General features: G+C 64.8%; 43 protein-coding genes (1 of these 43 running past the window's edge). 22 read left to right on the forward strand and 21 right to left on the reverse strand.

Going from position 1 to position 57,671, the window contains the following annotated elements; all coding sequences use genetic code 11:
* Nucleotides 1-373: 373 nt before the first annotated feature.
* The gene (locus AC59GX_RS15830; protein WP_426282426.1) at nucleotides 374-1,369 is read left to right on the forward strand and encodes a GGDEF domain-containing protein; all 996 of its coding nucleotides are present in this window, start codon (nucleotides 374-376) and stop codon (nucleotides 1,367-1,369) included.
* Nucleotides 1,370-1,814: 445 nt separating this feature from the next.
* A complete protein-coding gene (locus AC59GX_RS15835; RefSeq protein ID WP_426282425.1) occupies nucleotides 1,815-2,387 on the forward strand; it encodes a response regulator transcription factor in 573 nt (190 codons plus the stop codon).
* Here AC59GX_RS15835 and AC59GX_RS15840 read toward each other — a convergent pair.
* The 5 genes from AC59GX_RS15840 to AC59GX_RS15860 all read right to left on the reverse strand — a co-directional run bounded on the left by AC59GX_RS15840 (nucleotide 2,365) and on the right by AC59GX_RS15860 (nucleotide 7,883).
* Nucleotides 2,365-3,273: a hypothetical protein gene (locus AC59GX_RS15840; RefSeq protein ID WP_426282424.1), complete on the reverse strand. Its 909-nt coding sequence runs from the start codon at nucleotides 3,271-3,273 to the stop codon at nucleotides 2,365-2,367. The genes AC59GX_RS15835 and AC59GX_RS15840 overlap by 23 nt on opposite strands.
* Nucleotides 3,242-5,587 carry a fimbria/pilus outer membrane usher protein gene (locus tag AC59GX_RS15845; RefSeq protein WP_426282423.1) on the reverse strand — a complete coding sequence of 782 codons (2,346 nt, stop codon included), beginning with the start codon at nucleotides 5,585-5,587 and terminating at the stop codon, nucleotides 3,242-3,244. The genes AC59GX_RS15840 and AC59GX_RS15845 overlap by 32 nt, the downstream gene beginning before the upstream one ends.
* A 271-nt stretch (nucleotides 5,588-5,858) precedes the next feature.
* Nucleotides 5,859-6,614 carry a fimbria/pilus periplasmic chaperone gene (locus tag AC59GX_RS15850; RefSeq protein WP_426282422.1) on the reverse strand — a complete coding sequence of 252 codons (756 nt, stop codon included), beginning with the start codon at nucleotides 6,612-6,614 and terminating at the stop codon, nucleotides 5,859-5,861.
* Between the two features lie 65 nt (nucleotides 6,615-6,679).
* Nucleotides 6,680-7,144, reverse strand: a complete 465-nt coding sequence (locus tag AC59GX_RS15855) for a hypothetical protein (protein WP_426282421.1) — start codon at nucleotides 7,142-7,144, stop codon at nucleotides 6,680-6,682.
* A gap of 76 nt (nucleotides 7,145-7,220) precedes the next feature.
* Complete coding sequence (locus tag AC59GX_RS15860; RefSeq protein ID WP_426282420.1) at nucleotides 7,221-7,883, reverse strand: helix-turn-helix transcriptional regulator; 663 nt, start codon at nucleotides 7,881-7,883, stop codon at nucleotides 7,221-7,223.
* Nucleotides 7,884-8,176: 293 nt separating this feature from the next.
* Between AC59GX_RS15860 and AC59GX_RS15865 the strand changes: the two genes are divergently transcribed.
* The 3 genes from AC59GX_RS15865 (at nucleotide 8,177) to AC59GX_RS15875 (ending at nucleotide 12,112) form a co-directional block, all read left to right on the forward strand.
* Nucleotides 8,177-10,705, forward strand: coding sequence for an HWE histidine kinase domain-containing protein (locus tag AC59GX_RS15865; protein ID WP_497302058.1), 2,529 nt, complete (start codon nucleotides 8,177-8,179; stop codon nucleotides 10,703-10,705).
* Nucleotides 10,706-10,746: 41 nt separating this feature from the next.
* The gene (locus AC59GX_RS15870; protein ID WP_426282418.1) at nucleotides 10,747-10,920 is read left to right on the forward strand and encodes a hypothetical protein; all 174 of its coding nucleotides are present in this window, start codon (nucleotides 10,747-10,749) and stop codon (nucleotides 10,918-10,920) included.
* Between the two features lie 64 nt (nucleotides 10,921-10,984).
* Nucleotides 10,985-12,112, forward strand: coding sequence for a PrpF domain-containing protein (locus AC59GX_RS15875; protein ID WP_426282417.1), 1,128 nt, complete (start codon nucleotides 10,985-10,987; stop codon nucleotides 12,110-12,112).
* A gap of 210 nt (nucleotides 12,113-12,322) precedes the next feature.
* Here AC59GX_RS15875 and AC59GX_RS15880 read toward each other — a convergent pair whose 3' ends face one another.
* Nucleotides 12,323-13,252, reverse strand: a complete 930-nt coding sequence (locus AC59GX_RS15880; RefSeq protein ID WP_497302059.1) for a LysR family transcriptional regulator — start codon at nucleotides 13,250-13,252, stop codon at nucleotides 12,323-12,325.
* A gap of 94 nt (nucleotides 13,253-13,346) precedes the next feature.
* On the opposite strand from AC59GX_RS15880, the gene paoA reads away from it, so the two are divergent.
* From paoA to AC59GX_RS15910, 6 genes are all read left to right on the forward strand, one after another.
* Nucleotides 13,347-13,979, forward strand: coding sequence for an aldehyde dehydrogenase iron-sulfur subunit PaoA (gene paoA / locus AC59GX_RS15885; RefSeq protein WP_497302060.1), 633 nt, complete (start codon nucleotides 13,347-13,349; stop codon nucleotides 13,977-13,979).
* Entirely contained in the window at nucleotides 13,976-14,926 is a 951-nt protein-coding gene (locus AC59GX_RS15890; RefSeq protein ID WP_497302061.1) for an FAD binding domain-containing protein, read from the forward strand. The genes paoA and AC59GX_RS15890 overlap by 4 nt, the downstream gene beginning before the upstream one ends.
* The gene (paoC, locus tag AC59GX_RS15895; RefSeq protein ID WP_426282412.1) at nucleotides 14,923-17,133 is read left to right on the forward strand and encodes an aldehyde oxidoreductase molybdenum-binding subunit PaoC; all 2,211 of its coding nucleotides are present in this window, start codon (nucleotides 14,923-14,925) and stop codon (nucleotides 17,131-17,133) included. Before AC59GX_RS15890 ends, paoC begins: the two co-directional genes overlap by 4 nt.
* Before the next feature lie 107 nt (nucleotides 17,134-17,240).
* A complete protein-coding gene (locus AC59GX_RS15900) occupies nucleotides 17,241-17,651 on the forward strand; it encodes a (R)-mandelonitrile lyase (RefSeq protein ID WP_426282411.1) in 411 nt (136 codons plus the stop codon).
* Between the two features lie 40 nt (nucleotides 17,652-17,691).
* The gene (locus AC59GX_RS15905) at nucleotides 17,692-18,447 is read left to right on the forward strand and encodes an SDR family NAD(P)-dependent oxidoreductase (protein ID WP_426282410.1); all 756 of its coding nucleotides are present in this window, start codon (nucleotides 17,692-17,694) and stop codon (nucleotides 18,445-18,447) included.
* Between the two features lie 349 nt (nucleotides 18,448-18,796).
* The gene (locus AC59GX_RS15910; protein ID WP_426282409.1) at nucleotides 18,797-19,579 is read left to right on the forward strand and encodes a retropepsin-like aspartic protease family protein; all 783 of its coding nucleotides are present in this window, start codon (nucleotides 18,797-18,799) and stop codon (nucleotides 19,577-19,579) included.
* 157 nt (nucleotides 19,580-19,736) lie between these two features.
* Here AC59GX_RS15910 and AC59GX_RS15915 read toward each other — a convergent pair whose 3' ends face one another.
* Complete coding sequence (locus tag AC59GX_RS15915; protein WP_426282408.1) at nucleotides 19,737-20,993, reverse strand: aminotransferase class V-fold PLP-dependent enzyme; 1,257 nt, start codon at nucleotides 20,991-20,993, stop codon at nucleotides 19,737-19,739.
* Nucleotides 20,993-23,371 (reverse strand): TonB-dependent receptor plug domain-containing protein, encoded by a 2,379-nt coding sequence (locus tag AC59GX_RS15920; protein WP_426282407.1) that lies wholly within the window; start codon nucleotides 23,369-23,371, stop codon nucleotides 20,993-20,995. The genes AC59GX_RS15915 and AC59GX_RS15920 overlap by 1 nt, the downstream gene beginning before the upstream one ends.
* A 293-nt stretch (nucleotides 23,372-23,664) precedes the next feature.
* Here AC59GX_RS15920 and AC59GX_RS15925 point away from each other — a divergent pair, with 293 nt between their 5' ends.
* From AC59GX_RS15925 to AC59GX_RS15940, 4 genes are all read left to right on the forward strand, one after another.
* Entirely contained in the window at nucleotides 23,665-23,994 is a 330-nt protein-coding gene (locus tag AC59GX_RS15925; RefSeq protein WP_426282406.1) for a DMT family transporter, read from the forward strand.
* Nucleotides 23,995-24,234: 240 nt separating this feature from the next.
* Nucleotides 24,235-25,695 (forward strand): CYTH and CHAD domain-containing protein, encoded by a 1,461-nt coding sequence (locus tag AC59GX_RS15930; protein ID WP_497302062.1) that lies wholly within the window; start codon nucleotides 24,235-24,237, stop codon nucleotides 25,693-25,695.
* A 213-nt stretch (nucleotides 25,696-25,908) separates the two neighbouring features.
* The gene (locus AC59GX_RS15935; RefSeq protein WP_426282404.1) at nucleotides 25,909-26,601 is read left to right on the forward strand and encodes a DUF4336 domain-containing protein; all 693 of its coding nucleotides are present in this window, start codon (nucleotides 25,909-25,911) and stop codon (nucleotides 26,599-26,601) included.
* A 102-nt stretch (nucleotides 26,602-26,703) separates the two neighbouring features.
* Nucleotides 26,704-27,066 carry a LysR substrate-binding domain-containing protein gene (locus AC59GX_RS15940; protein ID WP_497302063.1) on the forward strand — a complete coding sequence of 121 codons (363 nt, stop codon included), beginning with the start codon at nucleotides 26,704-26,706 and terminating at the stop codon, nucleotides 27,064-27,066.
* 545 nt (nucleotides 27,067-27,611) lie between these two features.
* On the opposite strand, the gene AC59GX_RS15945 is transcribed toward AC59GX_RS15940, so the two are convergent.
* The 4 genes from AC59GX_RS15945 to AC59GX_RS15960 form a co-directional block, all read right to left on the reverse strand.
* A complete protein-coding gene (locus AC59GX_RS15945) occupies nucleotides 27,612-28,406 on the reverse strand; it encodes a class I SAM-dependent methyltransferase (RefSeq protein ID WP_426282402.1) in 795 nt (264 codons plus the stop codon).
* Nucleotides 28,407-28,739: 333 nt separating this feature from the next.
* The gene (locus AC59GX_RS15950) at nucleotides 28,740-30,356 is read right to left on the reverse strand and encodes a sensor histidine kinase (protein ID WP_497302064.1); all 1,617 of its coding nucleotides are present in this window, start codon (nucleotides 30,354-30,356) and stop codon (nucleotides 28,740-28,742) included.
* Nucleotides 30,341-31,048, reverse strand: a complete 708-nt coding sequence (locus AC59GX_RS15955) for a response regulator transcription factor (RefSeq protein ID WP_426282400.1) — start codon at nucleotides 31,046-31,048, stop codon at nucleotides 30,341-30,343. Before AC59GX_RS15955 ends, AC59GX_RS15950 begins: the two co-directional genes overlap by 16 nt.
* A gap of 11 nt (nucleotides 31,049-31,059) precedes the next feature.
* Entirely contained in the window at nucleotides 31,060-32,661 is a 1,602-nt protein-coding gene (locus tag AC59GX_RS15960) for a DUF4153 domain-containing protein (RefSeq protein WP_426282399.1), read from the reverse strand.
* 302 nt (nucleotides 32,662-32,963) lie between these two features.
* Between AC59GX_RS15960 and AC59GX_RS15965 the strand changes: the two genes are divergently transcribed.
* Nucleotides 32,964-33,581, forward strand: a complete 618-nt coding sequence (locus AC59GX_RS15965; RefSeq protein ID WP_426282398.1) for an OB-fold-containig protein — start codon at nucleotides 32,964-32,966, stop codon at nucleotides 33,579-33,581.
* Between the two features lie 25 nt (nucleotides 33,582-33,606).
* Nucleotides 33,607-35,343 carry a flotillin family protein gene (locus tag AC59GX_RS15970; RefSeq protein ID WP_426282397.1) on the forward strand — a complete coding sequence of 579 codons (1,737 nt, stop codon included), beginning with the start codon at nucleotides 33,607-33,609 and terminating at the stop codon, nucleotides 35,341-35,343.
* 450 nt (nucleotides 35,344-35,793) lie between these two features.
* On the opposite strand, the gene AC59GX_RS15975 is transcribed toward AC59GX_RS15970, so the two are convergent.
* The 6 genes from AC59GX_RS15975 to AC59GX_RS16000 form a co-directional block, all read right to left on the reverse strand.
* On the reverse strand, nucleotides 35,794-38,322 hold the full coding sequence (locus AC59GX_RS15975; RefSeq protein ID WP_426282396.1) for a glycoside hydrolase family 31 protein: 2,529 nt from the start codon (nucleotides 38,320-38,322) through the stop codon (nucleotides 35,794-35,796).
* Nucleotides 38,319-39,851, reverse strand: a complete 1,533-nt coding sequence (locus AC59GX_RS15980) for a tryptophan halogenase family protein (RefSeq protein ID WP_497302065.1) — start codon at nucleotides 39,849-39,851, stop codon at nucleotides 38,319-38,321. Before AC59GX_RS15980 ends, AC59GX_RS15975 begins: the two co-directional genes overlap by 4 nt.
* Nucleotides 39,848-41,461, reverse strand: coding sequence for an alpha-amylase family glycosyl hydrolase (locus AC59GX_RS15985; RefSeq protein WP_426282392.1), 1,614 nt, complete (start codon nucleotides 41,459-41,461; stop codon nucleotides 39,848-39,850). Before AC59GX_RS15985 ends, AC59GX_RS15980 begins: the two co-directional genes overlap by 4 nt.
* Nucleotides 41,461-43,263: an alpha-amylase family glycosyl hydrolase gene (locus tag AC59GX_RS15990; protein ID WP_426282390.1), complete on the reverse strand. Its 1,803-nt coding sequence runs from the start codon at nucleotides 43,261-43,263 to the stop codon at nucleotides 41,461-41,463. The genes AC59GX_RS15985 and AC59GX_RS15990 overlap by 1 nt, the downstream gene beginning before the upstream one ends.
* Nucleotides 43,260-44,774: a tryptophan halogenase family protein gene (locus AC59GX_RS15995; protein ID WP_426282388.1), complete on the reverse strand. Its 1,515-nt coding sequence runs from the start codon at nucleotides 44,772-44,774 to the stop codon at nucleotides 43,260-43,262. Before AC59GX_RS15995 ends, AC59GX_RS15990 begins: the two co-directional genes overlap by 4 nt.
* Nucleotides 44,775-44,857: 83 nt before the next feature.
* The gene (locus AC59GX_RS16000) at nucleotides 44,858-47,809 is read right to left on the reverse strand and encodes a TonB-dependent receptor (protein ID WP_426282386.1); all 2,952 of its coding nucleotides are present in this window, start codon (nucleotides 47,807-47,809) and stop codon (nucleotides 44,858-44,860) included.
* A 212-nt stretch (nucleotides 47,810-48,021) separates the two neighbouring features.
* Between AC59GX_RS16000 and AC59GX_RS16005 the strand changes: the two genes are divergently transcribed.
* Nucleotides 48,022-49,044: a LacI family DNA-binding transcriptional regulator gene (locus AC59GX_RS16005; RefSeq protein ID WP_426282457.1), complete on the forward strand. Its 1,023-nt coding sequence runs from the start codon at nucleotides 48,022-48,024 to the stop codon at nucleotides 49,042-49,044.
* A 239-nt stretch (nucleotides 49,045-49,283) separates the two neighbouring features.
* On the opposite strand, the gene AC59GX_RS16010 is transcribed toward AC59GX_RS16005, so the two are convergent.
* Entirely contained in the window at nucleotides 49,284-49,964 is a 681-nt protein-coding gene (locus tag AC59GX_RS16010) for a DUF6445 family protein (RefSeq protein ID WP_426282384.1), read from the reverse strand.
* A 136-nt stretch (nucleotides 49,965-50,100) separates the two neighbouring features.
* Here AC59GX_RS16010 and AC59GX_RS16015 point away from each other — a divergent pair, with 136 nt between their 5' ends.
* Nucleotides 50,101-51,600, forward strand: coding sequence for an MFS transporter (locus AC59GX_RS16015; RefSeq protein ID WP_426282382.1), 1,500 nt, complete (start codon nucleotides 50,101-50,103; stop codon nucleotides 51,598-51,600).
* Between the two features lie 448 nt (nucleotides 51,601-52,048).
* Here AC59GX_RS16015 and AC59GX_RS16020 read toward each other — a convergent pair whose 3' ends face one another.
* Together AC59GX_RS16020 and AC59GX_RS16025 are read right to left on the reverse strand one after the other, a co-directional pair.
* A complete protein-coding gene (locus tag AC59GX_RS16020) occupies nucleotides 52,049-53,230 on the reverse strand; it encodes a sensor histidine kinase (protein WP_497302066.1) in 1,182 nt (393 codons plus the stop codon).
* A 4-nt stretch (nucleotides 53,231-53,234) separates the two neighbouring features.
* On the reverse strand, nucleotides 53,235-54,467 hold the full coding sequence (locus AC59GX_RS16025) for a sigma-54-dependent transcriptional regulator (protein WP_426282377.1): 1,233 nt from the start codon (nucleotides 54,465-54,467) through the stop codon (nucleotides 53,235-53,237).
* Between the two features lie 126 nt (nucleotides 54,468-54,593).
* On the opposite strand from AC59GX_RS16025, the gene AC59GX_RS16030 reads away from it, so the two are divergent.
* The 3 genes from AC59GX_RS16030 to AC59GX_RS16040 all read left to right on the forward strand — a co-directional run.
* A complete protein-coding gene (locus tag AC59GX_RS16030; RefSeq protein WP_426282376.1) occupies nucleotides 54,594-55,877 on the forward strand; it encodes an efflux RND transporter periplasmic adaptor subunit in 1,284 nt (427 codons plus the stop codon).
* Nucleotides 55,878-55,885: 8 nt separating this feature from the next.
* On the forward strand, nucleotides 55,886-56,566 hold the full coding sequence (locus tag AC59GX_RS16035; protein WP_056481307.1) for an ABC transporter ATP-binding protein: 681 nt from the start codon (nucleotides 55,886-55,888) through the stop codon (nucleotides 56,564-56,566).
* Nucleotides 56,567-56,692: 126 nt separating this feature from the next.
* A protein-coding gene (locus tag AC59GX_RS16040) for an ABC transporter permease (RefSeq protein WP_497302067.1) crosses the window boundary here: on the forward strand, nucleotides 56,693-57,671 show its start. Its footprint extends 1,439 nt past the window's final position; the window shows 979 of its 2,418 coding nt (coding positions 1-979); the start codon lies at nucleotides 56,693-56,695; the stop codon falls past the right edge of the window.

Here is a 57,671-nt window from a genome sequence, read left to right on the forward strand (position 1 = left end):
GGGTGGAGCAGCCCGGTAGCTCGTCAGGCTCATAACCTGAAGGTCACAGGTTCAAATCCTGTCCCCGCAACCAACTCCTACAAAAAACGACATGCCGCCCTCACGAGCGGTGTAGTCGTTCGCGGCAAACGCCAACAATCCGACATCCTCGCCACCAGTTCAGCCTTCGGGCCATACTCCTCGTACGGATAGATCATTAAACTGGTTTGACGGCGAAACGTGCGGTGAGGCTCCGCCTTAAGAAGTCCGATGTAACAGGATTTCTGCGATGCCCATTCGGGAACCGTTGATCGCACTGATGAAGACGAACGCGCCATGCAGTCCTCACCTGTTCAATCCTGGGGGCTGAGGCATTTTTCGTAACACAAGCTTCATGTTTGATCGTTACGGCAACAAAATGAAACTACCTTCGTCGCCTCGAGCGATGCCGCCAGTTCAGCGCTGGCATGATCGTCTGGACGCTCTGATCGCTTGGTCGACCGCGCTTTCGGTCGCTCAGGCACGCACCGTGACTGCTGCAGCCGTCGTAGTCGCAGGACTTGCTGATTTTGCGACCGGAGATGCCTTATGGTTCGGCCCGATCTACCTGCTGATCATCTGCGTGCCCGCGTGGACCCTGGGCTGGCGCGAGGCTGCGCTGACCAGCGCCACGTGTGTGGCGGTATCGCTCGCCGCGAACGGGCTGGAGGCTTATCCCCTTGGTCGCACGGCGATCGCCTGGAACATGGCCATGCGGATTTTGGCGGTGACGATCATCATCGTTTTGATGTCCGGCACGCGCCGCTCGCACGATCGCGAATGGAACCGCGCGCGGAGTGATCCCTTGACCGGGCTCGTCAACGAGCAGGCCTTTTACGACAATGCCACGGCGGCCGCGAAGGGTCAGCTCTGGGGGATACTCGCCTATGTCGACCTCGACGGTTTCAAGCAAATCAACGACCGCCTTGGCCACGCCGCAGGGGACGAAGCGCTACAGGCCTTCGCCAGCGGGGTGCGCGACTTGATCCGATCGGACGACGTGTTCGCCCGCATCGGGGGCGACGAATTTCTGTTGTTTCTGCCGGTCGACAGCGAAGCCGAAGGCTATGAGCTTGCCACCACGCTGCATCTGCGGATGAACTGCTTGCAGACGACGTTCGCGCTGGGCTGTAGCATCGGCGCCCTGGTGTTGGACCTGAGCGAAACCGCGATCCACAAGGACCATGTCGGCCTCGCCGACCGGCTGATGTACGAAGCCAAGAACGAAGGAGGCGCCATCTGGATTCGCACTGCCAGTGTGCCGGAAGATGGCGGCTGGACGGGCCCGGGAGCGCCTCTCGACCACCGAGAGGTCTTCGGCGTCCTCCCTGCTCCCAGCGCCCTGCACTGAGGTGGCGGAAGTGGACGCGTGGATGACCGCAACTGGGCATGACCGGACGCCGTAGGGCACTTACCGATAGGCTACGGATTGCGCTTCCGGCGATGACCCGTTCCGATTTTGCCCGTTGTCACGCGTCCGACCGCGGCAATCATGAATGCTAAAAGCCCGTAATTATTTACAACGCCTTTACCATATGCGCGAATATACGAAACTGACCCGCAATTCGTTATGATCGCTCGCATATGAAGCGCATGATTAGCGGACGTGAATGCCACCTCCAAGAAGTAGCAGCACGCAACCGGGAGAATGCAGGGTGGATTCGAGCAATCGACGCCGCGTACAGTGTATCTATATCGTTGGCGAGAAAACCGGCCAGACGTTCAAGGAGATATCCAGGTTTGTTCTAGGCAATGCGAATTACACTATCACCAGCATTCCCGATTTCGACGAATTTGTGGGCGACATCGAAAATATCGAGCCGGGGTGCGTCGTCGTGAAGGCGAGCGCGGTGCAACTCGCGCAACTCGCCCTTGCGCGGGTAGAGAGTGCTCGATCGCCACCGTTGTCGTTGATCCTGCTGGGGGACACCCTCGACGTGGCGACCGTGATCGAGGCGATGAAGGTGGCATCGATCCAGTTTCTCGCGCGTCCCTTCGATGCATCGCATCTGCTCGCTGCGTTGGCGGAAGGGTTCGATAGCCTGGATCGGGAGTTGCAGACCACGACCGCGGATCGCGCGGGCGTCGATCAGTTGGCGTCGCTGACACCGCGCGAGCGCAACGTGTTCGAAGGGTTGATCGATGGTCTGTCCAACAAGGAGATCGCGAAGCGGTTGGCGATCAGCCACCGGACGGTCGAGGTGTACCGCGCCAATCTGGCAGTGAAGCTGCATTCCAAGAAACCGACCGACTGGGTACGGCTCAAGTTGGGGCTTTCGCCGGGAACGGCAAATCGGCGGCGCGACGACACGTCGGCGGAGGAACCGGCCGTCGACACCCCGGAGATCAGGGCGACACGTCGATCGTGATCGTGTCGCTGTAACGCCCTGACGGCATGCCTGCCACCTCGCCGACGGTGACGCGGAGTTCGAGCGCGACGCCGTCGATCGTCAACGGCGGGGCGATCGTGCGCGACGACGGCCCCGACAGGTCGACGGGTGTTCCGTCGATCGCAAGGCCATAGGGGATACGGGCTTGGCCTGAGTCGCTGCCGACCAGATGACCCGTGTTTGCCGATACGACGAGCAGATGCGCGACGGTGTTTGCCCGAACCTGAAGCATCGCGGTGCGCTGTTCCCCGGTGGTAAGCGTGCCGAGATCGATCGCCTGCGCCGAGGTTCCGCTGGCAAAACCACTGCTCGTACCCGCGAAGTTTGCCTGCGCGCGGGCGATGCTGCGCAAGAGGAGCGTCGACCGCGCGGAGAAACCATCGGCAGCATCGGGCGTCCGGAGCATCGCCTGGACGATCCGGGAATATTCGCCGGCTGCGATCACCGAATCCTGGTCGACCAGCAGCCTCCAGACGATCGTGACGCGGGGCCGCGCCGTCGTCAGGCGGACGGTCGACAGGTCGGGGGAAAGCCCGGCTACCACGCCGTCGCCGGGCTGCACCTCGATCCGATATACGAGCGGCCGCGTCGCGTCGCCGAACCGGATCGTGCGCAACGGTGCCGACGCATCGTCGACCAGTGCGACGGTCGCCTCGCAATCCGTACCCTCGACCAGATCGACGGTCGTTCGCAGTGATCCCTCGCCGGGGGTCATGCCGAACGGGTCGTAGGCGATGGGGCTCGCGACCAGCGTGCCGATCCGGACATCGCACGCGAACGCGGCAACGGGCATCGCCAACCCCAGCACGATCGCGGCACCGGGAAGCCAGCGGCTAAGGGCGGACTGCATGAAGCGTACCGACATCGACTATTCCCTTCGAGAGTTCTGAGACGGCGAACTCGACCGTGGCTACGGTTTCGATCGTCACGCGGTAGCGGCCGGGCGAGAGATGGTCGGCTGCGAACCGGCCTGCGTCGTTGGTGAAGATCGGCCGTTTGCCGAACGACTGGTCGCCGATCTTCTCGATGACGCCGGAGTAGCTCGACACCGGCCCGCTGGCGGTGACGATGAACCCCATCGCGATCCGCGACGCCGCCGATCCGACCGCGACCCGGTAGCCCGACGCGGAGCCCGGAAAGGCGAGCAATTGCCCGTCGCCCAGATCATAGCCGGCGGGCAGCGGGTCGACGTCGTAGATATCGAGGATCGGGCTGAAGACCCGGTTGAGCGGCACCAGTGGCGCGCCAAGCCAATCCTGTCGGCCGACCACGTAACCCGCCTCGTCCTTGATCGTGACGGCCGCGCCGTCGAGCGTGGCGTGTCGATCGAAGATCGCGAAATTGCCGACGCCGGGGCGACCGATCGAGACCTTGCCGTCGGCAAAACCGAGAAAGGTCGAGGCCCGCAGCCGCGTCTCGCGCGCGCCGATGCCGGTCGGCGAGCGGGAATATTGAAGGTCCTGCTCGATCGACGCGATGAACCGGTTGCCGAAATAGCGCGCATCGCCGGATACGCCCGCACGCTCGTCACTGCGACCGAGCTGGATCCGGCCTGACAGGTCGCCGACCTGGTCGATCGGACTCCGGCTGGCCTCGATCACCCCGGTATTCTGGCGGGTGTCGACTCGGGCTGCGATCGTATCGCGTCGCCCGGTGCGCATCGACAGGCCGAGCAGGCCTTGCGGATGCCAGCCGCCCGGCAGGTTACGCTCGACGCCGAGGGTGGCCGTCCAGACGAAGCGCCCGCGCGTGAGATAGCCGTTCAGGTCGAGGCCTTGCCGTCCGGTGTTGCTGCGCGTGCTGCCGTAGCTTGCGATCGCGGCGAGACCGTAGTTGCCGCGTCGCCAGTCGGCCCGGGCATCGACGTGCCAGCGCTCGTCGTTGATCCGTCCGTCGCGATCGAAGGGCGAGGAGAAGTCCTTGCTGTAGCGGCTCGACAGGACCGTGAAATTCCAGGTGTCTCCGTCGAGCGTCAGCGTCTGGAGCCAGTCTATGCTGAACGCGGTCCCCTGCTTTCCGTCGAACCGGCTGGTGCTGGCCTGGGCACGGAACAGCCCGATCGGCGTGCCGACCACGCCTTCCCCGCTGACCTGCCAGTTACCGTCCGCATATTGCCCGCCCGTGCCGAGCGTGAAGCGGTTGGCGAAGCCGTGCCGGATATAGCCGGTCGCGGTCATCGGACCGCCATAGCGTCGCTCGCCATTCTCCTGTTGTCCGAGCGCGGCGCCGAAATCGGTGAGTCCGCCCGCCAGCATCGCGGTCGCGGTGAAGAAGGCTGCCGATGCCACCTCGTGACGGCCAAGATCGTCCTCGACGATCAGCCGGACGTCGTTCGCGCCGAACTGCGACGACAGATCGGTCAGCTGATAGCGGCCCGGATCGAGGCGCAGGCGGCGCGTCTCGACGCCGTTGGTCTCGACGATGATCGTCGATGGCCGGTCGAGCGTCACGCCGCCGCGCCCCGAGGGACGGATATTCTCGAACGGCCGGATCCCCTGATAGTCGCGCGCAACCGCAATGCCGAGGATCGTGTTGCTGCCCTGGAAGCCCGTGATGCGCGGCGTCAGCTCTCCTGCTGCGTAGCGGATAGCCGAGTCGAAATCGTCATAGGTCAGCCGCGTCACTGCTCGATCGAACCCGTAATGCCCGCCGTCATGCTCGGCGAGGACACCGCCCGACCGGAGGGTGACGCCGGGAAACGCGCCGAACGTGACGAACCCGTCCGCCGTCACGCGCAACGGCGACCGTCCGCGGTCGGGCCCGCTGTCGATGAATCCCTGATCGATCGCCAATCCGACACCACCCGCAAGCCGTGCCTGCTGCATGTATCGCGACGGATCGGGACGAACGTCGCCGCGCATGCTGAGCGACTGGAGCGCGAGTGCGCTCGCCGGCACGGTAACGGCGACCTCGAGCGTCGCCGGATCATAGCCGACATGGATCGGCGGGACGTCGAGCGCGTCGAAGCGTGCCCGGAGAGCCGATCCGACTTTCGCCTTCAGCTTGGCGAACAGCGTGGCGTCGATGCTGGGACCAAGCAGCGCCAACAGGCGGATGGCGTCGATATCGCCGTTGCCCGCCGTATCGACGCGAACGCCGATCTCACCAATCAGGCGCCCGTTCACGAGTAACGGCGCGTCGAGGTCGACGAGGCCGCGCGGAACCAACGGCGGTGTCACCAGGGGGGGTGTCGTTGGAGGCGATATTGCCGAGGGCGGCGGTATCGCAGGCTGGACATCCTGGGGGACAGCGGGGGGAACGCGCCCGTTCCCCTGCCGCGCCTCACCGGCGCCAGCGACGGCATCGTCGGCCGCGATCAACGCGGCGACGTCCAGCGTCGCGAACGGGAAAACGGCTGCACCTGCGGCCGAGCCGCAGGACAGTGCACAGAGGCTGACCGCCGATCGCCTTAAGTACCGTTGGGCACGCCAAGGAGACCGTCGTGCGCGGTCATAGCCCGCGGCCACCTCGTTCCTCCGGAAGAGCGCCGATGATAAGCTGGGCGGGTCCCTTGATCGTATCGACGAGGGACATTTCACGCGACGCGCCAGGCATCACGAAGACGGCGTCGCCGTAGCGGATCTGGTCGAGCGCGAGCGGTTCGACCTTGTCACCGCGTTTCAACTGCCAACTATAGAGCGTCAGGTCCGCGACACCGGCGCCGCTGTTGGTCATTCGTCCGTGCAGCGCGCCGTCCTTTCCGAGCACGAGATCGCCGGTCATCGCCAGCGCGGGCTTCAGCGAGTCCGGCTGGACGATCGCGGTGGTGTTGAAATTGAGCGACATCGCCAGGTGGCTCTGCATCGCCGCCGCTGCGTCCTGCTTGACCATCTCGGTGGAATTGGTCTGCTTCACGCGGAGGACGAAGACCTTGCCCCTGTCCATCTCTGGCTTACCGACATAGCGTACCTGCATCAGCTGCGACTTGTCGCCGGCGATGCTGGCTTGCGGCGGGAAGATCAGGAAATCACTGGGTGCCGGGGTGAAGGCCCGCTTGCCGGCTTCGTCGACCGTAACCGAGAACGGCTGGAGCTCGACGTTGAGGACTTCGGCTCGGGTATTGGTCACCGTGATCCGGGCCGTCGATCGCGCGCCGCTGGGCGTCAGCGTGTAGATCATCGGCTGTACGCTGTAGGCGAAGGCGAGCGTCGAGGTTAGGGCCGTAAGGGCGAGGCTGGCGATGACGCGGCGCGATGTTCTCAGCACGATGTTTCCCCCCGGAAAAAAAAGGAGGTGGACGCCACCGGATTGCAGCGTCCACCCCAGTAGTATCAGCCGACCGTCACATCCCAGCTCTCGCTATACGTGCCAGCGAGGAAAGGCAGCGACTGCAGCGTGACCGAGAAATTGCCCGGCAGGCCGTTGGCGACGGTCGCATCCGGTGCGCCGATACCCGACGTAATCGCCGCGCTGGTCATGTTGACGTTGTTGAACGGCAGAAGGTTGCCGTCGAGATCGAGCGTCAGGTTGTAGTGAACCTGCGACGCGGATGGGCCTGCAAAATAGCCGTTCGAAGCATCGACGGTGATCGCCTTGTTGCCGGCCTTGTTGCAGGTGACCAGCACGCCAGCGATGTTCTGCAGCGTCTGGTGCGAAGGATCGAACGAACGTGCGGTCATGTCGACCTTGCAGACCGGTGCGATCGTGCCCGACGTGGTCAACGTAGCAGCGCTGGCAACACCGGCAAATGCGGTGGAAGCAACGATGGCGATGGAGAGAACCTTAAATCCGTTCATGATGAATTCCCGTGCTATTGATCGACTGGATCGCCGATGGTCTTTGTCTACACACTAGCCTTCGTTCACAAATCGTTCAGTTGAATAGGTCTGATTGACTATCGCTATGGTGTAGTTTGCGTTGAACATGCACCGAAAGCGACAAGGCTATTCTTTGTGCCTGGGGTGCCCCGCTGACATTCATCTTTGCATAGATCGACCGCAGATGGGCGCGCACCGTGTTCACGGAGATGTTGAGCGTCCGCGATATCTCCTTCGGGCAGACCGCGTCGGCCACGCCCTGGAACACCGGCAGTTCGGAGGGCGTCAGGCCGAACATCGCGCCGGCTATGCTTGCGTCGATCAGCGCGCGCGAACTGATATCGTCCAGCGTGACCAGCAACACCCAGGTTCCATCGACGATGGTCTTGAGAATTGTCACCGCGACCCAGCGCGATACGCCGAAAGGCAGGATCAACGCCGCCACCGCCTCGTCGCGCGACAGCGCGAGCGCCGCCTGCTGCTGAAACAATCGATTGGATGCAGGTTCGGCAAAGCGCAGGCGGTGGCCGACATGCGGGGCGACCATGCCGACATCGAGCAATCGCTGTCCTGCCTGGTTCGTTCTCTGCAACCGCAGCGCATCGTCGAGCACCAGCCGGGCCTGCGCATCGAGTTCGAACCAGGCCACGCTCCAACGCTGTGCAAGTGCGCTCGGGCTGGGCCGCGATAGCATATCCATTCTGTCGATGACGCTCATAGGACCCCTTGGAATGTGCCGCTGTCAGAGTTGCAGATATTCCGTGCTTCGATCTCGGGATGAATGCGTCTTGTCGATCGCCCACCCTCTCCTACCTCTACATCCAACCAATCTAACCGAAGTTAAAGTACGTACGGCAACTTAGGTAATGCCCCTTACGTACTAGTCCTTAGTCGATCTTGATGTTGGATCGCCGAACGAGGTGTCGGATGATGGCGCAACGGATTCTTGAACATTGCCTGCTCGACCCAGCAATACTTCAAATAAATCCGAGGGATGGGGATAATTGCGAGATGCACGCGGATTGCGAGCGCGAACCGATCACGTTTCCCGAACGCATCCAGAGTTTCGGCTTTCTGCTTGCGGTAACCAACAACTGGGTAATCGAGAGGGCATCGGCGAACCTGTCCCAGTTTCTCGGGATGGAGGCCCAGTCCGCCATCGGGATGCTTCTCGATCGCGTGATCCCGCAGCCGGCGATGCATCACTTGCGATACCGCGTTGCGATGCCCGGCGCCGGCCGGGGGATCGACCGGATTTTCGGCTTGCGCTTGAGGCCGGGGGGAGATCTTTACGATCTGGCCTTTCACCTGAGCGGCAATCTGCTCATCATCGAAGGCGAGCCCTGCGGGAGCGACCAGCCGAGCAGTGCGGCGACCCTGGTGCGTTCGATGATGGGGCAAGTTCAGTCGCAGGCTACGGTCAATTCACTCTACATCGACGCCGCGCGCCAAGTCCGCGCGATCACCGGCTTCGACCGCGCGCTCATCTATAGGATCGACGACGACGGTACCGGGCAGGTGATCGCCGAGTCCGCAAAGGCCGATGTCGATCCGCTGCTGGGGCTGCACTTCCCCGCGACCGACATCCCCAGCCAGGCGCAAAGCCTGTATCTCCGCAACCCTTTCCGGATCATCGCGAACGTCGCCGCGGCACCCGTTGCACTGGTCTCGTCGGGCTCGGGCCGGACTGCGCCGCCGCCGCCCCTCGACCTGACGCTGGCAGTCACCCGCGCGGTATCGCCGGTCCATATCGAGTATCTGCGGAACATGGGCGTCGCGGCGTCCTTGTCGATCTCGATCATTATAGACAACACGCTCTGGGGCTTGTTCGCCTGCCACCATTTCACGCCGCGGCTGCCGAGTTTCGTCATGCGCAGCGCCGCCGAACTCTTCGGCGCGATGTTCTCGCTGACGCTGGAGAACCGGCTGCATGCCAGCGCCGCCGTGGACGATACGCGCAACCGTATCGCCATCGAAGAGATTGCCAGCGCGGCATCGGCAGACCCGACGCGGCTGGCCGATCCGGTGTGGTTGAGCACGACGATCGCGAAGGTCATAGACTGCGACGGCATTGCGCTGACGAACAACGGCGCGCTCACCACTGCCGGGACAGTGCCCGACAAGGCTGCGATCATGACGCTGGTGGAAAGCCTCCACAGGGCGGATATCGACCGCGTCTGCGCGACGGACTGTCTCGTCCATTCTGAGCGATCGGCGGGCGTGCTCGCCATTCCCATCGCCCGGTCGCCTCGCGACTATTTATTGCTGTTCCGGCAGGCGGGCGCCCAAGAGAAGCGCTGGGGTGGCGATCCCGATCCTGTCGTCGTCGTCGTCGACATAGGCGAACCACCCACGGCAGCGAGCTTGCCGCATCCCAGAACCAGTTTCAGTCCGTTCGTACGTGGCAACCTCGGTCAGTCTTCGTCGTTCACCGATAGCGATTGCCGTGCCGCGGAGATGATCCGCACGGCATTCGATCGCATCCTTCTGAAGCTGCTGGTGACCAAGACCAATCACGCCGAGCAAGGATCCGCGCGACAGGACATGGTGATTGCCGAGCTCAACCACCGGGTCCGCAACATCCTGACGCTGATCCGCGGCTTGATCGGCCAGACCGCGATCGACGGTATCGGCACCGAGGATTACGTCGCGGCGCTTGGCGGCCGTGTCCAGGCCTTGGCGCGCGCGCACGATCACGCGACGCGGGGCGATGGCGTCTCCGGCACGCTGATCGCGTTGCTGGACGACGAGATCGCCGCGTTCGTACCGACCCGGCGCGATCGGTTTCAGATGTTCGGGCCCGCCGTTCGGTTCGACGCGCAGGCGCTCGCGACATTGGCACTCGTCATCCACGAGCTCGTCACGAACAGCGTCAAGCACGGCGCGTTCTCGACCAGCGGGACGGTCGAGCTCCACATCACGAACGATACCGACGGCGTGCGCATGGCGTGGCGCGAGCGCCAGGGTCCGACGCCTTCCGAGCCAAGGGAGCGAGGGTTCGGTTCGGTCATCATCGAACGCATGATCCCGTTCGACCTGCAAGGTCTCGCGCGCACCCGCTACCCACCCGCAGGGTTCGAAGCCGACTTTTTCGTGCCCGCGGCGCATGTCGTGGCGGAGCCCGAAATGCTGGTAGCGATTCCTATCGGAACGGCATCGTCCAACGCACCGTCGGAACGTCCCCTGGCCGGACTATCCGTGCTCCTGCTCGAGGATAACATGATCGTCGCGCTCGAGGCGGAGGACCTGCTTCATCAATTGGGTGCCGCGAAGGTGGAGATCGCGGCCGACCTGATCGGCGCCGAGAAAGCGATCGATCGCGGTGGCGTCGACATCGTCATGCTCGATATCGGCATAGGCGACCTCAACAGCGCACCGCTGGCACGCCGCCTCTCCAGCGTGTCGATCGCCTTCTTCTTCGCCAGCGGCTACGACGAACGCCCCGGCCTGGCGTCCGAATTCGCCGACATACCGATCGTCGGAAAGCCGTACAGCCTTACCAATTTGCGGATGGCGGCCACCCAATCCCTGATGAGATAGATCCCATTTCCATTGCCAAGCTCCGACAGGCACTGATCTCGGTGACGCCAGCGTTGCAGGAACGCGAACTCGCCACGATCGCAGCCCTGTCCGATGCTATTGCCGCAGCGCTTGAAGATTGCGCCGTTCCACCGCTACACGCGGCGCTGGCTGAACAGGTCGGCATGACGGCGATCGCTCATGCGCAGATTGAGTGGCTCAACGACAAAGCATAGGGTTTGGCGAGCGGTTCGCGATGGCGCGGCGAGCCCCGCGAGAACTGCTGTAGCGGAGACCCGAATGAGGATGGAAGTACGCGCGACGTTCATGCGTGGCGGCACCAGCAAGGGGCTGTTCTTCGATCCCGCGGATCTGCCCGCCGACCCTCTGACTCGAGACAAGCTGTTGCTTCGCGCTATCGGCAGTCCCGATCCTTATGGTCAGCAGATCGATGGTATGGGCGGCGGAAGCTCGAGTACGAGCAAGGCTGCGCTCGTCAGCAGGAGCGCCCGCCCCGGGTACGACCTGGACTATTACTCGGCTGCGCTACCCATCGATGCCGCTTTCGTGGACTGGAGCGGCAATTGCGGTAACCTCGCAGCGGCGGTGGCCCCGTTCGCGTTCCATCGCGGCATGTTGGAGGTGCCCCGCGACGGCATCGCTCCCATCCGGATCTGGCAGGTCAATACGGCAAGGCTGATCGTGGCACACGTTCCGTTCTGCGGAGGTCAGGTACAGGAGCATGGCGACTTCATTCTAGACGGCGTTGCATTCCCCGCGGCCGAAATTCGACTGGACTTCGAAAGCGGACCAGATGGCCCCGATCTCTTTCCGACTGGGTCTCCGACCAGTGTCATCGAGTGGTCGGGCGGGGTACCCTTCGAAGCAACGTTGATAGATGCCGGAAGCCCGACGATCTTGGTCCACGCGAACGCTCTGGGGCTGACTGGCGTGGAGACCGCAGCGGAGGTGAACGCCAATCCAGAACTGCTTGCTAAAGCCGACCAGATGCGGGCCCATGCCGCGGTTCGCCTGGGCTTTGCCGCGACACCTGAGGAGGTTACCGCGCGGTATCGGCAGAGCCCCAAGCTCGCGTACGTCAATCGCCCTCGGGATTATGTCACGGCCAGCGGAACGCGTGTGGACGACGCCTCGATCGACTTGGTGGCGCGTACATTCTCCATGGGCAAGCTTCACCACGCCATGACGGGGACAGGGACGGTGGCAATCGCAGCCGCGGCGGCGGTTCCAAATACCATTGTGAGCACGATCACCGGCGTTCGCAGCATGGTGCGCATAGGCCACGCCTCCGGATCTGTTCCGGTTGGGGCCGAGTCCGAAAACGAAGACGGCTGGCGGATAAGACGTACCTCGTTCAGCAGATCCGCTCGCATATTGATGGACGGTACAGTGTTCATTCCTGTCTAGGCACCGGGCCTTGAGGGGCAATCGACGAGCCATGAAACCGATATTGCATGAGTGGGCCTCCGAAATTGCCCAACACAACTACGAACGTCTAAAATTGAAGGCAATGGAGGCATTAGAACGGCGACCTATGGGTTCGTTGGACACAAACTGAGTTAAAGAGTCGGCGTTCCGACGCGCGTTTTGAGCTCGATCCTTATAACCAGGTATCCGTCAGCCAAGCGGTTTCAGCTTAGCCGCTATGGTAAGCAATGCGCGCAAACCCGCGGGCACTTGTCGCCGTCCGGAGTAATAGAGGTAGAAGCCTGGCCCCATCGTCGCCCAGTCGGTCAGCACGAGGCGGAGACGGCCATCGGCGACATACTCGGCAAACAGGGCCTCAAGACCAAATGTCAGACCCGCACCATGCAGTGCCATCGCCAATGTTGAGCGACTATCGTCCGCAGTCATGGCACTTTTGATGGGCACGTCGAAGTCGCCGTCCGGCCCCTCGAACTCCCAGCGGTAGATACTGTCGTCGCCGAGCCGAACGCCCAGGCAGCGGTGATGCTTCAGTTCGTTCGGGTGCGTTGGCGTGCCATGCTCCTCCAGATAGCCGGGGGATGCGGCAACCACCCACCTGAGGTCGGCTGAAAGACGCTGGGCGATCATGTCTTCGGGCACGGTGCCGCCATAGCGCACGCCTGCATCGAACCCTTCGCCGACGACATCGACGATACGGTTGCTGGAGACGAGATCTATTTCGATATCGGGGTGACGGCGAGCCAGTTCGGCGAGCACGGGGCCCAGGACCAACGTTACCGCATCGACCACGGCATTGATGCGGATCTTACCGCCAGGATTGGCACGAAGCTGATCCAGGTTTTCTAGCGCGGAGCCGATGTCGGCAAATGACCCGGAGACCGACTGCTCGAGCGTCTTGCCGGCCGACGTCAACGTCACGGACCGGTTGGTCCGGTTGATCAGTCGGACGCCGGCGCGGGCTTCGAAATTCTTCAGTGCATGGCTGACCGCGGAGGCGGACACGCCAAGCTCGAGACCGGCCCGACGGAAATTCCGGTGCCGCGCGATCGCCAGGAAATAGGCGAGGTCGGTGAGGTTGGTGCGGGTGACGAGCATCTTGCGATGTTGAAGCAGATTCATCGTTGCATCAACCACCGTGGCGGTAACCGTCTCCGTACAAAAGCGTTTAATAGGCCTGATCGGCGCCCCTTGGCGCGCCCAAGGAGGATCGCCGATGGCCAGCGAGAGTTTTCAATTGTCACGACGGGAGATGCTGATGAGCACCGCTACTACGGCAGCAGCATCCGCTACCGTGAGTGAAACGGCCGAAGCCGCGCCGCCGGCGCAAGCCCTACCGACGTACAAGGTTGTTCTGACCGTAAACGGCAAGGCCCGCGCGTTGACCCTCGATCCGCGGACGACGCTGCTCGATGCGCTGCGCGAACATCTGCACCTGACCGGTACCAAGAAGGGCTGCGACCACGGGCAGTGCGGAGCCTGCACGGTCATCGTCAACGGCGAGCGGATCAACGCCTGCCTCAGCCTTGCCGTCCAGCATGACGGCGATGCCGTGACCACGATCGAAGGGCTCGGCACGCCCGAGCGTCTGCATCCGATGCAGGCCGCCTTCGTGAAGCATGACGGATATCAGTGCGGTTACTGCACCCCGGGGCAGATCTGTTCCGCGGTCGCCGTGCTGGAGGAAATCCGGCGTGGCATCCCCAGCCACGCGCAGGCCGATCTTATGACGGCCCCGCAGCCGACCGGCGCCGAAATGCGGGAGCGGATGAGCGGCAACATCTGCCGCTGCGGTGCCTATTCCAACATCGTTGAGGCGATGGCCGACGTGGCAGGAGCGAGCGCATGAGAAGCTTCACCTACGAGCGGGCACGGACGCCTGCGGACGCGGCACGTATCGTCGCAAGCCATCCCGGCGCGCGATTCCTGGCCGGCGGTACCAACCTGCTCGATCTGATGAAGCTCGAGATCGAGACGCCGACTCATCTGGTCGACGTGCAGGACCTCAAGCTCGACCGGATCGAACCGGCCGACGCGGGCGGGCTGCGGATCGGTGCGTTGGTCAGCAACACAGCGCTTGCTAGCGACGAGCGGGTGCGACGCGACTATGGCGTCCTCAGCCGCGCCATCGTCGCAGGTGCCTCGGGCCAGCTACGCAACAAGGCGACGACCGCGGGCAATCTGCTGCAGCGAACGCGGTGCCCGTATTTCTACGACACCAACCAGCCCTGCAACAAGCGCAGGCCGGGGTCGGGGTGTGCTGCGATCGGTGGCTATTCGCGCCAGCTCGCCGTCATCGGATCGAGCGACGCGTGCATCGCAACCTATCCAGGCGACATGGCGGTCGCGATGCGCGTGCTCGATGCCACGGTCGAGACGGTGAGGGCGGACGGCAAGACGCGATCCATCCCGACGGGCAGCTTCCATACGCTGCCGGGTACCACGCCCGAGCGCGATAATGTGCTCGATCACGGCGAACTCATCACCGCGGTGACGTTGCCCGCGCCAGTCGGTGGTACGCAAGTCTACCGCAAGGTGCGTGACCGCGCGTCCTATGCGTTTGCACTCGTTTCGGTCGCCGCCATCGTCCAGCGCGACGGCAGCGGGCGCGCAGCGTTCGGTGGTGTCGCTCACCGGCCTTGGCGCGTGGAGGCGGCGGAGGCAGCGATGCCCCGCGGCGCGGTCGAGATGGCGAAAGCGGTCTTTGCCGACGCCCGGCCGACTGACAAAAACGCATTCAAGATCCCACTCGCGACGAGCACCCTCGCGGCGGTGATCGCAGAGGTAAAGCCATGATCTTCGATACACCCGCAGGCGCCAACCCGACCGACCGGATGAAGGTGCTCGGCAAGCCACTCGATCGCTACGAAGGGCATCTGAAGACCACCGGCACCGCGAGCTATGCTTATGAATGGCAGGATGTCGCGCCCGGATTTGCGTACGGCTACATCCTGGGCGCCGCGATCGCCAAGGGCCGGATCACTTCGATCGACACGCGTGATGCCGAACGTGCGCCCGGCGTGGTCGGGGTGGTCACGTACCTCAACGCCGGCAAGCCCGGGGTCGGCAAGTTCTACGTCCAGAAGATGCTCGCCGCGCCGGAGGTCGACCATTATCATCAGCCGGTCGCGGTCGTCGTCGCGGAGACCTTCGAACAGGCTCGTGCGGCAGCGGCGCTGGTGCGGGTCGACTATCAGCGGACGGCGGGGCGGTTCGACCTGCACGCGCAGAACGGCAGCGCCCCGGTTCCACCGGAAGGCGAGTTTGGCGGCCCCAACGAGAAGCAGGTCGGCGACTTCGCCAAGGCGTTCGCGGCGGCACCGGTCAAGGTCGACGAGACCTATACCGTGCCCGACCAGGCCCATGCGATGATGGAGCCACACGCATCGATCGCAAAGTGGGACGGCGACCGCGTGACGTGCTGGACGTCGATCCAGCAGATGAACTGGGGAACGCGCGACCTCGGACTGATCTTGGGTATCCCCAAGCAGAACGTCCACCTGATCTCGCCCTACATCGGTGGCGGCTTCGGCGGGAAGGGGACCGTGCAGATCGATCTGGCGCTGGCGGCGATCGCGGCGCGCGTGGTCAAGCGGCCGGTGAAGATCGCGCTGCAACGTCCGATCATGTTCAACACCACGATCCACCGGCCAAAGACGATTCAGCGCGTGCAGTTGGGGGCGGGCCGTGACGGGCGGCTGACGGCCATCGGTCATGACAGCCTGTCGGGTAACCTCGCCGGTGGGCGTACCGAACCGACCGTGACCTCGACGCGGACGCTGTATGCGGGCGCGAACCGGCTGACCCGGATGCGGCTTGCCACGCTCGACCTTGCCGAAGGCAACGCGATGCGGGCGCCGGGCGAAGCACCTGGCCTGATGGCACTGGAGGTCGCGATGGACGAGCTGGCGGAAAAGCTAAAGATGGATCCGATCGAGCTTCGCGTCGTGAACGACACGCAGGTCGACCCCGAAAATCCCAGCAAGCCTTTTTCGACCCGTGCCTTTGTCCGTTGCCTGCGGGAGGGCGCCGAACGCTTCGGCTGGGACAAGCGCCGGAGCAAGCCCGGTACCGTCCGCGACGGCCAGTGGCTGATCGGCATGGGGATGGCAGGAGCGATCCGAGGCGGCAAGATCGCCAAGGCTGGCGCGCGGGCCCGGCTCGATCGGCACGGCACGGTGACGATCGAGACCGACATGACGGATATCGGCACCGGCAGTTACACCGTCGTCCAGCAGACCGCGGCCGAGATGATGGGCGTCGCGCCCGACCGCATTGTGGTGAAGCTCGGCGACTCCACCTTCCCGGAAACGCCTGGATCGGGCGGGCAGCAGGGCGCGCCTTCCGTAACGGCGGGCGTCTACGCGGCGTGTTTGAAGCTGCGCGAGACCGTCGCCCAGCGGCTCGGCTTCAACACCGCCGACGTCGACTTTGCCGATGGCCAGGTGCGCAGCGGCAACCGTTCGGCGAAGCTTGCCGACGCGGCAAAAGACGGCGACCTCGTGGTCGAGGACCTGATGGAGTTCGCCAAGCTCGCGGATCAGTTCCAGCAGCAGACCTTCGGGGCGCATTTCGTCGAGGTTGCGGTCGACGCCTATACCGGCGAGGTTCGGGTGCGGCGCATGCTCGCGGTCTGCGCCGCAGGACGCATCCTCAACGCCAAGACCGCACGCAGCCAGGTGATCGGCGGCATGGTGATGGGCGTCGGTGCGGCGCTGATGGAGGAGATGGCGATCGACAAACGCTTCGGCTTCTTCGTGAACCACGATCTCGCCGGCTACGAGGTGCCGGTGCACGCCGATATCCCGCATCTCGACGCCTTCTTCATCGACGAGGTCGATCCGACGATCTCGCCGGTAAAGGCCAAGGGCGTTGGCGAGCTGGGCCTGACCGGGGTCGCTCCTGCGGTCGCCAACGCGATCTACAACGCGACCGGCGTGCGCGTGCGCGAATATCCGATCACGCTCGAAAAGCACCTCGACGCGCTGCCGGCGCTGACGTGATCGCCCGACCAACACCGACAGGCGCGGCATCCCTGCTGCAGTTCGGCATCATGCTCGCGCTGATGTTGCCCGTCAGCTCTGTTCAAGCACAAAGAGGAAGTTTCGACATGACCATCGCACGCAAGACAGAAATGAAGACCGTCGACGGACCGGAGGACTATTTCACCGGCAAAGTCACGATCACCGGCCAGTTCCAGCGCGACGAACCGTCTCGCGTCTCAGGTGCCATCGTCCACTTCGAGCCCGGCGCTCGGACCGCGTGGCATACCCACCCCGCCGGCCAGACGCTGATCGTGACCGAGGGCGTCGGATGGACGCAGATCGCGGATGGCCCGAAGCTGGAATTCAACGCTGGCGACATCCTGTGGTGCCCCGCCGAGCACAAGCACTGGCATGGCGCGACGCCGCATCAAGGCATGACCCATGTCGCCATCCAGGAGTCGGTCGATGGCTCGCCTGTGACCTGGATGGAGAAGGTGACGGACGACGAATATCTCGCGCCGCTCGGGACCGAGTGATCGACCGCCGTCCGCACAACTGAAACCGGGAAGTCCTCTTATGTCCAACGCTCATCGTTTTTCCGACAAGGTCGCATTCGTCACCGGCGCGGCCAGCGGCATCGGCCGCGCTACGGCTGTTGCGTTCGCAACCGAGGGCGCCCGTGTCGCGATCCTCGATCTTACCGAAGATGCGCTTGCCGAAACTGCGGATGCCGTCAGGGCCGCGGGCGCACAGGTGTTGGTCATCGCTTGCGACGTGTCCAAGCCGGAGCAGGTCGAGGCGGCGATCCGTCAGGTCGTCGAGACCTTCGGGCGGCTCGACATCGCCTTCAACAATGCCGGCGTCGAGAACAAGGCCGCGCCAGTCGCCGAGATCGCGCTCGACGAGTGGGACCGCATCCTCGACATCAACCTTCGTGGCACGTTCGTGTGCATGAAGCACGAACTGGCACAGATGGTCCGGCAAGGTAGCGGCGTGATCGTCAACACGTCGTCGGGCGCCGGCGTCCGGGGTGTGGCGGGCGGTGCATCCTATGCGGCCTCCAAGCACGCCATCATCGGCCTGACGAAATCTGCAGCGCTCGACTATGCCAAGCAGAATATCCGCGTGAACGCGATCCTGCCGGGCAACATCGAGACGCCGATGATGGATCGCTTTACCAACGGCGACATCCAGAAAGCCATCGATCTCGAGCCGGTCGGTCGTCTGGGTAAGCCCGAGGAAATCGCCGACGCTGTTCTCTGGATGAGCGCAGACCTAGGCGGATTTGTTACCGGTGCCGCCATCTCCGTGGATGGCGGCTGGTCGCTGTAACTACGCGATCATCCATTCAGTCGCCGCCTTACAGGGGCGACTGAATGGAGCAGGGTCGCGAATGGAAATTGGACGAACGGATGAAGGGGAAGGGCGCGGACAAGGCTCCGAGTATCCGTCTATAGATCGACTCGTCGCCGATCCCGATCGACGACACGCATCTCGTTGCGCCTGACCGAGTGCTGCTGCAGGGCCGGCGGAGCCGAGCAACGTCGCCGACCGCCCCGTGCAGCGAAACGAGCCGCATCACGCCCCCGCCGCGCACGCTAACCGTATGTAAACGAACACGCGCTACAATCTCGCTGATCCTCAGGGACGAATGTCCCTGGAAGAGAAAACGAGGGAGGCGATGGCCACCAGAGCAACTGTCCACGCCGCGGCAATCGCGCTCGCGCTCACCGCGACACCCGCCGCCGCTCAGGTCCGCGTCGAGATCGGGGGACAGATCCAGGATGTCCCCGCAAACACCGTGCGCACCGTTACCACGGTCAACGGACGTACGCGCGTTGTCGATGCGGCATGGCAGGGGGGCGTGGGGACGCCTGGCATGGCGACGATCACCACCACCGAGACCACGGACGAGGACGGCGACGGTCACGTGCTGTCGCGTACCGTCGTCACCTGCATCGAGCCACAGCGCACGACGGTCGCCGTCGTGGCGTATGCACCGCCACCCGTACCGCACATCGAGATCGATCCGGCCGACCTCGACGATCCGGTCACCCTTGGGACGCCACGCGTCCTGCGGATCAATCGCGATCCCTGGGGCGGGCACTTCGTCGCGTCTATGATTATTAACGGCGTGCCCATCCGTGCCATCATCGACACCGGTGCCGCCTACAGCGTCCTTTCGGCCGAAGACGCGCGCGAGACCGGTGCCGACCGTGCGGTGCAGCGCGAGGAGGTGGCGGTCGGCATTGGCGGTTACACCCGGGTCGGCGTCGCGCGCGTCGCGTCGGTCGAGATCGGCGGGCAGAGCCTCGGCCGTATGACGATGCGTATCGGCCAACCCGGCATCCCCTATACGCTGCTTGGACAGCCCGAGATCGCGCGGTTGGGACGCGTCACGATCGAGGACGGCGTGATGACGATCACCCCTCGCGGGATGCCGACGCAGGTCGCCATGCGCTAGTCCGGGCGAGGAGAAGGCAAGTTTGCAATGCACTGACCACCTATCGCCTGTTTCGAGACGTGTCGGTCAAGACCGGGATGATAGACCAGGTCTCGCTGATCAGCGCGGTAGAAGCAATGGCGATAAAGTCGCCTGTTCAGCGCTCACCATTAGGGTGCTAAACCGGTAGCCGTACGAGAGCCGCTGCCAGCGCATCCATGTCTGCCATCGTGTTGAACAGGGCAGGTGTGACTCGCACGCAGGATCCTGTTGCAGGACCATCACGGTGAACGGTGAAGATACCGAACCGATCTAGCAAGGTCTTCGCGATCGCCACGTTATCCGCCGAACTCGTCTTTCCAACGACGCGGAAGGCGGTGATGCCGCCATGGAGCATGGGGTCTTCGGGGGTCAGTACCTCGATTCCAGGGATCACGCGGGCCTGCGCGACCCATCGATTGCGAAGCGCAGCGAGGCGGTCGGCGCGGCGCTTGCTGCCGATCTTCTCCTGAAACGCAAGCGCGACGGGCACCGTCAGCGGCGCGGCGAAATCTACCGTGCCGGTATGGATACGCGCGTTTATGGTGTCACGGTCGGTCGCAGGATTGGCGGGATCGCGGTCGATCGCCGACAGCGCAGACCGTCGGATATGGATCGCGCCGACACCAAGGGGCGCTCCCAGCCATTTGTGGCAATTGATCCCGACATAGTCGCAGTCGAGATCGCCTAGTGTCATGTCGAGCTGGCACCAGCTATGGGCCGCGTCGACGATCGTGGCGATTCCGCGCGCACGGGCCATCGCCGCGATCTCGCGCGCCGGCAGGACCAGCCCGGTACGGTGGCTCAGATGGGTCAGCAGGATCAGCTTCAGCCGCGGATTGGCCTCCATCGCGGCGGCATAGGCGTCGATCAGCGACTGGCGCGTAGCCGGTTGGGGAAGCGCGATCTTCACGATCGACACGCCACGTCGTGACTTCAGGCTGTCCATGCACGCCTGCATGCTGTCGTAATCGAGATCCGCGTAGAGCACGGCGTCGCCAGGCGTCAGCGCGGTGTATCCCAGGATCAGCGCCTTCAGCGCCTCGGTCGCGTTGCGCGTGAAAGCGACCTCGTCCGCCGGGACTCGTAGCGTGGCGGCCAGCGCATCGCGTGCCGCCATCCAGTCCTTCACCATGCCGCGCCGGGTGTAATAGCTCGTGTCGCGGTTGACCCGTTCGAGATTGCTTTCATAGGCTTGAAGGACGGGGCGCGCCATCATGCCCCAATTGCCGTTTTCGAGATGGATCACCGCGCGCGTCGGGTCGTATTGCGCCGCCACCTCTTTCCAGAATGCCGTGTCGTCGGTCGCCGACGGGGATATAGCCGCCCCCGCCGGAGCCGCCGTCATGGCGGCGGCTCCGGTCAAGAACAGCCGGCGATCGATCGGCGTCGTCATCAGAAGCTCATTCCCACCCGTACGTAATATTGGCCGCCATCGGTATCGTATGGCGCATTGCGCGAATAGATCAGGCCGCGGACAGCTTGGTTGGTGGCTTCGGCGGGATAGGTGTTGGCGACGTTCTCAGCACCGACCCGCAGCGTGAAATGATCGTCGAACTTGTAGGCGGCCGATACGTCGAACAACGCGATCGAGCCGAAGCGCTGGAACAGTTCGCCCGTCGCGTTACCGGTGACGTCGGTCCAGGCGCCGTAATACCGTGCCCGTGCGAGCAGCGCGACCGGGCCGATATCGTAGCCTAGCGTTGCGGTTCCATTATGCTTGGGCAGCCGCTCCTCGAAGATCCGTCGCTGGGTTTCGTTGGGGATTGCGGCACTCGTGCCGCTGCGCACTTTCGTCTGGTTGTAATTGTAGGCCAGGCTCAAATTTGCACGGCCCGGACCGACGCGGTGGCCATAGCCGATTACCGCATCGATGCCGCGCGTACGGGTATCGAAGTCGTTCGTGAAGTAGCTGACCGCGGTAAAACGCTGCGGATTGGCGAAGCTGGCTGGGACCGCGAAAGTACGGGACTGGCTGAACCGGTTGTTGACGTCGATCTGGTAGATATCGACGCTCGCGGTCAGGCCGAAGCGGCTCTGGAAGGTCAGCCCGGCGGTCGCGGTCTTCGATGTTTCCGGCGTCAGGGGGGCCGCCCCCAGTGCCACGGCAAGCGGATCGGTTGGTGAAAGCCGGCCTTGGTTGAACACTTGTAGCGTGGTGGTGTCGAGCCCCTGGGTGGTCTGCGACGTGTTCAGCTGGGCAGGCGTGGGCGCGCGGAACCCAGTCGAATACGTGCCGCGTGCGGCAATGCCCTTGATCGGCTCGAAACGAGCTGAAAGCTTGTAGTTAAAGGTGTCGCCGAATTCCGAAAAGTCTTCGTACCGGCCTGCCGCACCGAGCGTCACCATATCGATCGGCTGCCATTCGAGATCGAGATAGCCGGCGTAGCTGGTCTGGTCGAACGTGCCGGCGAGGCTAGGACTGAAACCGGGAAAGCCGTTGGAATTGGGCGCGAGGCCGGTCGCAGCGCCGGCCCCGATGGCGTAGGATGCCGGATCGCCCGCCGACACCTGATAAGTTTCGCGACGGCGTTCGGCGCCGAACGCGACGTTGACCGGCGCCGCGGTGCCGACTGGCAGGCGATAGACGAAATCGGCGTTCAGGTTGAATTCGCGCTGTTCGAGGCGGCCGAGATAGAAGCTGGTCGGGCTAGCAGGTCCGAGCGATGCGTTGAGACTTTCGTTGAGCGTATAATCGATCCGGCTGCGCCCGAAGGCGGCACTCAGATCATAGCTGAACCGGTCGCTCAGATCGCCGCGCAGACCGGTATCGCCCTGATAGTCGCTATAGGTCGTGCCGAAACGCGGCGAGAAACCGACCGGATATATGCTCTTGAACGAGAAGCCGGGAAAAGCCGAACTCGCGCCATAGACGCTGCTGGTGCCCGCGGGGTTGCGCCAGTTGAAGTCGGTCACGCCTTCGCCACTTTGCGCGGTGCCGAAGACGTAGAATTTGGCGGCATCGCTAAAGGCATAGTTCGCGTCGAGCGCGCCGCGAATACGCTCCTCGTCGGGCTGGCCCCAGCGTTGCACTGGATTGGGCACGACCAAGGTTGGATTCGCCGCCTGGAACGCAATCGCGTCGGGTCGCTGGCGTGTGCGTGAGGTCGCTTCGCTGTGGTCGTATTCGCCGGTGACGACGATCGTGCCGCGGTCGCCGAGAGCGATGCCGCCCCGAGCGCCGGTCTGATACTCCTTGCCGTCGCCCTTATAATATTGGGAGAACTGGCCGAACGCATCCATCCCGGCGGTGTCGTCGAGGATGATGTTGACCACCCCGGCGATCGCGTCTGAGCCATATTGCGCGGACGCGCCGTCGCGCAGCACCTCGATCCGCTTGATCGCGAGCGATGGGATGCCCGCCAGATCGGGCGCTTGCGCGCCCCGCGTGCCGAGCAGGGCTGAACGGTGATATCGCTTGCCGTTGATCAGCACGAGCGTCTGATCCGCGGACAGACCGCGTAGGGTGGCGGGGCGTACGAAGGCTTGGCCGTCTGCTGCGGGCAGACGCTGGACATTGAACGAGGGCAGGAGCTGCGCCAGCGTATCGGAGAGATCGCCCGAAACGCTCGAGCGTACCGCCTCGCTGGACAGGACGTCGACGGGGGCGAGCGTATCGAACTGCGTGCGCGATCGGTCGCGCGTGCCGGTGACGACGATCTGGTTTTCGTCGTTCGGCTGGGCCGCGTTCGCGGGAAGGTCCTGTGCGGTCTGAGCGAGTGCAGGCGTGCCGGCAAGCAGCGCGACGAGCGCACTGCTGGTGATGAATTTCATGATGCCCCTAGAGGTTGCCGGTTTGGTTCCACCGGTTCGAGGGGCAGCTAGCCCGTGCGTTTTTCGTGGTGATGACGGAACAGCGGCACTTCGATGACACTGCGCCGGAGCGAGGCACGGATGATTTGAGATAAATGGAGGGCTGAAGGTGGGGGGCGGGGAGGGTGCACGAACGTCCGGTTCCGGGTCTGCTGACTTCGCGCTGCCGGGCGACGCCCCTCAATGACAGGGCCCCCGCCCCGGGGCAGCGAGCGTCGCAAATTGGTCGCATTTCGTGTGCTAGCGGGTCGTGCATGAACTATCTCATGCTCGCAATCGCGATCGTCTCCGAGGTTTGTGCTACGACTGCAATGAAGCAGTCGCATGGTTTCACCCGCATGCCTTGGACCGTCGTTACAGTCGTCGGCTACGGTATCGCCTTCTACTTCCTCTCACTGACCCTCCGTACGATCCCGACGGGCGTTGCATACGCTATTTGGTCGGGCGTCGGCATTGTTCTTATCTCGACGGCTGCATGGGCATTCCAGGGTCAAAAGCTCGATACCGCTGCTATCATTGGCATGGGCCTGATCGTCGCCGGTGTCGTTGTCATGAACGTGTTTTCGAACGCGTCGGGCCACTGAAACGGGCTGCAGCTTTCCGCTCGTTTTCAGCCCTGCCGCCAGTTGACCCGGCCGCCGCAAGCTGCGGTCCGACCGAGGCCGTCTACAGCGACAGATGCGTTTCCGGAACGGCTGCGAATAGCTTTGCCAGCCAATAGCGTCGAGTGCGCAAAGACCGAGCGTGCAACTACTGGGGAACCAGCGAACCTATCACAGGTTGCCCTGGGTACGAGACGTCGCGATTTTGCGGGAAGGTATCGGGTGGCACAGGAAGTTGAACTGAAGTTGGTATTGGACGCCGCGGCGGCCGATGCCTTTGCAGGGGGCGACCTGTTCGATGTCCCGGCGAGTACGCGGCAAATGCGCGCGATCTATTTCGACACGCCCGACCTAGCGCTTTCGCAAGGTGGCGTCTCGTTGCGCATCCGCCAGTCCGGCGACACGCTGACACAGACGATCAAGGTCGCGGACGCCAAGGCGGCGGGTCTCTTCGCGCGATCCGAATGGGAAATCGAGGTGGCCGATATGAATCCGGTCGTTGACGACCGGACGCCCATTCCCACGCTGCTCGGCGACGAGGCAGGCACCGTCACTCCGATCTTCACGGTCGCGGTCGAGCGCCTGACGTGGATGGTCGATTGTGGCGAGGCGTCGATCGAACTGGTGTTGGATCGTGGGTACGTCGCCGCGGGTGACCGCCAGTCGCCGGTCTGCGAGATCGAGCTGGAGTTGAAGCGGGGAGAGCCCGCCGCCTTGTTTGCGCTGGCCAAGACGATAGCGGCGGAGTTTCCGGTCCGCCTGGGCGTCGTGACCAAGTCCGAGCGCGGCTACGACCTGCTTCGTCCAGCATCCAAGGCGTTCAAGGCGGAGAAGGTGGCGTTGAGCCGGACTGCATCCGCAGCGGACGCTTTCGAGGCAGTCGTAGGCTCGTGCATACGTCAGTACCGCCTGAACGAAACTGTTCTGCTCGACCAAGCCGACGCCGAGGCACTGCATCAGGCGCGCGTGTCGTTGCGTCGGCTGCGGTCTGCATTGTCGATCTTCAAGTCGTTGCTCGACGGCGACGAAGTGCCGCATTTCCAGAGCGAATTGCGCTGGCTGAGCTCGTTGCTGGGTGAAGCGCGCGACTTAGACGTGTTGCTGGCGAAGGCGCAGCCCGGGGTCTCGCTGTTTCAGGAACTCGACCGGGCTCGCAATGCTGCCTATGCTGCGGTTCGCACCGCGTTGGGCTCGGACCGGGTTCGGGCGTTGATGCTCGATCTGACGGAGTGGCTGGTATGCGGGGCATGGCGCACCGCGCCGTCAATGCGCGATGCTCGGGACGCGCCAGCAAGGCAGTTCGCAGCGGAGACCCTTCACGCGCTGAGGCGGCGCGTCCGCAAACGTGGTAAGTCCCTTGCCTCCCAAACGGACGAGGAGCGGCATGAAGTCCGCAAGGCCGGCAAACGGCTACGCTACGGCGCGGAGTTTCTCGGGTCCCTATTCCCGAGCCAGAAGCGTGCACGTCGCTACGGGAAGTTCTTTAAATCACTGGAGAAGCTGCAGGATCAGCTCGGCGCGCTGAACGATATGGCGACTGCGCCATCGGTTCTGGGCCGGCTGGGCTTGCGGGACGATCCCGATGCCAAAAGACTATTGGCGCATCGAAAAAAATCGAAGATCATCGATGCCGCGGCTGGAGCGTACGCCGATCTCCTCGATCGCAAGACTTTCTGGGGTTAGGGCGGGAGGATACGCGCCCGGTCGACCGATCGAGCGTGGGCCGGATCGGTTGATCGCCCCTGGTAAGTCCAATGATAGGCAGCACCGGTCAGGCCGTTCGACATAGCTGCCAGCGTAGGGGCTAGATTGTCGTGCATCCGCGAAGATGACGTTGCCTTCCACTACCCACTGCTTCGGGGGTGTCCTAGAGTCCCTTGGACGAGGGGGGCGGAAATGCTGCGACGATTTGGCAAAGAAATATGGACGGCGGACGGGCCAAGTGTTTCCGTCGCTGGCTTCGCCTTTCCGACGCGGACGATCGTTATACGGCTGTTCGATGGCTCTTTATTCGTTTGGTCGCCCATAGCACTATCCAGTGACCTCAAGATCGCGATTGATTCCCTTGGGCCGGTGCGTCACATCGTCGCTCCGAACACGTTGCATCATATGTTCGTTGGCGAGTGGCAAAGCGCATACCCGGCAGCAAAGTCATATGCCGTGCCGGCGTTGCGCGCCAAACGGCCGGCCTTGAAGTGGGATCATGACCTTAAGGACGCACCTGCCAAGGAATGGTCGGGTGAGGTCGATCAGATCATGGTGGACGGAAACAGTATCACGACGGAAGTCGTCTTCTTCCACCGCCAAAGCCGCACGGCGATCTTCACTGACCTGATCCAGCACTTTGAGCCCGGTTGGTTCAGAGGATGGCGATCCGTCGTTGCAAAGCTCGATTTGCTTACCGCGACCAGGCCAACCGTTCCCCGGAAATTCCGAATGTCGTTTCGCAATCGGGAGATAGCGCGAACTTCGGTGCAACGCATTATAGCATGGCCGACTTTGGGAGTACTGACGGCCCATGGTGCACCGATTACGCACGACGGTCGCGACGCGATTACCCATGCTTTTGAATGGTTGCTCCGAAAATAACGCGCGTTCACGGTCCCGGTCCCTGCAAACACGCTTGGCCCTGACACCTGTCATAGCAAATACGGCGAAGTAATCGTCCTGATTGCAGGACTTGGCACCCAGATGATCCGCTGGACCACCCCGTTCTGCGCCGAACTCGTAGCTCTCGGCTACCGGGTGGTGCGCTTCCACAATCGGGACGCCGGTTATTCAACGCATCTCGACTCCCACCCGGCCGTGGATTTCGGCGCGCTGGCGGCCGGTCTCGGGATCAGCGCGCTACCCCAATCGACGCTCGCCATGCTGGGGCAGGTTACGCTTGTCTCCCGTCCGCTGACGGCTCCTATGATTAGCCGGACGATCGGCATGGCGTGGCTCGCCGATCGCACTTTGCCACCAGCCGCGTCGGCATTCCTCCAGCATGTTCTGGCCCGTTGGCCGCGTCTCGCGGTGAATTTGGCTAGCTCTAACGATCCGAAGGGCTGATCCGGTAAATAGTGGATGCCAGTAGAATACTCTGTGAGTCCGTAGTGTATTCAGCCTCGTCGCGTGTCTTCGGCTGATTGTAGTTTGGAGGCCGCCTTACTTGACAACAGTTTCGCTGGCGATCCGCCGAACGAGCGTCTGAAGTTAAGCGGCCAGGCAGGCGCGGGAAATATTGGCTTCTGGGTCCAAACCCCCGAGGCGAAGAACCCGACCGATCGGCGGTCTCGTCGTCGGACATCATCGCAGCATTGGCCTCGGACGCAAAGTATCCAGGCTTTTTCGTCAACCGTTATCCCGCTCAGTCCCAGTTTGGCAGCAAGCGAGCGGGTCAGCGCTTCGAGCCAGCCCTTGGAGGCGGCACAGGAACCGTCGCCGCTCGCACGAGATCGAATAGCGCGACATGGTTCACTTCAAGCGGCGGTCGGGAGGCGGGCGGTCGAGTTCCGCGAGCGGTCGGCGATCGCGCCAGATTTGGCAGACGACCTAAACGCGCACGCCAGAAATGGCGCGACGCCGACCTTCGGGGATACTGTCACCGCACCCGATTACTTCGGCTTCATGAACTTCAGTGTCATTCGGTCGCTCTCGCCAATGGCAGCGTAACGCGCGCGATCGTGATCACCGTCCGCGAAGCCCGGCGGCAGTGTCCACACCCCCTTGGGGTAGTCGTGCGTATCCTTGGGATTGGAATTGATCGCGCTCTCGCGGGCGAGCCTGAAGCCGGCTTTGGTCGCATAGGCGAGGATGGACGAACGCTTCATGTAACCGCTGCGCGCCTCCTCGATCGTACCGGACGCCTCGGGCAAGTGATGCTCGACGACGCCCAGCGTGCCGCCCGGTTTCAGCATGGCGAACATCTGATCGAAGGCCGCTTGCGTCCGGTCGGTCGCACCGAAGCGCCAATTATGGACGTTGCGGAAGGTCAGGACGACGTCCGCGCTGCCGGCTGGCACCGAGGTCGCGCCCGGTCCGGCCGGGAATGTCGCGAATCTCACGGAGCCGTACGCAGACGGCGCCGCGGACTGTTTGGCCTTGACCGCAGCAAGCCCTTTGTCGTCCGGCCCGGCCGCGTATAGCGTCCCATGCGCTGCCAGATACGGACCGAGGATTTCCGTGTACCATCCTCCGCTCGGCCAAATTTCGACCACGGTGTCCGTGGGTTTCACCCCGAAGAAGCGCAGCGTCTCGACGGGGTGGCGATAGCGATCGCGCGCGACGTTGGCAGGTGAGCGCGTTGACGCCTTTACCGCTGCCATCAGGGCAGGCGACGGTGCTGGTCGAGCGGCAGCAACGGAGCCGGCGGTAAGCACCAAGGCGAGGAGGGCAGGGCCAGAACGCATAACGTACCTTTCGCGAGGGAGGTGCAGTGTTACCCGATCGCGGCGCGCAACAGAATTCCGCTATCTGGTACCCTCAAGATGATACGCAGAGATTTCTCGCGTAGAGCGCGAGGGCGACAAGTGTGTTTAATCACAGCAATAGGCCATTACCAGGCTTCAAATAGTATTGCTTGAGCGGCCAAACGGGGCGGCCCGAAATGCACTTTGAATGACAGGTTATGGGTCTTTGCTGTTGACAGGCCTGACACAATACGTTATTTGTGCTAAGTGGTGTTCGTGCCGATACAATGAATAGTTATATGTGTCTCGCGGTAAATAAAACTGCTTATTATGCTAGGTAGCGCAAGCCACGTACATTTTTGCGGAATGAATGGGTAAGCTGATCATGAACCCAAGATTCTCGCCGTCCATTGTCACCAATTCCCCCGAACTGGCCTCCAACAGTGATCGAGCAATCGCGAGTCCAAGACCGGTCCCACCCTTGTCCCGCTTCGTCGTAAAGAACGGCTCGAACAATCGTGCCCGGTCTGCAAGAGACGCGCCGCGACCGTCATCGACGACTAGGAGTTTCAGGGAGGTATCCTCGACAAGCATACGGATCGTCACCAATTGGGCGTTTGCCTGTCGGCTGTTTTCCAACAATGTTACGAGAACGGCCTCCAACGTCGCCGCTGGCACACGCACCATGGGTAGGGCGGAGTCACAGACAAATTCGATCGCGAAATTCGCCGTTCGCCAGGAACCGGCGACCCTCGCGACAACTTCCCCGGCGTTGATGCTAGCGTCTTCCGGTTCCGCCATGTCGGCACGAGCCAAGTCCAGCAGTCGCGTTACCAAAAGGGTCAGCCGGCGCGCGTCGGCTTCAGCATTCGCCAGGAAGCGGTAGCGATCTACCGCCGCCATGTCCGGGTGATCCTGAAGCAATTCCACCGCGCCGCGGATGCCGGCGAGCGGGGTCTTGAACTCGTGGCTGACCGCGTGGGCGAAATCGCGCAGATAGCGCGAACGCCGGTCGATCGCCGCTGCCATCACCGCGAAATCGGCGTAGAGGCCCTGGATCTCGATCGCCGCGGTCGGTGGCGGATCGGGGACGCGACCGCCGCCGCTTGCAACTGCGCGCGTTGCCGCGCCGAGCTGTTCGATCGGGCGCGTGACGCCGCGGGAAATGACGCCGCTCAGCACCACGAGCAGCCCAAAGATCGCGGCAATGCCAAGCGCGATCTTGCCGCGGTCTTCATACAGTCCCCGGAACAGCGCACGGGCGGAACGCGACAGCAGGAGCACGCCAACCACGCGGTCGCCAACGATGATCGGGCGTGCGTAATGGACGCGGATCGCTGCGGCTCGGGACAGCCATTCGAAGCGGTAGGTCGCGCGGTATGCGCCGTTGCGGCGGAGCGTGGTTGAGGCGCTTCCGGCAAGTGCAGCGGCAACTTCGGGGAGTGCGGCGTAGCTACCGACGGCCGAACTCCCGGCGACGATGCTGCCGTTGCGATCGAGAAGGATGATTGAGGCCAGCGTGGTGGACCGCGTCGCGTCCATGATCGGCGAAAGGAGCGTGGCGGCGACCACCGCATCGGGCGATGGTCTAGGACCAGCCGCGACCGGTGGCCGCTCCGCGCGGATGGGCGTCGTGCTGAGGTCGATGCCGGATGCGGGCGCCTGCACATAGGGGTTGTCGTCGCCTGCAACCTCGTGGTGCGCAATCCGACCGGGCGGGGCGGCAGGCCAGAGCGCCGCCGCCGTCGCGGACAGCGCCGCACCCTGCGCGACCAGCTCCGCCTCGGTCTGGCGAACGAGCGTGTTCTCATAGACGCGCAGGAACACCGCGCCGAATCCGGGTAACGCGGCGACCAGGAACAGCGTCGCGAACAGGATCGTCCGCAACCGCAACCGGGGCCAGTGGCGTTTCGCCCAGTCCTTGATCCCGCCGATCACGCGCCTGTGCACGATCCGAGACGATAGCCGATCCCCGCCCGCGTCTCGATCAGGTCGTCGGCGCCGGCCTTCGCGAACTTGCCGCGCAGGTTGCGGATATGGCTGTCGATCGTCCGGTCGGTGACCGCGAAACCGGGGCCGTGCAGCCGATCGATGATCGCGTCGCGGCTGAATACCCGACCCGGCATCGACGCGAGCAGCCGGAGGATCTGGAACTCGGTAACGGTCAGGGCGATCTCGACCTCGTTCCACAGCGCGCGCCATCCCTCCAGGTCGAGCCGCAACCGGCCATGCGAGAGATCGCGCCCGTCCTCGACGTTCGGCGCCCGCGCGGAGGTGCGTCGCAGGATCGCCATCACGCGCGCCACCACCTCACGCGGCGAAAACGGCTTCACCACATAATCGTCGGCGCCGAGTTCGATGCCGAGCACCCGGTCGATCTCGTCGTCGCGGCTCGACAGGAAGAGGATCGGTATGTCCGCCCTGCCCTCTCCGCCACGAAGGCGTCGACACACCTCCAGCCCGTCCATCCGCGGCATGTTGATGTCGAGTACGACCAGGTCGGGCGCATGAGTCTCGACGAGCGCCAGCGCGGCCTCGCCGTCCGCCGCCTCGATCGCGCCGAGCCCGGCCTTGTCGAACGCGAACACGAGCAGCTGGCGGATATGAGGATCGTCGTCGACGACCAGGATGGTGCGAGGCATCGGGCACAGGATCATTGTTGCGCACCCGGCGTCAACGGCTTTGGTGCCGGAATGCCAGGCGCAGGCATCTGCGGCGCTGGAGCGGACGGCGGCGCTGACGGACCCTCCACCAAGAGCGGCGGCAGGATCACCCCGTCGCAACGCCGTCCGTCCGGCGCCGACCGCAGACGCGGCGCCTTGGTACCGAACATCGCCCGGACCGTCGCGAGGCGTCTCGCGTTGCGCGGCGTCCAGCGGCGCCAATCGGCTTGCGCGTCCGCAGTTTCGGTCTGGTTTTCCCACCGCAGATAGGCCAGCCGGTCGCGCAGACCGGCCCGTTTCGCATGCCGCTCCAGCATCGCCAGCGAGACCAGCGATGGTGACCCGAGCCGCGCCATATAGCAGAGGTCGAGCGGCGGTCCCGCCTTGCCTCTGGCGAGCGTCGTGCGGACATTCCACGCCGCGGCGGTCGCGCCAAGATCGACGACGCTCGCCGCCACCAAAACCGTGACAGCCGCCAGCGCATTGGCGTTGATCAGCCACGAAGCCGACTTGCGTGCCAGCAGTCGCCAGCCGATCAGCGCCAGTCCCGTGGCCACGAGGCCCATCCACGCAAGCGCGGACAGCCGCAGAACCGTCATTCCGTAGGCGTCGACATAATCGAGCGTTCGCAACGCACTCGACGCGACCAGCAGCAGGTTCTGGAGGAGCCAGACCGTTACTAGACGTCGCACCAGCGGGCTCGCCGCGGCTGCACTGCCCGGACGTAAAGCCAGCAGCACGAACACCGCAGCGAGCAGCGCAGTCACGATCAACGAATACGCGCCGCGGTGCGCATAGTCCGCCATCGTCACGCCCGCAGGCAGTCCCGCACCGCTCCACAGGAACACGATGTCGAGCGTGTTTTCGACCGCGAAAATCACGTTGAACGTCACGAGCGAAAGAACCAGCGTCGCCACCCCCGGCTCGAACGCCATGCCGATCGAGCGTTCGTCCATACGCGATGCCCGCGTCGTGCGCCGGCTTGGCCGCAAGCTTGCCCAGATCGTAACCAGCACACAGAGCCCGAACACCGTCCGCCATGTCACCGCCCACGGATCCGGCAGCACGATCCGCGAGAATGCCTGACCGATCAGCAGATTGGCGTTCGCGAACAGCCCAACGAAAACCACGCCGCCCAACAGGGGCAACGCGACGACAGCCCCGATTGCGCGGATGCCGCCGGAGGGCGGCCCTCGACGCTGGTGGACCATCGACAGCCGCGCAGCATCCTTCAACGGCGCAATGACGGCGGACATCGCGTGCCAGCCAAGCCTGCGAGCCCAAGCCAGCGCATCGTCGAACCTGTGTCGCGGCAGGAGCGCAGCAAGCGAGATCGCCGTCCAGAACAGAACCCAGCCAAGGACGCTCGGATCTTCGACGAGCACCACCGCCAACCCGGCGCCGGCAATCAATGCCAGTAGCGCCGCCCCGTCGTTCCAGATCGCCCTACGCGTCAGGACTAGGGCGATGATCCAGGCGAATGCAAACCCACCCACGACCGCGCCATTGCCATCGGCGATCAGTATCTCCGCCAGGACGATCAGCGCCAGGGCAGAGCCGATCTTGGCCACCAGACTTCCATGACGATCCATCTTCGCACTCCCCGATTGTCGAGGATCGGCTTTGCCGTGGCTCTGTGATCGACCGATCGCGAGATCCGTGTGCAGTCCGCTCGCTTGTCGTGCAGATCCTGTGCAGAGGATGGATCGAAACCCGGCCGATCTCCCGCAACCCGCGTTGCGAACGCATCGGCGTAGAGCTAGCCTCGCTCTGGGGAGTATCGACGCATGGAGTGGAAAGACCGGATCGGCCGGCGTTTCGTAACGAAGCGTTGTCGTCTGTCCGCTACCCGTTCGCCCATGCAGAACCAGGGTCCTCACCAGCGCTACGGCCGATGTTCACGATCTTCCTGACGCCCGCCTACGTGCCCTTCGCGATCGCGTTCGTCATCATGATCGGGATTGGGCTGATCGAGGCGATCGGTCTGGGGCTCGGCCATCTCGATCTCCACGCGGACGTCCATGCCGAGGCCGATGGCGGCGTGCTCGACTGGCTTGGGCTGGGCCATGAACTGCCGATCCTAATCTGGCTGACTTCGCTGCTTGGTTGCTTCACGCTGGCCGGGATCGCCATCCAGCAGGGCGCGACCGCGCTGGCCGGCGGCCCGCTTCACTGGGGCCTCGCCTCGGGTGGCGCGCTGATCGCGGGCAGCCTGCTCAACACGCTTGCCGCCAACGGCCTCGCCCGGATCATGCCCGGCTTCGAGACCAGCGTGATCTCGACCGACGACTTCCTCCGCCGCCGCGGCACCATCCTCGAGGGCACCGCCCGCCGCGGATCGCCCGCCCGCGCAAAGATCGTCGACCAGCACGGCCAGGCGCATTTCATCATGGTCGAGCCGCATGACGAGGCCGACGCGATCGCCGCCGGCGAGACCGCGCTGATCGTCCGCCGCGACGGCAAACTCTTCTACGCACTGCCGGAAGCCAACGCGCTTCTGCGGCCGATCTAACCAACGCATAACCGGGGAGGGTTTCATGCCCGCACAGCTTCTGAACGTCCTGATCTACGCCGGTATCGTCCTGTTCGCACTCGTGGTGATCGGCATCATCCTGACCCGGCTCTACCGCCGCGCGACCAAGGACGTGGCGCTGATCCGCACTGGCTTCGGCGGCGAGAAGGTCGTGCTCAACGGCGGCATCATGGTCATCCCCGTGCTCCACGAACTGATGCAGGTCCGCCTGACGACCGTGAAGCTGGAGGTCTCGCGCCTGAACAAGGATGCGCTGATCACGCTCGACAAGCTGCGGGTCGACGTCGTCGGGCTGTTCCATATCAAGGTAAAGCCCGACGCGGAATCGATCGCCGCCGCCGCACAGACGCTTGGCGATTCGGTCAACAGCCCCGACGCGGTAAAGTCGCTGCTCGACGGCAAGCTCGTGTCCGCGCTGCGCTCGGTCGCCGCGACGATGACGATGGAGCACCTCCACGCCAACCGCGCCGACTTCATCCAGAAGGTGCAGGAGGCGCTGATGACCGATCTGGACATGAACGGCTTCCAGCTCGAGTCCGTCAGCATCACGCATTTCGACCAGACCGCGTTCGAGCATTTCAACGAGAACAACGCGTTCGATGCCGAGGGGCTGACCGTGCTCACGCGGACGATCGAGGAGCGCAAGAAGATCCGCAACGACATCGTCGCCACCAACCGCGTCGAGATCGAGCAGCGCAACCTCGATGCGAACAATCAGTCGCTCGAGATCGCTCAGGCCGCCGAGCAGGCACGGCTGACGCAGGAGCAGACGCTGTCCGCCCGCCGCGCCGAACAGGCGACCGCGATCGCCACCGCCGAAGCCGAGCAGACCCGTCTCGCCGAGATCGCCCGCATCACCGCCAGCCAAGCGCAGACGGTCGCGCAGACCGAAGCCGACAAGGTGATCCAGACCGCAACCATCGCGCGTGACGGTGCGATCCAGACCGCGACGATCGAACGCGACCGCACGATCGAGATCGCGCGCATAACGACCGCCGTACAGACCGCGCAGAAGTCCGAGGAGGAATCGACCGCTACCGCCGCAGCGAACGAGGCCCGCGCGCTCGCCGTCCGCGCCGAGGAAAGCGTCGCCACCGCCAAGGCAACCGAGATCGCCAACCGCAACAAGAACGTGGCTGTGATTGCAGCCACCCAGCGCGCGCAGGAAGAGGCGGTCGGCATCACCGTCGCCGCGACCGCCGAGAAGGAAGCCGCTGAGGCCCGCGCGGGTGCGGTGCGCACCGAAGCAACTGCCGAGGCCGACGCCGAAAAGGCCCGCGCGGAAGGTCGCGAGGCAGCCTTCAAGGTCGATGCCGCAGGTCAGGCATCGCTCAACGAAGCAACCAATCTGCTCAGCGACGCGCAGACCGCGCTGCTGATCCGGCGCGCGATGCTCGAAGCCCTGCCCGCGATCATCTCTGCGGCCAGCAAGCCGATGGAAAATATCGACAAGATCAGCATCCTCGATGCGCGCGGGCTTCACGGTGACGGCGGCAGCGACAGCGCGTCCGGCGGCGGCCAAGGCAACCTCGCCGATGCCGCGGTCGCGGCGGCGATGCGCTACCGCGTCGGCGGCCCGCTCATCGATGGCCTGATGGCGGAACTCGGCATGACCGGCAGTTCGTTGAACGGCATGCTCGCCGGGAGCAGCGCGGATGCGGCGCCAGCCCGAGCCTCAGCCACCGATACCCACAAACATCCCGCTGCACTCAACGGCGGATCGGGCAACCCGCCGGCCTGATCGGGTAGATGCAGTCGCAAGATTCCCCGAAATCGATCGATGCACCGTTAGGTTCGGCAATGGATTTTGAGCACGAGAATCAGGGCGAGGCGGCATATCCAATTGGAACGCGCCGCCCTCGCTAGACGCGTGCTTAAGCTATCGTTCGCTGGCAACTACGGCCCACCGAGCGTCGATCAATCGGCCTATCGGCCTTCCCGACTAGGGGGCTACCGGGTGATCTTCCCAATCCGGCTCGCAACACGGCATAGTCTGGCGGGCTATCGAGCATACCATACGCGCCGTCACGCGATCCCAAGCGATTGCCTAGCCGCCGGTGGGCAATGAGATCGTCGTGACGTGCTTAAAGGAGGCTGCCGGCTGCTGGCGCTATCGATGTGTGGGACGTCGAAAACTCTGATGCCCACCTCCTCGAGACGCCGGCAGTGCAAAGCGAACTGCAAATCGCAATTACCGCAGGGAGATGGTTTTCAGCGCTTGTCCAATCGCCACTTGCCGTCCCTCCAAGTGTACCGTGCCGGCAATATTCATTTGTGGAATGACCAAGGTCGACGTTCCGGCTGCTGCGTCTTGAGCGACACTGGTCTGCTTACCCTTTACGCCGGCATTGCCGGCGCCGTCCCAACCGTGGACGGTGATCGCAATGCTCTTCCACCACGGCTTGAAGCCACCCTCGGGCTTGGCGAAGTCGATCGACAGGCCGGTCGGCGTGATCGTGCAGCGCACCGTCTGGCGGAAATTGCCGCGGCGGGTGTACGCCAAGGTGCGGCCGTCGTCCTCGTAGAGCGTGCCGATGCAATCCGCGCCGGGATAGACGTCGAGCCGCAGCGGACCGTTCGGGGTTTCGCTCGTGCTCTGGACCAAGGGCTGGCGGGGCAGGATCGTGCCGGCGCGGACGAACACGGGCAGGCGATCGAGGCGCGGTGTTTCTGTCACGCGATCGCCTAGCGTCCGCGCGGTCGGCACGGCTTGCGTCGCAGACTGGATCGGGCCGGCGGCGGCGGGCTCGGGCGTGCCGACGCGCTGGCCGGTCCAATAGTCGTACCAGCCGCCAGCGGGCAGGCACACGTCGTAGGTCTGCGGCGATTCCGGCTTGGGCGGCGGCGCGATCAGCAGCGACTTGCCGAGCGTGAACGCCATCGACTGGTCGCACGACGCGGTCGCGGCGGCCGGGTAATCGTAGAACACCGGGCGCATGATCGGATCGCCGAACCGCGCATTCTGGTCCGCCAGCGCGTAGAAATACGGCATCAGGCGATAGCGCTCCTCGATGAAGCGGCGGCGGATTGCTAGGTGGTCGGGGCCATCGACCCAGGGTTCCACGCGAGGGGTGCCGGTCGCCGAATGGTTGCGGAACACTGGCGTGAACGCGCCGATCTCGGTCCAGCGCGTGAGCAGGTCGGGGCTCGGGCCACCCGCGAACCCGCTGACGTCGGCGGCGCTGTAGCCGAAGCCCGACAGGCCGAGGTTGATGATCTGCTGCACCGACAGCTTCAGATGATCCCAGGTCGCGCTGTTGTCGCCGGTCCAGGTGACCGCGTAACGCTGCCCGCCGGCATAGCTCGCGCGCGTCATCACGAACGGGCGCTCGTCGGGGCGCAGTTTCAGCAGGCCGTCGAACGTGGCGCGTGTGTTGAGCATGCCGTAGACGTTGTGCGCCTCGCGGTGATCGGTGATGCGGGCTGCGAAATCGTCGCTGTCGATGCGGTGGCGCGTGTCGAGCGGCATCGTCTTGGTCGGCGTCTCGAAGATCGCCGGCTCGTTCATGTCGTTCCAGAACCCAGCGATCCCGGCGTCCAGGAAGCCCTTATATTGCGTGCCCCACCAGGTCCGGGCGGCGGTCTTCGTGAAGTCCGGGAACACCGACGGGCCGGGCCAGACCGGCGCGACATAGGGGCTGCCATCGGCGTTCTTGATGAACGCGTCGGCCTTCATCCCGCTCTGGTAGGGCGCGTAACCCTGCTCGACCGCAGCGATGTGGAGGTCCGTGATCGCGACCAGCTTGATCCCGTCAGCCTTCATCTCGCTGGCGAGCTTGGGCAGGTCGGGAAAGGTCTTGGCGTCGGTGGTGAAGGGGCGGTTGCGATCCTGATAGCCGATGTCGAGCCAGATCACGTCGGTCGGCACGCGGTCGCTGCGCAGGCGGGCGGCGATCTGGCGGACCTCGTCGGCGCTGCCGTAGCTGTAGCGCGACTGCTGGTAGCCGAGCGCCCATTTCGGTGCGAGCGGGGCGTGGCCGGTCAGGTCGGCATAGCGGCGCGTGACCTCGGCCATCGAGGGGCCGGCGATGAAATAATAGTCGATCGGGCCGTCGGGGCCGCCGAACGAGAGAGTCTCGGCATCGCGGTGGCCGAAGTCAAACCAGGTGCGATAGGTGTTGTCGAGGAGGATGCCGTAGCTGCCGCCCGCACCGCCGGTGCCGATGAAGAAGGGTATCGATTTGTAGATCGGGTCGTCCGCGCTGCTGAACCCGAACGCGTCGGTGTTCCAGTCGACGAAGCCGTGGCCGCGCCGGTCGAGCCCCTGCGTCTTATCGCCCAAGCCGTAGAAATGCTCGGCGATCGGCAGCGTCTTCGCGATCGCGAACGCCTTGCCGTCGGTCGCAACCGGCGCGGCATCGGCGGAGATGATCTTGCCATCAAGCGTCTCGAAGGTGATCGCGCCGCCTTCACCGACGCGGACGCGGACGCTGGCGGTGGTGAAGCCATCGGGGGCCGCGGTGACGGCGATCTTCTGGCGGCGGATCTCCGCGGGAACGGCCCAGCTGGCGTCCTCCGGGAACAGGCCGTTCTTGGCGACGCGGACGCGGATCAGACCGTCGGTGATCGCTGTGATCCGCGTCGCCTTGGTCCCGACCTGGACTTCGACGCCGTCGCGGCTCGGGACCAGCTTTGGTGCCGCGGCGACGTTCGTCTGGGCATGGACGGGTGCGCTGCCGATGGCGGCGGTAGCGGCGAGCAGGAGGGCGATGCGTTTCATACGTGATCCTTGTGGTCCGCCAGATGGCAGAGGCGAGAGGCGTGCGACCCGAAATTCGATGCGCAACGGGTCAGGAAATCGTCGATCCTCGGCAGGTCGATGGGATCGATGTCGGCGCCGGGCTGAATGAGCCGTGCGGCGTCGGGAAAGGTGCCGTAGCCGGCGAACAGGCAGTGCCAGCTGATCGCCGAATAATAGCGGCCGAGCCCGGCGCGATCGATCGCCGCGACCATGTCCGCGCCGGTGAACCAGGTGGACATCAGCATCTTGAGGTCGTCGGACAGGGCGTCCACGCCGCGCGCTTCCGCCCAATAGCCGGTCGGATCGTCGCGGCGCTGGTTCAGGCGGTAATGCGCGACGATGTAGTCGCGGACGCCGTCGTAGCGCGCGGCGATGCGCGTGTTGAACGCGGTGCGGACCGTATCTGTCGTGCCGCCTTCGTCTATTACGGCGAGGAATGCCTCGACGGTGGCGATGACGAGATGCAGCGCAGTCGCCTCGAGTGGCTCGAGGAAGCCCTGCGCGAGCCCGACTGCGAGCGCGTTGTGCGACCAGCTCTCGCGGCCGCGGCCGACGCGCATCTTGAGGTGGCGCGCTTCGCCGGCCTCGGCGCCGATATGCGCGCGCAGTTCCGCTTCCGCCTGTGCTTCGGTCAGGTGGCGGCTCGAGTAGACATAGCCGTTGCCGTTTCGGCTGGTCAGCGGGATGTGCCACGCCCAGCCGGCCGACAACGCGGTCGCGCGCGTCTGGCTGGGGATCGGCGTGCCGGTTGCGTGCGCGGTTGGCATCACTACTGCGCGGTCGTTGAGCAGTGCATCGGCATAGCTCACGAATGGCACTTCCAGCGGACCGAAGATTGTGCTGCGGAATCCGCTGGCATCGACGAAGAATTCGCCGGCGATACGCTCGCCGTCGGTATCGATCAGCGCGGCGACTTCGCCGGACTGCGTGCGCTCGACGCTGGCGATACGGCGCTGGAGATGGACGACGCCCAGCGTCTTGGTTGCGTGCGCTGAGAGGAACGCGCCGACCTTGTACGCGTCGAAGTGATAGCCGTAGCTGACCTCGAACGGGAAGTTTGCGGCAGGCTGCGGCGCGCAGTTCGCAGAGGCTAGTCGGGCAGGGAGCAGGAACCGGTCAGGATGTGCCTCGACGTCGCGACCGGTCCGTCGGGCCCGCGTGTTGTAGAAGAATTGCGGCGCGGTGTGACCGTCGAGCTCGGTAGGGAAGGGGTGGAAATACCGGTCATACCCCTCACGGTCGGACCAGCCTTCGAAGCCGATCCCGAGCTTGTAGGTCGCATCGCACGCCGGCATCCACTCGGCTTCGGCGATGCCGAGCGTGTCGAAGAAGTGTTTCAACTGCGGTGTCGATCCTTCGCCGACGCCGACGATGCCGATCTCCTGGCTTTCGACCAGCGTCACGCGCATGCCGCGATCCCGCCAGCGATGCGCGATCAGGCACGCGGTCATCCACCCGGCGGTGCCGCCGCCGAGGATCACGATGTGCTGGCCAAGCCCGTCGATCACCGTCGCAGGACCAGCCCGGACAGCGGCGGCAGCGTCGTCGTGTCGGCGCCATCGGTCGCGAACATCATGTCGCCATCGGTGGCGATGCCGGTTGGCCAATCGCGCGCGTCTTCGCCGAGATTGAACACACAGAGCAGCGTCTCGTCATCGGATTCTCGCTCGAAAGCGATCACCGCATCATCGCTGTGCACGATCCGCAGGCTCCCCAGCCGTAACGCTGGATGCGCCTTACGCGCAGCAATCAGCGCCCGCGTCCAATGCAGCAGCGACGTCGCGTCCGCCTCCTGCGCGTCGACCGCGATCGCGCGGTGATCCTCCCCGAACGGCAGCCAAGGCTCGGTGCTGCCGAACCCGAGATCGGGCGCGCCGCCGATCCACGGCATTGGCGTACGCGCGCCGTCTCGGGACAAGGTCAACGGCCAGTTCGCGATCGCCTCTGGATCGAGCAGGTCGTCGAACGCGATGTCGACCTGCGTCAGGCCCAGCTCCTCGCCCTGGTACAGGAAGATGTTACCGCGCAGCGCGACGAGCAGCAGGATCTTCATCCGCGCAAACGCCTCGCGCTGGTCGGGCGTGGTCCAGCGCGACACCGCGCGCGGTGCGTCGTGGTTCTCGAACGCCCAGCTCGGCCAGCCGAGGCCCGGCGTATCGGGCCAGTTGCCGACCGCATCGACGATCAGCTCGGGCGTCAGCCGGTCCGCGTACAGGAAATCGAAGCCGTACGCGCTATTGAGCCGGCCATTGCCGCCAGTGAACAGCTTCATCTCGCGGTCGCTGTCATCGCCGCCGACTTCCGCCACCGTGAACCCGGCGCCATATTCGTCGAGCAGCGCGCGGATCCGCTCGATGAACCCGACGATGTCCGGATGGCTCTGGTTGTGCAGCTTCTGCTGGAAGTCGAACGACCGCGTGCGTGCGCGATTGGTCGCGGGCGCGGGCGGATTGTCGGTCAGCGCCGGGTCGTGCATCGCGAAGTTGATCGCATCGAGGCGAAAACCGTCGACGCCGCGATCCAGCCAGAACCGCGCCGTCGCGATCAGCTCGTCCTGCACCGCGGGGTTATGGCCGTTGAGCTGCGGCTGATCCTTCAGGAAATTGTGCATGTAATATTGCCCGCGCCGCGCGTCCCAGGTCCAGGCGGGGCCACCGAACACCGACTGCCAGTTCGATGGCGGCGTGCCGTCGGGCTTGGCGTCGGCCCAGACATACCAGTCCGCCTTCTCGCCACTGCGCGACGCGCGGCTCCGGCGGAACCAGTCATGCTCCTCCGAGGTGTGCGAATAGACCTGATCGATGATGATCTTGAGCCCCAGCGCATGCGCGCGCGCGATCAGCGCGTCGAAATCGGCGAGCGTGCCGAAGATCGGATCGACGTCGCGGTAGTCCGACACGTCGTAGCCGAAATCCTTCATCGGCGAGGTGAAGAACGGCGACAGCCACACCGCGTCGACGCCGAGGCTGGCGACATAGTCGAGGTGCGCGGTGATACCCGGCAGGTCGCCGATCCCGTCGTCGTTCGAGTCCGCGAAACTACGGGGATAGATCTGGTAGATCGTCGCGCCCTTCCACCACGGAAGGTCGGCGGCGGCTTCAGGCAATCGTGCAGGCATCAACGGGTCTCCGCGGCGCAGATGGCATAGCCGAACGCGGGCAGGGTTAGTGTGACACTGCCGGGGGCGGCAGCGCGTGGCGCGCATGTGCCGGCGAGCGTAATGAAGCGGTTGGAAACGGTCTCGACCTGTACCGCCTGTGTGATCGGCTTGGCCGACGTGTTGAACGCGAGCAGGGTTTCCGCACCCGTCGTCGGATCGAAGCGCGAGACGGCGAGCAGTCCCGGCGTTTCGCTACGGCTACGGATGACCGTCCGGCCACGGGTCAACGCTGGATGCGCGACGCGAACCCTCGACAGCTCGGCAATCTCGCGGAACAGCGGATTGGTCTCGCCAAAGCTTTCGGTCGCGGTCGTCTTGGTCGTGCCGAGCAGGCGGTTGTCGTTATAGATCGCGACCTTCGACGCGAACATGTCCTCGCGCGCGTCCTGGTCGTTGCCGTCGCCGACGAAGCCCTGTTCGTCGCCCGAATAGATCGTCGGCACGCCGCGCAACGTCAGCAGCATCGCGTTCGACAGCAGCACGCGCTTCAGCACTTCCTCGTCCGAGGCCTGCGGAAACGCCTTCCGCACGAAGGTGGCGAAACGGCCGTCGTCGTGGTTGCCGGTGAAGGTCGGCAGGATCGCCGCGGTGTCGACGCCCTTCGCATACAGCACGTCGCCGTCGAACAGCGCCTCGAACGCGTCGGTGCCGCGCGTGCCCGCGACCGTCTCGACCACCGCCTGCCGGAACGCGAAGTCGAGCACGGCGGGCAGCTTGTCGACGATCGTATGCTGCGCGAGCACCGCCGGGCGGACCTCGTGATCGGAGACTTCGCCGAAGATGTGAAAGTTCGGTATGCCGTTCGCCTGCGCCCGCGTCAGCATCGCCGGCACGAACTGCGCCCAGAATTCCGGGTTCACGTGGCGCGCGGTGTCGATGCGGAAGCCGTCGACCTTGAACCGGTCGATCCACGATCCGAAGATGTCGATCATGCCCGACACGACGCGCGGGTTTTCGGTCATCACGTCGTCGAGACCCGAGAAATCGCCCATCGTCGAGCTCTCGTTCATGAACGTGGTGTCGCCGCGATTATGGTAATAGATCGAGTCGTTGAGCCACGCCGGCACCTTCACATTGCGCTCGGCGGCGGGCACGTACGGCGTGTAGGCATAGGTCGTATCGGTCAGCCTGGCGAAGTTCGCCGCGGTCTGGACGCCGTCGCCGACGAACCCCGGATTGATCGCCTTGCCGCCGACACCGCCCTTACGCTGGTACGGATAGGTCGCGCGATCGCGGTACGGGCAGGGCCTGCCGACCGAGCATTCGCGGTACTGGATCACGTCGGCGGTATGGTTGATGATGATGTCCATATACACCTTCATCCCGCGCTTGTGGGCGGCGTCGACGAAGGCGGTCATGTCGGCGTTGGTGCCGAGATGCGGGTCGACCTGCGTGAAGTCGGTGATCCAATAGCCGTGATAGCCCGCGGACTCGTGGCCCGGCGAACCCTGCACCGCCTTGTTCTTGAAGATCGGCCCGAGCCAGATCGCGGTCGCGCCGAGATGCTGGATGTAATCGAGCCGCTTGGTCAGGCCCTTCAGGTCGCCGCCATGATAGAAGCCCTTCGCGGTCGGATCATAGCCGGTCTTGAGCCGGTCGCCGGCGATCCCGCCGTGATCGTTGCTCGGGTCGGCGTTCTCGAACCGGTCGGGCAGGACGAAATAGATGACCTCGTCCTGCGGCGCACGCGCGCGGTAGTCGGCGGGCGGTACGGCGGCCGCACCGGACAGCGCGAGCAGGACGGCGGCGGTGATGCTCATGCGCCGAGCCCTGCCGGTGACGCGCAATGCTGCGCGACGAACGCGGCGTGGTCCTGCATCTGGCCCGCCTCGCGCGCGTTCAGCTTGTCGATCGTGTCCATGAATTCCCCCAGGTCGCTCGTCGATATCGCGTCGGCCAGCGGGTGGTGGCCCGCCGGCATGATGCCTTGTCCCGCCAACACCTGAAGCCAGCCGACTTCGGTGAACAGCTCCTCATGCTCACGGACGATGTGACCGTTGCCGCGCCACAGGTCGATCTTCGCGGCGAGCGTGTCGGGAATGGCCATGTCGCGGCACTGGCGCCAGAACGGCGTGTCGACGCGCGCCGTCGCCTTGTAGTGGAGGATGATGAAGTCGCGGATGCGCTCGTATTCGAAGTCGCTCTGGCGGTTGAACTCGGTGCGATCGGCGTCGGCAATCACACGGCCCGGCAACAGCTTGAGCAATCGCGAGATCGCCGACTGGATCAGATGGATGCTGGTGGATTCGAGCGGTTCCATGAACCCGGCGGCGAGCCCGAGCGCGACGACGTTGCGGTTCCACATCCGCTTGCGACGACCAGTGCGGAACGCGATCGTCCGAGGCTCCGCCATCGCCGGCGTGTCGAGCCCGGCCAGCAACGTCGCGGTCGCCTCGTCCTCGCTCATATGCGCGCTGGAGAAGACGACGCCGTTACCCGTGCGGTGCTGCAACGGAATCCGCCACTGCCACCCGGCGGCATGCGCAGTCGAGCGCGTGTACGGCGTGAACGCTTCGCTGCGCGCAGACGGCACCGCGATCGCGCGGTCGCACGGCAGCCAGTGCGTCCAGTCCTCGTACCCGATCCCGAGCGCCTCCTCGATCAGCAGCCCGCGAAAGCCGGTGCAGTCGATATACAGGTCGGCGGCAACGGTGGTGCCGTTCTCCAGCAAAAGGCCGGAGACGTCGCCGCTCTCGCCGTCGCGGGTGACACGGACGATCTTGCCTTCGATCCGGTTGACGCCGCGCGTCTCGGAATAGCGCCGCAGGTAACGCGCATAGAGCCCCGCGTCGAAATGATAGGCGTACGGCATCGACGGCAGCGTCCGCGCGGTGCGCGCAGGGCCACGCTGCATCCGCTCGGCGAGCGCCGCGTGCGTGTTGAGCGAATAGGCGCCAAGATCGCCGGCCAGCCCGAGCGACCGCGCGCGCAGCCAATATTGGTGGAACGGCAACAGGCCGACATCGCGACCGACATCGCCGAACGCGTGCAAGTAGCGATGGCCCGGCTTGAACCAGTCGACGAACTCGATGCCGAGCTTGAACGTGCCCCCGGTCGCGCGGAGGAACGCATCCTCGTCGAGCCCGAGTGCATCGTTGAACAGATGGATCTGCGGGATCGTCGCCTCACCGACGCCGACGGTGCCGATCTCGTCGGACTCGATCAGGTCGATCTCGTACCCCGTCTCCAGGAACCGCGCGAACGTCGCCGCTGCCATCCAGCCGGCGGTGCCGCCACCAGCGATCACGATACGCAAAGGGTGATTGGCCATCGTCTACGTCCCCGCTTCGAAACCGTCAGGCGCCGCGATTGCGGGGCAAATGCGGGGCGGCGTGAACCGCCCCGCTATCGACATCAGAACTTGTAGGTGATGCCGACATAGTAGTCGCGACCATAGCGCTGATAGTCGATCACCTGGCGCGGATCGTCGTTCTGGTAGGTCACGAACGGACGGTCGGTCAGGTTCTTCGCCTGCGCCAGGATCGCGAAGTTCGCGAGCGGACCGCTCTGGAACTCGTACCCGATCTGCGCATCCAGGATGCCTTCCGATCGCGCGGTGCGATAGGTCGGGTTGGCGGATAGGCCGGCGACCTCGGCCAGGAAGCTGGAGCGGTAGCGATAGTTCGCGCGCGCCTGGAAGCCCCATTTCTCGAAGTAGATCGTGCCGCTGCCGGTCCACTTGGACAGGCCGGGCAGGGTGATCGCCTCGGTCGGGTTGCTGCCGTACTTGATCGTCGACTGCGTGTAGTTGCCGCTCGCGAAGATGCCGAAGCCGTCGAGCGCCGACGTGATCGCCTTGAACGGCAGCGACACCGTACCCTCGACGCCGAGCACTTCGCCGCGACCGGTATTGGCGGGCGACGAGACGTTGCCGATCGTCTGGCCCGCCGCAATTACCTGCGCCTGCTGCGCCGCGGTCAAAGCCGGCAGCAACGCCGAGAAGTCGTAGGGCAGCGAGTTGTTCGGATCGACGAAGTCGGTGAGGTGCTTGAAATAGCCCGACAGCGCGACATAGCCGCCGCCGTTGAAATACTTCTCGAACGACAGATCGATGTTGGTCGACTGATACGGCTTCAGATTGACGTTGCCACCGGTCGACGTGAACACCGGGAACAGGCCGGCTGGCGTCTGGCCGATGTTGGTCAGGTTGATCGCGACGTCCTGCGTGACGCGCTCCTGATCGAGACGCGGACGGACCATCGTCTGCGAGGCGCCGACCTTGACGAAGCCCAGCGGGATCAGTTCGACCGACATCGTCGCCGATGGCAGGAAGTTGGTGTATTTCAGCGACTGCGTCACCGGTGCGATCGTCACCGCGCCGCCGACGACGCTGGCGATCTGGCCGGTCGAGCTCTGGTCCGAATGCACCACCTGCGCACCGATCGAGCCCTTGAGCGGCTTGTCGCCGACCAGGCCGTCGATCGTGACCTTGGCATAGCCAGTCCAGACCTTTTCGAGCACGACATTGTCGCGCACCAGCGCCGACGGACGGCCATCGAACGCCGCGTTGAGCGAGTTGTTGTAGAGATACAGCGGATCGAGCGTCAGCATCTGTGGGATGCCGAGATAATCGAGCGCCACGTTCTTGCCGAGCAATGCTTCGCTGGGAACGTTGCCGCTCAGCGGCGAGCCGCTCGCCACGGTGCAGTTGGTGCCGCCGCCGGTCGGGCAGAGGAAGTACGACGTGTAGGCGCTGGTCTTCTTGCGCTGGCTGTAGTTGCCGCCGGCTTCCCAGCCCTTGACGACGCTGTCCGAGAACTCGCCGTTGAGGCTCGCGCGGAGCGACTTCAAATCGTCCTTGAAGCTCGGCCGGTTGAGGAAGCCCGACTGGACGACCTGCTGCGTGCCGTTGTTGCCCCAACCCTGCGGATCGGTCAGCTTGAAGATGTTGGTGTTGGTGTAATCCAACGTCGGCGAGAAGGTGTAGGTGCCATTGCCGTTCTGCTTGACGGTGACGGTGTCGGCGACGCCGCTCTTGGCGAACCCGGTGCCGGTGTTGGTCTCGAGCAGGAAGTCGGTGCGCTTGGCACGGCTCCAGCTTGCGTCGACGTTCAGGTGGATCGTCTCGGTCAGCTTGAGGTCGTTGTTCCAGCCGAGCGAGAAATTGTCCGCCTTGCGCTGGTTATAGTCGTTACGCTGCACCGCGAAGACGTTGCCGAACGTCGCGCTGGTCGCGAAGCCGTCGGCAATTGTCACGCCGGTAGCGGTCGTTCCGCCAGGCGAGGTCGGTGTCGTCAACTGACCAGCCAGCGGGAACTCGATGCCGCGCAGGATCTGCGTTTCCTCGAAGTGCGAATACAGCGCATCGAACGTCGAATGGAAGCTGTCGGACGGCTGCCACTCGATCGTGGCGACGCCGCCATAGCGCTTCAGCTCGTTCGACTGGACGTACGGCTTGGCGCCGTTGAGCAGGAACGGGCTGGTCGCGGTGCCGGCGCCGCTATAGCCCCACGCGTTGTAGCGCTCGTCCTGCGACGGCGTCTGCGTCGCCGACACGCCGATCGCGATGCCGAGCGTGTCGTTGGCGAACTTGTCGACATAGGTCGCCGACGCGCGATAGCCGTAGCGATCGCCATCCGGGTTGAGCTTGTCGATGCCGTTCATCTGCGCCCGCGCGCTGACCGCGATGATGCGGTGCGCCTGGTCGAGCGGACGCAGCATGCGCAGGTCGACCGTACCGGCGACGCCGGCGGCGATCAGCGAGGCATCGGCCGACTTGTAGACGTTGACGGTCTTGAAGAACTCGGACGGATACTGGTCGAACTCGACGCCGCGATTGTCGCCGGTCGTCACCTGTTCGCGGCCGTTGAGCAGCGTGGTCGAGAAATCGGGGCCGAGGCCGCGGATCGACAGGCGCTGGTCGCGGCCTTCAAGGCGCTGCGCGGTGACGCCGGGCAGGCGGGCGAGCGAGTCCGCGATCGACACGTCGGGCAGCTTGCCGACGTCTTCGGCCGAGATCGAGTCGACGATCAGGACCGACTGGCGCTTGATCTTCGCGGAGGATTCCAGGCCGGCGCGGATACCGGTGACGACGATCTCATCACCGCCGGCGGCATCGTCCTGGGTTGTGGGCGGCACGGCATCGGCGGGCTGCGGCGTCGGCGCGGCGACGGTCGGGACCGCGTCGACCTGTGCTGGTGCGGTCGGATTGGCATTCGCGGTGCCGGGCGTCGCTTGCGCGAACGCAGCCTGGCCTGGCAGCATCAGAGCAGCGGCGAGCGCGGTCGCGCTGACTTGCAGTGCGAGGCGGCCATGCGCGGAAATGCCGGACGCGACGCGCAGGCGGCACGGAATAGACTGGCTCATGAAATCCCCTTCAGGCGAGAATAATCCCGCGCATCCTCAATTGCTTGTTTTGGTATCCCCGACGTCGTGCTGACGCGTCGGGTGTCGCAACACGGCTATATTTCGGGTGGAGGCGTTGCAAAAGGGACGGGCATACGTATTCACTGTTTCATGCAAACCGTGTCTCCTCAGGACCACGCCCGCCCCCAGTGGCGCCGGCAAGGGCGCTGACGATGGGTCGCCGCCCGACATCGTTCGACATCGCGCAACTCGCCGGCGTGTCGCAGCCGACCGTGTCGCGGGCGTTGCGCGGATCAAAGTCGGTCAACGCGCAGACTCGCCAGCGGATCGAGGCGATCGCGCGCAGCCTGCACTACGCGGTCGACAAGCACGCCTCGTCGCTGCGCAGCCAGTCGGCGAACACGCTGGCGTTGCTGTTCTTCGAGGAGCCAGCGGAAGACGAGTCGACGATCAACCCGTTCTTCCTGTCGATGCTGGGCTCGATCACGCACGCTTGTGCCCGCGCCGGCTACGACCTGCTGATCTCGTTCCAGCAATTGTCGGGCGACTGGCACGTCGATTACCAGGACAGCCGCAAGGCGGACGGTATCATCCTGCTCGGCTACGGCGATTACGAGGCCTATCGCGCGCGCCTCGATCACCTCACCGAGCAGGGGACCAAGGTGGTGCGCTGGGGCGCGGTCGGTACGGGGCCTGCCGGGATCACGGTCGGCTCGGACAATCGCGGCGGCGGCGAGGCGGCGACCGCGCACCTGATCGCGCGGGGCCGACGGCGCATCGCGTTCCTGGGCGCAGCGGACGGGCGGTACCCCGAACTGGAGGACCGCTATCGGGGATATCTCGACGCGTTGGCGGCTGCGGGGCTGACGGCGGACGACGCATTGCAGGTCGATGCGATCACCACCGAAGATGCCGGACAGGACGCGATCGCCGAACTCGCGCGACGCAGCGCCGACTATGACGCGATCTTCGCGGCGAGCGACAGCATCGCGATCGGCGCAATGCGCGCGCTGGCGGCGGCGGGGCGATCGATCCCCGACGACGTCGCGATCGTCGGCTTCGACGACATCGCCTCCGCGCAACTCACCAACCCGCCGCTGACGACCGTGACGCAGGACGCGCGCCGGGCAGGGGAGGCGCTGGTACGGACGTTGCTGGCGAAACTGCGCGGCGAAGTGTCCGACGACTCGCCCTTGCCGACCCGCCTGGTGATCCGCGCGAGCAGCGGGGCCTAGCGACGACAACCCTCTGCCGCGACGTGGTGGTAGCGCCACAGGCGACGGGCGGGAGGCGCGAAACAGCCGTGATGCCAACCATTACCACCTCCCCGGCGAAGGCCGGGGTCCAGTTGGCAAACCGAACTGATGAAGACGGCGATCCCTTACTCAGTGCTCCTCAACTGGGCCCCGGCCTTCGCCGGGGAGGTACGGGTGTTGGAATTATGCGGGCTCACTACCCCATCACGCATGCGCATTCAGTCGTCAAACAAGAACAAATTGAGCGTCAGCCGCCCGTCCAGCGGATCGGGGCTAAGCGTCACGTCCGGCGGCAGATAGGCGCAGTGCAACGTGTTGCCGGCATAGACGAGCGCGCGATTGAAACAGGCGGGCTGGACCGCGATGCGTTCGTACAAGGCCGTATCGCCGGCGATGTAGGACGCTTCGGGCATGCCGTGCGATTGCACGCCTGCTTCCAGTTCCGTCCTGAACCGGTCGAGCCGCGAGGCGTCGATGCTCTCGAACCCGGTTGCGCGCTGCCTGTAGAAGGCGGTGCCACCCTGTTCGCCGTGACCCAGGAACAGCAACACTGCGATCCGCCCCGGCTCGACGCCGTCGAAATGCGGCAATCGCTGGATCGGCGCGAGATCGCCAGGTGCCGTGGTGACGAGCGAATAATAGGCTTCCGACACCGCCGGCGCCGGATCGAGCCTTAAATGCTCCGCCAACAGCGGCGCGATCCGGCGTCGCATCATCTCGGCGAGGCGCAGCGGCACCTCGGCGCGGACACCGGGATAATGCGGGCCGATCGGTGCCATCCTCAGGCTCGCCGCATCCTCGCGCAGCGCATCCGGATCCGGCCAGAAATCGTCGATCGCGATCAGCGGGTGCTGCTCCTGGCCCTGGAGGTGAAGCGTGGTTTTCGGCGGTTGGGTCATGCAGGCCTTCATGCGGTGTGGCGGCGCGGCGGGGCAAGGTATTCGTATGCATAGTTGTTTTGCCGGTCGCTTGGGGTCAAGCCGGTCCGTCAGATCGCTACGCAAACAAGTGGCGACCGATCAGGAGAGCCGCGTTTTGACCGAGAAACCAGTCCAGGGCTTTGCCGGCCTGTGGAACATTAGCTTCGGCTTTTTCGGCATCCAGATCGGCTTCGCGTTGCAGAACGCGAATATGAGTCGGATCTTCCAGACGCTCGGCGGATCGCTCGACGACCTTTCCTATCTGTGGGTCGCGGCGCCGCTGACCGGGCTGCTCGTCCAGCCGATCATCGGCCATTACAGCGATCGCACCTGGACTCGCTTCGGCCGTCGCCGCCCGTATTTCTTCGCCGGTGCCGTCCTCGCCGCACTCGCGCTGTTCGTGATGCCCGAGGCGAAGATGCTGTGGCTCGCCGCGCTGACGCTGTGGGTGCTGGACGCCTCGGTCAACGTGTCGATGGAGCCATTCCGCGCGTTCGTCGGCGACATGCTGCGCAAAGACCAGCACACCGCGGGCTATGCGCTCCAGACCGCGTTCATCGGCGCCGGCGCCGTAGTCGGCTCAATCTTCCCGTTCGTGCTGGCGCATCTCGGCGTGTCGGGCGATGCGCTGGCGGGCGTTCCCGACACCGTGCGCTACAGCTTCTGGTTCGGCGGCGCGGCACTGCTGCTCGCGGTCCTCTGGACGGTCGGCAACACGCGCGAATATAGCCCCGAACAGATGGCATCGTTCGCCGAGTCCAACCGCGATGAAGCACACAGCGCTCCGGTCCGCGCGCTTGCCAGCCGCAGCTTTGCGACCAGCATCGCCTGGATCGTCGCCGGGATCGCGGTCGTCGTCGCCGTACCCGAACTGGCGTTGCAGAAGGAAGTGTACCTGCTCGGCGGCCTGCTCGTCGCCTATGGCGGCGCCAGCCTCGCGGCTATCGTCCTCGCGCGCGGCGGCAATGGAGACAACGCGCTGAGCCAGATCGTCGGCGACTTCGCCGCGATGCCCAGCGTCATGAAGCGCCTCGCGCTCGTCCAGTTCTTCAGCTGGTCCGCGCTGTTCATCATGTGGATCTTCACCACGCCCGTCGTCGCCCAGTACATGTACGGGTCGAGCGACGCGACGAGCGTCGCCTACAATGCGGGCAGCGATTGGGTCGGTGTGCTGTTCGCAGTCTATAACGCCGTCGCCGCGCTGGTCGCGTTACTGATACTGCCGCGGTTGGCCAGCCGGATCGGTCGCGTGAAAACGCACATCGCCTGCCTGCTGTGCGGCGCCGCGGGATTTGCGAGCTTCCTCATGGTGCGCGATCCGACGCTGCTGATCGTCAGCGAAGTCGGCGTCGGCATCGCCTGGGCGTCGATCCTCGCTATGCCCTACGCGATCCTCGCCTCCAGCCTGCCCCAGGCCAAGCTCGGCATCTACATGGGATTGTTCAACATCTTCATCGTCCTGCCGCAGTTGCTGGTCGCGACGCTGATGGGGTCGGTGCTGAAGGCGTTCTTCCCGACCGAACCGATCTGGACGATGGCATTCGCCGCCGTCGTGATGATCCTCGCAGCCCTCGCGATGCTGCGCGTCCCCGAGATCCCCGATAAGTTCTCCTGATGCGAGAAGCAGCAAACCGGCGCTGGACGGCTAGAGATAGGGCCGCGCGATGTGGGCGACGTATGCGACGTCTTCGGTGCGCGCGTCGCTGGACATCGGCGATCTGTCTGGTGCGCTTGCCATCGCTGGGGATGAAACCTTGATCGGACTTGCGTAAGCGGCGATTTTTCAAGACCCGATGCGGCATGTGACAGCCTGGATCTTCAGGGCACCCCGCTGATTACTCGGGGCTCGGATGGCACGCAATAGTCGCTTAGCCGCCTTCTGCAGGTGACAATATATAACCGCGTAGTCCGAGCTTTATCATTCGAGCAAGGCTGCGGACGTTTGCCCCGTTTAATGAGGGTGGAAAGTTGCGAACCCGAAGATCCCCAGAACTGCGCTTTGTGGATCTTCTGGTTTAGCCTCCGTGTTCAAACCCTCTATCAGTCCCATTCGCCTTGATTGTTCAGCTGGACGAAACGGAGGGAACATTGCCCTCGAACCGCGTGTTGCCGGGGAGAGAATGAGCGAGGCTTAGATCGCCACTGTGCCCCCGGAAGATTTGCCGGGCGAGCGCCAGACCTACGCCCGTACCTTCGGTCTTGGTGGTGAAGAAAGGGCGGAAAATGTCGATCTGGTTTGCGGCGGGAATACCGGGGCCAGTGTCCGTCATCGTGAACTGCGTTTGGCCGACAAAGGCAGAGATGGTGAGCGTGACCTGCGCATCGAACGAGCCGTGCAACGCCTCGGCTGCGTTCTGCAGCACCGCCCAGAGCGCCGCGGTCAGTTGATCCGGGTCGGCCAGCAGATGGGCCGGTGCGTCCAGGAGGTCGGTCGTAAACGCGATTCCCGGCCATCTCGTCGTAAACAATGCCGCCAGATCGCTGACGAACCCGGCCAGAGGTATACGCTCCACCGAGGGGGCGGGCAGCTTCGCCAACGCACGGTAGCTTTCGCCGAACCGGTGCAGACTGGCGGCGCGGCGCGCGACGGTCTCGACCGCGTCGCGTACCTTGGGCAGCATCGGGTCCGGATCGTCGAGCATCGCCACCGCGGTCTCGGCTAGCGAGGCGATCGGGGTGAGGGCGTTGACGATCTCGTGGCTCAAAACCTGGACGAGCTCGCGCAACGCCGCGGCCTCGGCGGCCTTCAGTTCGGCGTCGATGTCGATCAGCGCGCCGATCCGTGTCATCCGCCCTGCCAGCGCAAGGTCGCCGGTGGCCAGCGCGAAGCTCCGGATGCCGGTGTCATGCCCGATCTCGATCGTGGCGGTGCGACCGGGGCGGGTGTCGGCGAGCGCGGAAACGAGCCCCTCAGGCGGATCGACGACCAGATCGCCTGCGCCGAGCAATCGCCGCGCGGCGCGGTTGACGGCGCGCAACCGGCCGTCTTCGAGTGCGACCAAGGGCGCAGGCGACAGATCGAGATAGGCGGTCAGACGGCGCCGTTCCTCTTCTCCAGCAGACGGGGTCGAGACTGGTGGCGCCGGCATCGGCAAGCGCTGACCAGCATCGACCAGGTCGAGTGCGGCGATCCAGATCGCGATCATCGCAGCGAGGAGCGCGGTGGCGTACAGACCGCGTGTGCCTGCAACCGCACCACCGGCGCCAGCCGCAGCTAGCACCAGCGCGCGTACCACCGCTCGCATCCGGTCAGAGGCCATAGCGCGCCATCCGGCGATAGAGCGCCGCGCGGGTCAGTCCGAGCTGTGCGGCGGCGCGGCTGACGTTGAAGGCGTGGCGCTCGAGTGCTGCGGTGATCAGCGTTTCCTCGTTGCGCGCGAGCGACAGATCGGGGGCGAGCGATAGCGGCTCGGCGGTGCCGGGCGAAAGCGGTAGGTCCCCGACCGCGTAAGTCTCGCCATCGCCGAGCAGCACAGCACGTTCCATCGTCTGGCGCAGGCCGCGGACGTTGTCGGGCCAGCGATCCGCCGCGATCGCCTGCACAGCGCCCGCATCGAGTGGTCTGAGGGGCTTGCCGTGGCGGTAGGCGAACAGCGCGAGGAAATGGCGTGCGAGCAGCGCCGCATCGCCCGCGCGATCGACGAGCGGCGGGAGGGCGATTTCGATCGTTCCGACCCGGTCGAGCAGATCTTCGCCGATCGCCCCCCGAACGCCGGTGCGATCCAGTCGCGTAGTCGCGATGACCCGGATGCCGTCGAGCGCTGACAGGAGAACGCCGTTCAGCGCCCGAGGTAGTCGGTCGATATGGTCGATGACCAGCAACCCGCCAGCGGCCGCCGCCGTTTGCTGGGCGATGACGGCGGCGTCCGCGGCCTCGGCGTCCACCGTGATGAGCGGCAGGCTGGCGTTTGGTGAGGCCTGATGAACCAGTCGGGCGACCAGCGTCTTGCCGGTGCCCGCAGCGCCGTGGATCAGGATCGGGGCCGCGGTCGGCGCGACGCGAGCGACCAAGTCGCGCGCGCGCGTGATCCCGGCGCTTTCGCCGAGCAGGATGCCGTCATGGACGGGCGGTGTCGCCGCTGTCTCCAGCTTCGCGCGGCGCAGCGCCAGCCCGCGCTCCACCGTGGTCAGCAGGCGTTCATTGTTCCAGGGCTTGATCACGAAATCGGTCGCGCCGCTGCGCATCGCCCGGACGGCGACCGCAATGCCGCTATGCCCCGTGACGACGATGACGACGGCGCGCGCGTCCGCCGCGATCAGCCGGTCGAGCATCGCGAACCCCTCCTCGCCGGTGGTCCGTCCGCGCGCGAAGTTGAGGTCGAGCAGGATGACGTCGATTGGTTCGCCGGCGAGCAGCACCCAGGCCGCCTCCGGGTTCGCTGCGGTCGAGACGCGCATGCCGTGCCGTTCGAGCAGCAGTCGCGCGGCCTTGGCGATGTCGGGATCGTCGTCGATGACCAAGATGTGCGATTCGGTTGACATGGCCGTCATAGTGTCCGGAAACGGACAGTTGGTACAGTCGGGTGCGTGATTCAGCTACGGGGCGCGGAATTATGCAGCATTGGCAGTAGCTTAGGATCTGTTCGATCCGTCCCGTACACTGTCCGCATGACAGAGACGACCCTGCCTGGAACGGGCGCCGCGATGGACCGGCGTATCGAGCGTCCGCACGCCAAGCGGCGCAAGCGTATCGTGCGCGGTGCGCTTGCAATCGCGGTGGTGGCTGCGGCGGTGCTACTGTGGCTGCTGATGCCCGGCGCCAATGCGCTGACCGTCGATGCCGGCGCGATCCGTACCGGCGATGTCGTGCGCGCGCCGTTCCGCGATTTCGTGCCGCTCCGCGCCGAGGTGGCGCCGTTGCGGACCGTGTTCGTGACCGCGATCTCCGGCGGGCAGGTCGCCGACCTCGCCACCAGCGACGGCGCGATGGTCGCCGCCGGCACGCCGCTCGCACGTTTGTCCAATCCGTCGCTCGAACTCGACGTGGCCAGCCGCTCGGCGGAGATCGTCGGGCAGTTGAGTGCAATCAGCGGCCAGCGGCTGTCGGTCCAGAACACGCGGCAGGATGGCGCGCGCGATCTGGCCGAGGCACGCAATGCGCTGTCCAAGGCGCGGACGTTGCTCGCACAGAAGCAGGTTCTGTTCGACAAGGGCATCATCACGCGCGCTGCGATCGATCCGGTGCGCGAGGATGTCGGCTATCAGCAGGCGCGTGTTTCCGCGCTCGACCGCGGGACCGCGGAAGCGGGCGCGACGCTGGCGGATCAGTCCTCGGGCATCGCGGCCACCGCGCGGCAGTTGCGCGAGAGCCTGGCGATGGTCCGCGCGAGCTTGTCCGCATTGGTGCTGCGTGCGCCGGTCGCGGGACGGCTCACCGCCTTCACGCTCCAGCCCGGGCAGACGCTCAAGGCCGGCGATCCGGTCGGGCAGATCGACTCCGAGGGACGGTGGAAGCTGACTGCCGATGTCGACCAATTCTATCTCGGGCGCGTTCGGGTCGGGCTCGGCGCGGCGGCCGATATCGACGACCGGAGCTATGCGATGTCGGTCATCAAAATCCTGCCGCAGGTGACCGAAGGCCGGTTTCGCGTCGAACTCGGCTTTCGCGGTGCGGGACCCACGGGGCTGAACCGCGGCCAGACACTCGACGTGCGGCTCGTGCTCGGCGCAGACCGGCCTGCGGTGGTCGCACCGTCGGGCGGCTGGCTCGACGCGGGTGGTACCACGGCATTCGTGCTCGACGGGAACGCGAAGGCCGTCAGGCGGGCGATCGTCACCGGCCGACGCAATCCCGATCAGGTCGAGATCGTCTCCGGCCTCGCCCCCGGCGAGCGGATCGTGACCACGGCGCTCGGCACCTACACGCCCTTCCAGACCCTCCTCATCCGATAGGATTCGATATGATCCAGTTACAGGACCTCAGCCGCACCTATGCCTCGGACGAGGTCGAGACGACTGCGCTCGGCGGCATCGACCTAGCGGTCGAGGCGGGTGAATTCGTCGCGATCATGGGGCCGTCGGGCTGCGGCAAATCGACGCTGCTCAATATCATCGGCACGATCGACCGGCCCACGGACGGACGGTATCTGTTCGAAGGGGCCGATATCGCGCGCGCGCCCGAAGCCGAACTCGCCAAGCTGCGCCGTGATCGACTGGGCTTCGTGTTCCAGAGCTTCAACCTGATCGACGAGCTGACGATCGCCGAGAATGTCGCGCTGGGTCTCGCCTATCGGACGATGCCCGCGCGCGAGAAGAAGGACCGCGTGGCGGCGGCGATGGATAGGGTGGGCATCGCCCACCGCCAGCGCCACCACCCGCACCAATTGTCGGGCGGCCAGCAACAGCGCGCGGCGATCGCCCGCGCGATCGTCGGCGAGCCGCGGCTGATCCTCGCCGACGAGCCGACCGGCAACCTCGATACCGAGAACGGCGCGCAGGTGATGGACATCCTCGGCCAGCTGAACGCCGAGGGCGCGACGATCGTGATGGTCACGCACAGCCCGTCGCACGCCGATATCGCCAAGCGGACGGTGCACATGCTCGATGGCCGCATCCTGTCGTCGGCACGGCGCGCCGCCTGATGCGCCGCTCGCTCCAGATGCTCGTGCTGATGCTGCTCGTGGTGGTCCTCGTCCGCCATCTCGCCGCGACCAAGTCCGGCCCCAAGCCCGGCCCCGATGCCGCAAGCGACGCCTGAAGGAACCGCCATGTCCGCACTCACCAGCCTCTATCGGTCGCTCGCGCATCACCGCCTGTTCGCGCTCCTCAACATCGGCGGTCTCGCACTGGGGATCGCGACGTTCCTCGTGCTGTTCCTCTTCGTCCGGTTCGAGACCGGGTACGACCGCGTATTGCCGCAGCAAGACCGGTTGTGGGTGATGGAAGAACGCTATGTGATGCCGGGCTATCCGGCGGACACCAATCCGAACACGATGGGCAGCGAACTCAAGATCCTGCAGGCGGATTACCCGCAGCTGGTCGGCACGCGCTATATGAACATGGCGGCGACGGTGCAGCAGGGCGGGCAGGCGACGGCCGAGGATTTGGGCACGGTCGACCCGAACTTCTTCGACCTCATGCGCTTTCCCGCGGTCGAGGGGAATCCAGCGGCAACGCTCGCCGATCCGAACGGCCTGGTGGTCACGCAGAAGACCGCGCGGAAATATTTCGGCAGCCAGTCGGCGATCGGCCGGACGCTGCAACTGTCGATCGATGGGACGACCTATCCCTACAAGGTTGGGGCGGTGCTGCGCGACATGCCCGACGACGTCACCTTCAAGAGCGAGATGTTCGCGCAAATCTCGCGGACTCGCTTCGGCAACGAATGGTGGGAGCATTGGGGTAGCGCGTCGCTGACCACGTTCCTGCGCTTTCCCGACGCGGTGGCGGCGCGGGCGTTCGAGGCACAATTGCCTGCTTTTCTCGACCGCCATGCCTATGCCGGCGGCAATCTCAAGAAAGGCGAGTATTTCCAGTCGCTGCGGCCGCTCACCGCGATGCATCTGTATAGTCCGGGTGATCGCGCGATCGTCACGACCTTGGGAGCGGTCGGGTTGCTGACGCTGCTCATCGCCATCGTGAACTACGTCAATCTGGCGACCGCGCGCGCCGGGCTGCGTGCGCGCGAAGTGGCGATGCGCAAGGTGCTGGGCGGCACGCGGCGGTCGCTTATCCGCCAGTTCCTGG

It is taken from the genome of Sphingomonas sp. 320_CC (assembly GCF_059691795.1).

Excerpts from the sequence above, each read along its gene's own strand:
- AC59GX_RS15830 (WP_426282426.1), top strand. The coding sequence starts at position 374 with ATGTTTGATCGTTACGGCAACAAAATGAAACTACCTTCGTCGCCTCGA.
- AC59GX_RS15840 (WP_426282424.1), bottom strand. The coding sequence starts at position 3,273 with ATGTCGGTACGCTTCATGCAGTCCGCCCTTAGCCGCTGGCTTCCCGGT.
- AC59GX_RS15855 (WP_426282421.1), bottom strand. The coding sequence starts at position 7,144 with ATGAACGGATTTAAGGTTCTCTCCATCGCCATCGTTGCTTCCACCGCA.
- AC59GX_RS15860 (WP_426282420.1), bottom strand. The coding sequence starts at position 7,883 with ATGAGCGTCATCGACAGAATGGATATGCTATCGCGGCCCAGCCCGAGC.
- AC59GX_RS15865 (WP_497302058.1), top strand. The coding sequence starts at position 8,177 with ATGCACGCGGATTGCGAGCGCGAACCGATCACGTTTCCCGAACGCATC.
- AC59GX_RS15875 (WP_426282417.1), top strand. The coding sequence starts at position 10,985 with ATGAGGATGGAAGTACGCGCGACGTTCATGCGTGGCGGCACCAGCAAG.
- AC59GX_RS15880 (WP_497302059.1), bottom strand. The coding sequence starts at position 13,252 with ATGAATCTGCTTCAACATCGCAAGATGCTCGTCACCCGCACCAACCTC.
- paoA (WP_497302060.1), top strand. The coding sequence starts at position 13,347 with ATGGCCAGCGAGAGTTTTCAATTGTCACGACGGGAGATGCTGATGAGC.
- AC59GX_RS15890 (WP_497302061.1), top strand. The coding sequence starts at position 13,976 with ATGAGAAGCTTCACCTACGAGCGGGCACGGACGCCTGCGGACGCGGCA.
- paoC (WP_426282412.1), top strand. The coding sequence starts at position 14,923 with ATGATCTTCGATACACCCGCAGGCGCCAACCCGACCGACCGGATGAAG.
- AC59GX_RS15900 (WP_426282411.1), top strand. The coding sequence starts at position 17,241 with ATGACCATCGCACGCAAGACAGAAATGAAGACCGTCGACGGACCGGAG.
- AC59GX_RS15905 (WP_426282410.1), top strand. The coding sequence starts at position 17,692 with ATGTCCAACGCTCATCGTTTTTCCGACAAGGTCGCATTCGTCACCGGC.
- AC59GX_RS15910 (WP_426282409.1), top strand. The coding sequence starts at position 18,797 with ATGGCCACCAGAGCAACTGTCCACGCCGCGGCAATCGCGCTCGCGCTC.
- AC59GX_RS15915 (WP_426282408.1), bottom strand. The coding sequence starts at position 20,993 with ATGACGACGCCGATCGATCGCCGGCTGTTCTTGACCGGAGCCGCCGCC.
- AC59GX_RS15920 (WP_426282407.1), bottom strand. The coding sequence starts at position 23,371 with ATGAAATTCATCACCAGCAGTGCGCTCGTCGCGCTGCTTGCCGGCACG.
- AC59GX_RS15925 (WP_426282406.1), top strand. The coding sequence starts at position 23,665 with ATGAACTATCTCATGCTCGCAATCGCGATCGTCTCCGAGGTTTGTGCT.
- AC59GX_RS15935 (WP_426282404.1), top strand. The coding sequence starts at position 25,909 with ATGCTGCGACGATTTGGCAAAGAAATATGGACGGCGGACGGGCCAAGT.
- AC59GX_RS15940 (WP_497302063.1), top strand. The coding sequence starts at position 26,704 with ATGATCCGCTGGACCACCCCGTTCTGCGCCGAACTCGTAGCTCTCGGC.
- AC59GX_RS15945 (WP_426282402.1), bottom strand. The coding sequence starts at position 28,406 with ATGCGTTCTGGCCCTGCCCTCCTCGCCTTGGTGCTTACCGCCGGCTCC.
- AC59GX_RS15955 (WP_426282400.1), bottom strand. The coding sequence starts at position 31,048 with ATGCCTCGCACCATCCTGGTCGTCGACGACGATCCTCATATCCGCCAG.
- AC59GX_RS15960 (WP_426282399.1), bottom strand. The coding sequence starts at position 32,661 with ATGGATCGTCATGGAAGTCTGGTGGCCAAGATCGGCTCTGCCCTGGCG.
- AC59GX_RS15965 (WP_426282398.1), top strand. The coding sequence starts at position 32,964 with ATGTTCACGATCTTCCTGACGCCCGCCTACGTGCCCTTCGCGATCGCG.
- AC59GX_RS15970 (WP_426282397.1), top strand. The coding sequence starts at position 33,607 with ATGCCCGCACAGCTTCTGAACGTCCTGATCTACGCCGGTATCGTCCTG.
- AC59GX_RS15975 (WP_426282396.1), bottom strand. The coding sequence starts at position 38,322 with ATGAAACGCATCGCCCTCCTGCTCGCCGCTACCGCCGCCATCGGCAGC.
- AC59GX_RS15985 (WP_426282392.1), bottom strand. The coding sequence starts at position 41,461 with ATGCCTGCACGATTGCCTGAAGCCGCCGCCGACCTTCCGTGGTGGAAG.
- AC59GX_RS15990 (WP_426282390.1), bottom strand. The coding sequence starts at position 43,263 with ATGAGCATCACCGCCGCCGTCCTGCTCGCGCTGTCCGGTGCGGCCGCC.
- AC59GX_RS15995 (WP_426282388.1), bottom strand. The coding sequence starts at position 44,774 with ATGGCCAATCACCCTTTGCGTATCGTGATCGCTGGTGGCGGCACCGCC.
- AC59GX_RS16000 (WP_426282386.1), bottom strand. The coding sequence starts at position 47,809 with ATGAGCCAGTCTATTCCGTGCCGCCTGCGCGTCGCGTCCGGCATTTCC.
- AC59GX_RS16005 (WP_426282457.1), top strand. The coding sequence starts at position 48,022 with ATGGGTCGCCGCCCGACATCGTTCGACATCGCGCAACTCGCCGGCGTG.
- AC59GX_RS16010 (WP_426282384.1), bottom strand. The coding sequence starts at position 49,964 with ATGACCCAACCGCCGAAAACCACGCTTCACCTCCAGGGCCAGGAGCAG.
- AC59GX_RS16020 (WP_497302066.1), bottom strand. The coding sequence starts at position 53,230 with ATGCGAGCGGTGGTACGCGCGCTGGTGCTAGCTGCGGCTGGCGCCGGT.
- AC59GX_RS16025 (WP_426282377.1), bottom strand. The coding sequence starts at position 54,467 with ATGTCAACCGAATCGCACATCTTGGTCATCGACGACGATCCCGACATC.
- AC59GX_RS16030 (WP_426282376.1), top strand. The coding sequence starts at position 54,594 with ATGACAGAGACGACCCTGCCTGGAACGGGCGCCGCGATGGACCGGCGT.
- AC59GX_RS16035 (WP_056481307.1), top strand. The coding sequence starts at position 55,886 with ATGATCCAGTTACAGGACCTCAGCCGCACCTATGCCTCGGACGAGGTC.